Here is a 57671-nt window from a genome sequence, read left to right as displayed (position 1 = left end):
TTGCGGGCAATATTATTTCGCGTGTTAGCTATCAATACGATGCGGTGGGTAATCGCAGAAGTATGTCGGTAGAAAATGGCGTTGCAGGTGAAATTGCACCAAGAACCAATGAGTTGAAGATAGAGCCGAATCTTGGCTTTGTACGTAACTCTTCGATACTTGGTAAAGGCCAGCTTAACTTAACAAATGACTATGGTATTGAGGCTGAAAAAGTCACACTGGCATTTATTCATAATGAACAGGTTATACAACGTCCAGACTGGTTGAAGGAAATTGACCGGGAAAATGATTTCATTCAAGTAGATAAGCGCGCCGTCTCAATCAACCTTACGCAACTAAAACGTATACCGAGCTCACAGCAAGACTTGTCTGTTCGCGTTACCATGGTTGATAAGTCGGGTAAGAAGCTTGTCAAAGTGGTGCCATTTAAGCTTATCGATAACGTTAAGTTAAATGGCTCAATCTCTGCGGATCCTTTTACTGAAGGCACAGATTGGTCGCTAAATATACCAAAAGATCTATTTATGGATGTGGCCAAAGAAGGACTTAAATTTGAATTAACCTCCTCGCTTGGGGGCAATAAGTTAGCTCAACCACCGTTTGTTTTAAGTAGTGACGGCTCACGTATTCATATTTTGAAAGACGAATATGGCACGCCAAAGAAAATTACAGCAGGACAATATCAATTGTCACTTAAAGCAACGTCTAAGGCTGCAAGCGGTGGAGATGTTGAAGCTAAGTTTTCTATTGAGGTGAAAGATAATAAATCGCCAATCAACAACTTACCTCTGAAGATAAATGTCAAAGAAGGTGAAGAAACACTCGATATTAAAGACTTTTTCACTGATTCAGAAGGGGATAAAATTAGCATTGATGTGATGTCGATTAATGGCACGAATACTAACCATGGCATCACATTTATAGGAAGTAAAATAGGCACGAGTAGAATTGATGATGGCACGAACGTTATCGATATTTCAAAAACTGGATTTGGCTACTTTAGTTCAGGTGAATACACAGTTAAAGGGATATATAAAGATCAATACAATGAAGAGCAATCTTTTGACTTTACTTTAGAAGTTGAACCTGTTGATACAAAGGTAAAGCTCAAAATGCCTATCATGGATCAATGGAAGCTAGAGCGTGGACAGCAGTTGGTAAAGGGCGATGCGTTCAATGTTGATGTCATAAAAAATAACATTGTAAACCTTGAAAATAACGCGCTTAAATTCAGCTTAGTGTTTAAGTCGGATGTGAATAAGCTAGACATCTATCAAAACAACGCAGATAGATACGACACATACCAACAACTGCAAAGTAAAATTGCTGCGGGCACCATTAGAAGTGTAGCCAATGAACTTGGTATCGTTATGGACGCAGACAATGGCAGATTGTCAGGCACTGTTAGTCCAAATGCATCAGATGCTTACCCTGAGTTGGTGCTGATTGTTCATGAAGACAGTCGCATCGATCCTTTAACCAGCGATATTTCTATTCACATAGCAGGTGATATTGGTTTAAGCGTTAACGAAGGAGTTAAGACCACCGTACCTCTAAGTCGCTTCAGCGACGTCAGTGTGCCCAGTGAAGTTAAGCTAATTGGCCAGCCTAGCTTTGTTAAGGTTGCTGATGGCTTACGTGATTTAGTATTTGAGCCTAGTCAAACGGCTGCAGGCGTGTATAAGTTTCAAGTGCAGGTGACTTATGACATAGGTGATAATCTACACAACACATCGAGCACAACAACTGAGCGAACGAATTCTCGTATTCGGCGAACAGTCACGAAAACGTTTGAACTATCAGTCAATGTCATTGCGGTAAATGTAGCGCCAAAGGCGAAAAATGCAAGCGCACATATTGCAGACATCAGAGATGATCAGGTTTGGTCATTCACTCACTCACAGCTTAGCGCATTGTTTAAAGATAATGATAGAGACCCGTTATCATTTAGTGTGGTATCTAAGCCAAGTTGGGTTCAATGGAACGCTAATTCAAGCACCTTAAGTATGACCAGTGCAGAAAAACCAATTGGGACGCATTCCATGGTTGTTAGAGCAACCGACCCCGCTGGGTTATCAGCACTTTGCACACTAATATTTACCGTGATTGATACCAATAGAGCCCCCATTGGTAGTATACCAACTAGGGAACTGAAGGAGGGTATATTTGATAGTATTAACTATGGTCAATATATTAGCGACCCAGATAATGACAACCTAATATACGGTTTCAATATGCTGCGTATCGGTGATGCCTCCGATAACTATTTAGGCGTGCCCGCTGGGATGACCTTTAATAGTACAACAGGTACTCTTTCTGGCACGCCTGACTATAACACGCAAGGAGAGTACGAGGTTTTAATCACTGCAAGCGATGGTAAAAAGTCGCATGTCAGCAGCGCGCGTTTAACAATTGAACATGATGTTGAGCCTGGTCTGACTGACTTAGAAATGAACGAAGGGACTACGCAATCGTTCTCGGTGAGCCAATTATACCCGAATGCGTATCCAGTAGAGATCACGCTTGAGGGGCAACCGAGCTTTGTGAGCATAGGGAGCAACTCTCGCACGTTAGAGCTTCGTCCTGATCAAACGGCAGCAGGTAATTATAGCTTTAAGGTTACGGTAAGATATGAACAGAGTGATCAGCTTTATGGTGCATCTACAGCCTCAACGGGTACTACAACGCAGCTTCATCCCTCACTCATAAAAACATATAGCTTTTCAGTTAATGTTAATACAGTGAATGTTGCGCCCAAACCAGTTAGGGGTCATGTTGTTCTATCGGATGTTAAGAACACCAATCCTTGGTCGTTAGATTTAAGTCGCGTGTCTAATTACTTTACCGATGCAGATAAAGACAACCTGACACTAAGTATTGCTTCAAAGCCAAGTTGGATGAACTGGAATAGCAACACCAAAACGCTAAGTGCATCTAGCAATGCAAAACCAGTGGGTAACCATTCTATTGTGGTAAGCGCCACAGATCCGAGTGGTCAATCAGCGCAAATGTCATTCCAATTGCGTGTTGTTGACTCAAATAGAGCGCCAACAGGTACGCTTGGTAGTCACATTTTGACAGAAGGTCGCTACGCGAGTATCAACTATGCAAGCTACTTCTCTGATCCAGATGGTGATCGTTTAACCTACAGATTTGCAATGCTGCGAGCTGGTGACACAAGTGACAACTACTTGGGTGTTCCGGCAGGCATGAGCTTTAGCTCAAATGGTGTGTTAGCAGGTACACCGACTTACAGTACAGAAGGTAACTATAAAGTACAAATAACAGTCAGTGACGGTAAAAAATCTCACGTTAGTGAGGCCTCATTAACCATCCGCCACGGCATTGTACCTGTACCAGTTCCTAGACCTGTTCCAGTACCAGTTCCTAGACCTGTTCCAGTACCGGTTCCCAGACCTGTTCCAGTACCAGTTCCAGTACCAGTTCCTAGACCTGTTCCAGTACCAGTTCCTAGACCTGTTCCAGTACCAGTTCCCAGACCTGTTCCAGTACCAGTTCCCAGACCGGTTCCAGTACCGGTTCCAGTACCGGTTCCCAGACCTGTTCCAGTACCGGTTCCCAGACCTGTTCCAGTACCGGTTCCTAGACCTGTTCCAGTACCAGTACCTGTGCCCAGGCCTACACCAACGCCAATTTGGGGTATTCCTAAACCTGGTGGGCCAGAAATCATGAGTTTTAGCGCTTTATCAGCAGGCGTGTCGTTTAGGCATGCAAACGCGAGTCGCTTACCAAAAGCGATTATGCTTCAAGCACAAAGTGCGCCTATGGCAAGTGCCAGTGTTCAGCCAACAGCAACACCCACTGCGAAAACAAATGAAACTGAGTCGCATAAAGACACCTACTGGTTTACTTACGACAATAACAACCGCGTGGTAATTGACGGCGGTAGTTTAGAAGAGAACGTGATTAGCATTGCTAACCAAGGGCAATATATAGGCTACAACGACGCAGGCCAGCAGAAACTAGTGATGAGCAAGCAAGGAAAGCGGGCCAACTTGTACCTTTATAACAGCTGGGGGCAAGTAGCAGATGTGAATAAGCGCAATTCTACGCAGAGCTTATACTCGCAAAGAGAAGAACTAATTAATTCAGAAGCTAAGTCATACTGGAGCAAGCTCAGTCATTTTGAATATGACCAAATGGGTCGAGTTACTCAAACTGACTCATATATAAGTAGTAAGTATATAGCATCGGTAACAGATGGCGATATGACAAGCTCTTTTACCCTGTATTATGATGATGCCATTAGTAAAACGACTTCTACAAAATACAACTTAGCGGGTGAAGTAACGCGGCTCGAAGAAAAACAAATCGACTCAGATAACATATCACGCATTTTGAACCAAAAAGCGAATAAAGCTTATAGAAATGGGCAGCTTACGGCTAACATTTCAGCCCCTTGGGATAGCTCAAGCTTATCTACGATGTCGATTTCGCAAGATTACGATTATAGCAAAGTAGCAGGTCGGTTAGAATCGTATGCGTATTATCAAAAGCGCGATTTGCCAAGTGGTGTCAACCAGTTAATTCACAACTTCAGCAAAACCTATACGGGAAGAGACCACTACCTAGAAAGCAAAACCCAAGGTAAAGGCAGTTCGTCGCATAAAGAAAGCCAGCGTTTGCAAGATGCAGAAACCATCTCAAGCTATGACGTGAATGGTAATCGTACACGGGTTGAAGAGCATATAACCGACGACCGTTACAAACCAAGTGATAAAAAGCCAGTTCATGCACGTTATATGCGTTATGACGCAGAAGGCAAATTGCTATCAAAAGTGACGGGGAAGCAAAATCATATCATGACCAGTAGTGATTTGGTTACAGGCACATACATCATAAATCCAAGGAATGGTGAGCCTATTGACTATACCACTACCGTAGCTAAAAATGTTGGCTTTAGTGAAGACCAAGTAGGTGATGGTAAGTTGGCGGGGAGTTATTACTTATACAGTGGCAGCAACTACTTAGGAGAAATTAATAAATCAGGCACCAATACCATCAAAGAAAACCACTTTAGAGCACCGGATTCGAATGATGCCAGTGTGCAGGCGCACCATCAGGTACGAGCAGGCGATACACTCAAAAGCATCGCGATGCAGTACTATGGCAGTGAAGATTTATGGTATGTGCTAGCAGATGCTAATGGCGTGGGGTTAGGTTCAGAGCTGACAGAAGGCACCATGTTGGATATTCCAGCTAGAGCCAACTTATTTAACAGTCATGACAACTTCAAACCAATGAATTTAGGTGAAGTAATAGGCGATACCACACCCTCGATGCCATACGTGCCACCACCGCCTCAGGCAGGGTGTAATGCGGTGGCGTCTATTGTAATGATAGCGGTTGCAGTGGTGGCGACTATAGCAACGGCAGGAGCTGCGGCTGTTGCTATGGGTGCTGCATCCAGTTCTATGGGCATAATGGCAGCAGGAACTGCAGCCCTCGGTGGCAGTTTAGGCGCCGCCGGAGTTGCCGCGGCTGCCATTGGCGGTTTTGCAGGCAGTGTTGCAAGTCAACTTACTGGAAAAGCCATGGGCGCAGTGGATAGCTTCTCACTGAAAAATGCATTTGCGTCAGGCTTAACCGCGGGCGCTACGGCAGGCATGGGCAGTGCTTTGGGAGCAGTTAAAGATGGCGCAAGCGGGTGGCATTTAGCAGGAAGAGCGGCAGTACAAGGCACAACAACAGCAATTAGTTCCGTTGCAGCCAATAAATTAGTGGGCAACCGAGCAAGCTTTAGATGGGGCAATGTAGCCGCATCAGCACTGAGTTCAGCCATAACGGGAGATTCAGGGGTAATAGGCCAAAGCCCTATGAACCCAATAACCGGTATAGTAAACTCAGGTGTGCGTTACGGCGCAGACAAGCTCTTTGGTAATCAGGCAAGTTGGAACTTTGGTAATGTTGCAACGGATGCGTTTGGCAATGCGATTGGTAACTCGATTGTTAATCATCATGTTGAATCAGCTGCACGTCAGAAATATATCAGTGAGACAGGCCAAAAGCTCAGTGCCAATGCACAAGCCAAAGTGAACCAGCAAGCGGCTAAAAACCTAAATCAAACGTTGGCTGACGCGCGAACGAGTGTCAATGCAGCAACACAAAGCACGTTAGGTATGTTGCAGACCTCTCAACAAGCCAATGCAGATGCAGAGTTTGCGGCAGATGAGGCAAGACGGATTTCTAGGCATCAAGGCGTGGTTGATAACGCGAATGGGTTGAGTGCTTCATTCTCACCACAAGCAAGCGCATTAGAAAACAGGCATTTAAATCAGATGACTGGTATTCGAGCAAGTGCGGATGCTGCTTTTGCTAAGGGTGTAGCACGTGGTGACGCGATGTATGCTGCGGGTGTTAGGAATAGAGCACCAATAGGAGCTGATTTACTCAAAGGCGTTGATGTTGAGGGAAATATAGCTTGGGGTCAGCAGCAACGAAGTAAATTTAATCAGTTCTATAAAGAACTGAATCCGGTTCAGAAATACGCATTTGATAAAGCTGTAGCTGTTGGAAAAACAGCCAGTGATATAGTCTTTGGCCCAACAAGTGCACCTAATGCAATTGAAACGGAGCTAAACCTTTTTGCGAATCTACCTATGGTTGAAGGTGCAGGTGGGATTAGTGCAACTGTTGATAGCTATGGACGATTTACTTTTGCAGCAGGTGTTAGTGGTACGCTTACAAGCGACGTGTCAGCCAATTTTGGCGCCTCCCTTGGCCAAGTTAAAGGGTATGGAGCAAATAGTAGCTCCCTTGGTGCAGGTGAAGCAGTTTCAACAACAGCTGATCTGACTATAGAAGATGCATTTAATGAAGATTCCAATATACGAAAGCTTTTAAAGTTGAGACCTATAGACATTTTTGCTGGGCGTGAAGATGGATATACGCAAAAAGGAACATACTGGGACTTTGGTAATAAGGCGGTTAGTGCTCCTGAAAATCAATACCACTTTAAGGGCGGGTATGTCGGTGCTTCAGCAGGTTGGAAAGGCCTATACAAGTTTGAATCATCAGACTTGTATAAAAATTTAGGGTTAGAAAAATTTGTTGTAGGAAGAACATATGAAGCAGCTGTTGATATTCATACGACACAGCCAAGTTTGATAGGCCGTGTAACGTATAACCTATTTGATGTTTTTCACGACTAATAACAGCTAAGGCCTTTTTATAGGCCTAATTATGTATTTACTCTGACCTATTCTGACTCTTACTTATTTTAAGGTGGTAGTGCCAGATTAGGTTGGGCTAATGCACATTTAAATTATAAGTATTTTATGATATACGAAATTGATATTATTGATTTTTTTTGGCCTGTTCCGGTTCTTTTTCTATCTATCTTGTTTGTTAGTGGTAGATTAATTTGGACTAGTGAAGCAGTGAGCAAAAAGTTTAAGTTTAAGGCTTTGGGAGCTTTGTTTTTCTTACTTGGATTGCCATCTTTGTGGCTTTTATCTTCACATGTTTATGCGAATATAAAATATTTGCTCAATGATTATGATATTGCCTCAGGTGCTTTCATTGCCTCACGGGAAGATGAAAGATATGAGAAAATACTATTGAAAGGTTCAAGTATTAGGTATGGAAAAAGAAAAGGACGTTGCTTTACAGGACAATTAAATTTAGTAAAGGGAACTCACTTAGAAATAAAATACATAGGAAGCTCTAATGATGCTTGCATTCTAAGCATTCAGGAAATCAAAGAACTTGATTCGAGTGACGAAGATGTGTAGTCGAGAATGGATAAAGTTGATTTAATCTTTATGCGGATTGGTATAATTCCTGTTGTTTAATTCTTTGAGAAGAAAAAAGAAGCAGCTTAACAACTCAGGCGACAACTACCTTGAAAAACACCGTTGTGCATATATTGATATGCCAAATTCCTAATACAAAATATATTTCTCGTGGATTGATTATTTTGGTTTCTTATTAGGAACATCACTTAAACAATAGTGTGAGACGTTTTAGCTGTAGCATACTATTGCAACTTGATTTAAGCATGCTCATACTTTTTTAAGTCATGTTAAGCTATAAGGAAAATAAAAAATGAAAACGAGACTATCTTTGGCTGTATTGCTCTTAGGGGGAGCCCTGTCAGTCCATGCAGAAGTTGACAAATCTAAAGGATATGCAGATCAGGATAACTTCAACCTATATGGTTCGTGTAGTTATATAAATGCAGGTGTTAATTATACAGATGATTCTAACTACAATTACTTAAGGCACTTTAAAGATAAAACATCTCAATTCGATCACTTAAATTACAAACCTGAGTTCAATAATCGTGCGCTTCGAGGTAATTGGTACAGTTTAGATAACCAACTTTTTAGAGTTGGAAATCAAAATGTTCCCAAATATTCAGGTGAAACTGCAACAGGTTCAGCTAAAGCTGCACCTATGGCTGTTCAGCAGGGAGACTGGACATACGTTGTGCTAAACGGTGCTCATTCAAGTTGTGCGGTGCAAGGTACTCCCCCGAATAAAGGTTATGAAAGGTTGGTGATTGCTGTTTCTGCCTACAACCATAAAACGGGGGAAGTGAAAGAACCAGCAGTAATACATGTTAAAAATACCAGTGATTTTCATGATACAGCCGTGATTAACATGGATAAAAATGGTCATTTATATGTGTTTATTTCTGGTAGAAACTCATCTCGTGGTGGTTTAATTTATCGCTCTAAATCTTCACACTTAAATGGTGCAGGTGATCTACGAGGGTTTAAATTGGTCAATGCAGAAAATGAACTAAGTAGTGACCTAGACTCAAACAGTAATTGTAGTGACACCGAGGCATGTAATTTTCTAGGCTTCTCATATCCACAAGCTTGGTGGACAGGCAACAAATTTGTTTTACTTAATACACGTTATATCAAAGCACCAAGTGAAATGAGTAGTAAATATAAACAAACCGCTCGTCGTCAAATTTACATGACGGAGATCACACCTAGTGGCAGTTCAGTATCAGTTGCAAAAAGTAAAAAGCTAGTTGCTCTAAATGATGCGACTAGTTTTGGGCATTATGCAGTAAGTGCAGAGCGAAACGGTGTAATTGCAATGGCATTTAACGTCCATGTTCCAGATAAATGCACGTTAAAATCGGGATATTCTTCAAGCTGCAAAATAGCTGCGGGGTCAAGCGCCGCTTTATTAAATCGCCATTTTCCAAATGATAATCGCACCAACATTTATTTTATTTACTCTAAAGATGGCGGTAGAACTTGGTCAACCAGTTCTAATCAAAAACTAATCGATACAGCTTACGGGCAATATATTTCTGACTTCAACACACTGAACAAAGCATTGCTTTATAAATCAGACTCAGCGGTAGAGATTGTCAATGGGTATACACCAAAGCAGAACTTGATTCAAAAACGTGCTTATATAAAAGATATCGATTTTTCGATGGGTCCTGATGGAAAATTGGCTGCCTTGAAAGTGCTATTTGTTGAAAGTGATGGTAAACATGGATTTGCTCCAAAATCAGCGAGTGACTCTAAATCGTTGATCCGTGCAAAAGTAGTTGATGAGCAAGGTGGAGTAACTTATGTAGGCTGTTACAATGGCAGTAACTGTGCTACTGACCATGCATATTCAGCAGGGGCTGTAAGAACGATTAACCGTTATGGCTATAGTGAGATAGCATTCCCTATGCAGACTCAAGCCGACAGCCTAGCAGGTGGTAAAGTACATTTATATACAAGCAACTTAAAGTATAAAACAGATGTTTATGTATGGAGCTACAATGGTGCTCAGCATTACACAGATCCTAAAAATGTTAACTTTATTCGCAAAGTTCATAATGCAGCTTGGGGTTGGGGGGGCGAGCCCGTCTACTTCTGGTCACAAAGTGGTAATGATAATAAAGTTGATTTTGTGTTATCGGGTAAAAATGGTCGCCAAGTAACACTAAACGGCAATTTTGGGGATCACAAAACGATGAGCTGTCCGACCCAATACGTATTTAATAAGTGTCAATAAGCTTTAACTAGGGCGTATTTATCTTTGCTATATGTTTTTTCAGCAATCATTGGGGGATTTTTCCAAGATAGAGCCTGTGTTGCATAGATATTCTACGTAAGTCAGATTATAGTGTAAAAAATGCCCCAATGACACTGCTCAAAGGGCTCAATCAAAGGCTTACACTGCACTGTCATGGGCTATTAATGCAACATAGCCCATTTCTAGCATTGAAAGCCTTTAATTTGAACAAAGCTCAAAGATCAATGGGCCCTAGATAAAAGGTGATTTTGATGTCTGTGTGGTTACTCCAGCAACAAATTTTACCAATGGGCTTGCCTGTATTCACTTTAATTGAGCGTGATTTAAATGCCGCCGCTATGTGGGTACAAGCCCTAAATATTATTAATGTGCAACCCACATACGCTTAAGCAGTTAAAAGATAGATCAAACCTAATGAGAGCGAGGTAAGTAAATAACAAACAGCGCACCGCCCCATTGAGAAGTTTGAATCTCGCATTGACCGCCATGCCAAGCAACAATCTTAGCGACAATTGCTAACCCTAAGCCAAACCCGCCAGAACTTTTATTACGACTTTTTTCAAGTCTAGAAAAAGGTTCAAAGACTTTAGCGTGTTCTTTTTCATCAATACCTTTGCCGTCATCACCAACCAAAAGCATAATATGACTTTGGGTTGCTTTTACACCTATATAAATGTTTTCTTGCCCATATTTATGGGCATTAACCATCAAGTTTTGTAAGGCTCTTGCAATATAGTGACGTTCAGCAACTAAAGAGAGCTGTGAAAAAGGGCAGTCTAATTCAATCTGTTTTTTTGTGATCCGCTGCAATTTTTTCATTTGCTCATTCAATAAGGCAACTATATCAAATGGCTTAAACTGTAGCGTACTTTGTGCCATTTCTAAGCGCGCATAGCTAAGCATTTCATCAATCAACACTTCCATCTCAAGTACATCTTGCGACATTTGATACACCGGCTCAGGCGCTTGTTTTTCGAGCATTGCCAAAGCAAATTTTAAGCGGGCTAGGGGCGTGCGAAGTTCATGAGATACTGCGTTGACTAAATGTTTTTGATTACTCATTAAATTAGCGACTTTTGTCGCCATAGTATGAAATTGACTGGTTAAGGTAGCGATTGCAGAAAATCGTGAACGAGCAATAGAAATATCGAGTTGTCCTTTGGATAATTGTTCAGTCACATACTTAAGCTGCATTAAGTCTCGCCAAAGTGGGCGCAACCAAAACATAAGCAATACAGCCAAAAGTAAAAATGAGCATAACTTCAACAAGTACTTTGGCAGCAATACTTGTTCCGCGGGCTGAAATGGCCCCAGCTGAACCAAAGTAGCGTTATCTTTTAGTAAAAAAGACAGTAACGCATCGTTGCGCTCAGTATAAGTGGTGATCACATCACCTTGTAATAGCTGCTCGCGCTGTTCTGCCAGCCAGGCAATTTCATCGATACTGTAACGTTGTATCGATGACGCAAGATGCGCAGGTTCAGACACACTGGCTTGCAAACTCTTGGCAACCTGCTTGGCATGGCGTAGGTCATCTGGTGCCTGATAAACCCAGTGTTGCCAAATGAATTCACTGCCTTGATTAATAGCAATAATACTTACAAAGACCACAAAATATAAACTGACCAACAAACGGATCATTGAGCACTTATCCCCAAGCTGACTTTGAACATAAGTAGCCTTTTCCCCAGACGGTAATCAATCGCTCTGGCTGCTCTAAATTATCATTAAGTTTTTTACGTAACCGGGAAACCCGTACATCTACGCTACGGTCTAAACCATCATATTCACGGCCAACCACATGTTTGTAAATGTGTTCTCTACTTTGAGTTTCGCCAGCATGGCTAGCCAATGCCCATAGCAAATCAAACTCATAGCTGGTTAACTCTATTTCTTGTTGCTGCAACATTACTTTGCGATTTGCTTTATCAATACTCAATTGACCTAAAGTCAATCGCTCACTATTACGTGACACTGCGCTATTGCGTCTCAATAGCGCATTTAAACGAGCCAGTAAAACATGCGGTTCAACTGGCTTTATCACATAATCATCAGCGCCAATTTCAAGCCCGCGCACTTGATCAAAGTCGCTATCTTTAGCAGTTAAAAATAAAATAGGCCCTTGATAGTCAGGCCGCACATGACGACAGACACTAAAACCATCTTGATTAGGAAGCATAATATCCAATATCACCACATCAGGCTGAGCATTCACAATCTGCTTGCAAGCTTTTTCACCATCGTGCACTTGGCTTACTTTAAAGCCATGGCTTTGCAAAAACTGGGCTGTCAACTCGGCCAAGCGTATATCATCTTCCACAAGCATCACATGGGCCATTAAAAAATACTCCAATCTGTTTTTAGTCTGCGCCGGTACTGGCGACTCATAGTCGCATTTACACTAATTTTCTGCTGTGCCAGCAACTCTTTTTTACTATCGAACAAACGAAAAACCATATTTTTTTGTAAAGAAATTTCAAGCTTTTCGGTTATCTTTTGCTGTGCGTGCCAACACTTTAATTTGATTTTCCCTTGATACAAACAAGCATCAGTAGGCACATCATTTTGCCAATACAGTTGTACTGTCATCTGACATAGTTCACCTAACTGCCTGACAATACATGTTACTGGCTTTATAGTTAATTGAGTGTGGCCAGAGTTCTTCCCTGCGGCCAATGGCTTTGTGCAACTTAACACCAAAATCAGCGCAACAGCAAAATACGCTTTAAAATTCATAAAGCCCTCCTACAAACATACTGCTCGCACTGTGACTTTTGAGTAATGGGCTATTGCTGATACCTGAACCGAAGAACTTATGCTTGGCGCTTACTTTTAATTGCCATTGTTTGTTCAAACGATAATTAAATGCTACGGATAAGAAAGGAGAAATGGTACTTTCTCCTCGATAATAAAAATGCGGGTCTAATTTGTCTTTAGTTCGTAAACCATAATAATAATCAACAAGTTGCTTACTTTGCCAGTGCGCCCCAAACTTGAATTGTAATTTTGCAGGTATATGCTTGGCCAGGTTAATTTGGTGGCTGTAACTAATCGTTGCATGTTGACCTTGGTAAACGCCGCCTAGGTCTTTTAACCAATTGAATGTAAATTTACCTTGAGTGCCTGCATACCAATGCACTAATAAGCCACCATCCATGGTCCATTTACGTTTGGATACTTCATCTATACTGACTTTTGGTTTTACGGGCGACAAATCGTTTTCGCTGGCAGTACCATCAGGCAAAATACCAGAGTCTCCTTCGGAGCTACTCGTTTCAAGGTAACTTTCTGGCGCGATTAGATTACGAATATGAAAACGCTCAAAATAAGCTTGCTCTGTGTTTGGCTCGGCAATAATACTCACATCAAAATGTTTAGTATTCTTAAAGGTATAGCCAATCGTGGTATTATCTAAAAAAAACTTATCTCGGTAATAACTCACATACGGAAGCACCAACAAAGGTAAGTTTTCTCCACCAACCAGCGGGTTGGTCATCACCCCAGCGCCCACCGCAACAGAAAATTGCCATTGCCCAACCTCAACACACTCTTGTGATTTTGGCTCACACTGTTGTGCATTGACCTGTAACGCCAACATTAAACTCATCCACAATAGCAACTGCTTCAAACCAACCTCCTGCATGACTGCGACATCCACTCGTAAAAACCAACACCATCAAAGAGGTGATGAGCAATTATTTACTTTCACTTTCCAACAGAGCAGATGTAAATTTGCTTACCTTAGCTAATTTACCATCGTATTTGCAATTTACTATCTAGAGTAACACTTAATAACAATTCACACTTCAATGGTAACAGTTAATCTAGGCAAATTTTGTACAGTAATAATGACTCATTGATAAAAGGAGATATGTAATGCTCTACCCTCGTGTAATTACTATCGGTGTTACTTTATTACTCAGCGCTTGCTCTGATAGTAATAATGACAGTTCCGATAAAAAAACAACTACTTTACCGCAGCTTAGCGGTTTAAAAGTATCAACAGCTGCGCTAAGTAAAGCCAGTACACAACAGTTTACTACACACCTTAAAAATGGTCTGTTTATGCGTCATTATGAGTATGCAACACCCACTAATAGCGGTGAAGTCAGTGCTGATGCAGCAGTAAGTAATAGCCAGTTTTCTAGTACGAATGTACAAGAGCAAGGTGTTGATGAAGCCGATAGAATTAAGTACGACGGCCAGTACATGTATGTTAGTGCAAATACTGCTCAGAGCTTAACAAGCTCTGAGCAGTATCGTCAGTTTATTCGCATTATAAAGCGAGATGAGGCGGGTGGTTTAACACAAGTAAGTGATGTAACCAGTTCTAATACGCAATACCAAAAACAACAACTGTTCCTTAATAACAACACTCTCGCTGTGCTCAATCATGATATCGGCTGGTTTAGCGTTAGCTCACCGATGGTACAAACTCAAGAGGTAGCAAACACCTCAATAATGGCACCCACAGCGCAGCAGTTTGAGCTAAGTTTAATGGATGTAAGCATACCTGAACAGGCTTCAGTAAAGGCCCATTACACCATTGATGGCCAGCTTATTGATACCCGCGTTATAAACAATCAGCTATATATTGTCAGTAACTATTACCCTCAATTTGACGGCTTTGTTGGCACTGATAACAGTGAGCAGAGCAAACTAGCTGACTACCAAGCTTTACAAAACGAACAAATCAATAAACTACTCCCTGCAATTAAAAACAACCTTAATTCACAATCTAATCCATTATTCAGCTCTGATAATTGCTATATCAACGAAGGTGCAACAACAAATGATGGCTATGATGCCATTATGACTTTAACAAAAATATCGTTGACTGACCCAACACAGCAAAGCTCTATTTGTGTTAACACATATGTCGATGGTTTATATGCATCACAACAATCTCTTTATGCATACAGTACTGACTATACAGATGATGAAATAAACTCTGTCATTCATAAATTCAGCCTCACTGGAAACGCATTAGATTATAGTGCGACTGGCAAAGTAACTGGGCATTTTGGCTGGCGTAATCAGAATCTGCGTTTTAGTGAAGTACAGCAATATTTACGTGTTGTGACAAGCAGTGGTAACACCACGGATGGCTTAAATCACACACTCTTTACACTTGAACAACAAGGCAATGAGTTAGCCGTACTCAGCCAACTACCAAATGACCAACAACCAACACCTATCGGTAAAGTCAATTCAAAAGGCATTGTTGATGAGGATATTTATGCGGTTCGCTTTACCGACAGCCGTGCTTATGTAGTGACATTTAAGCAAACAGACCCTCTTTATGTGATTGACTTATCTAACGTTCAAATGCCAAATATTGCAGGTGCACTAGAAATACCGGGCTATTCTTCATATTTACACCCAATAAGCGACAGCTTGTTATTGGGGGTTGGTCAACATGTCGATGATCTGAGCGATGACACACCGGTGATCACACAGGGGGCTAAAGTAAGCTTGTTTGATATTAGTAATATCAATAACCCACAGCAGGTTAGCGAACATATTTTTGACAATGCCTATTCAGCAGTAGAAAGCAATTATCATGCATTTAGCTTTTTACCATTAGAAAATGGCCTGTACCGCTTCACGCTACCCATTGAAACTTGGCACACTGATAGCTCAGATCCTGTAACCAGTATATGGGCAAAAGACAATGCACTTGCTGCATTTGAACTTAATACCAATACGATACAAATGAACTATATGGGCAGCAGTATGATTTCTTATCCTGATAATGAAAATATCCCCTACATTTGGTCAGGCGATGATCGTGCCATTATCCATCAAGACGATTTATATTATTTCCATGGCAACTATATTTGGCAAAGTGACTGGCTAACGCCTGCCAAAAACACAGGTCCACACTAGTCTATTACAAAGATACCAGCACCTCGCTGGTATCTTCTTTTTATAACACTGTCATTTTGACATAGTGTTTAGCGTCAAACTGGCTACCCCTCTAAAAGTTCAGTAATTTTTTTGCGAACCACAGGGTTGTGTGTTTGACTTTGCAACTGTTGAAGCCTAGCGATATTAGGCGCACTTAACACCTGCTTGGTTTCTAATATTGTCCGAGTAAAGGCCGCTACAAGCCTAGGCTCAGGAGATGATAAAAGTGCAGATACAACGGTATCTTGGTAGTGCATATGCTTACTCAACACTTTGATGCTATTGAGTTTTACCGCACCATCAGCGCTGTGTAATAACGGAGGTAATTGCGCAAGCAGGTTCGAGTCTTTACTATTTGCAACCGCTAATACGGTAGTAGATAGACTCGTTTGATCAGATAAATTTTGTTGCAAATAGTTTTTTACACTGATAGCTTGTTCGGGTGAAAAATAAGCCATTGTACCCAAGCTTAAAAGAGCTGTATTAGCCGCTTGGTGGGAAGGCTGCTCAGCAATTAATTGCAACGCCTTTAGTGACAATGCGCTGGATGCACCAAAGCGACCCAATGCCATAGCCAATTTATGCTTATCTAAGTCTGCAGTTTGCTCAAATTGCAGTAAATCAACCAACATCGCTTCTGCTTGAGGGGTTTGCAGCTTTTGCAGCGCATATATAATGGCGGAGCTAGAATCTGGCATAGCATCAAGCAGTGCTTGTATTTCATAGGCATTGTAATTGTCCACTAAGTATTGTCCAACCGCTCGTGCCAGCTCTGCTGACAAAGAAACCTTTAGCTCAACGAGCGCATCTTCAAATGTTTGCTTATTAGTAACTTGTATTCTCTTAGACTGAAGTTGGTCAGCCTCTATGCCTGCATTTACATTATCAGCCTGCTTAGCTAGCATAAGTGATCGACTAGGTGCTTTAGTCACAGTCACACTCTGCTCAACAATATAATTTTGCTGTGGTTGTAACCAATACCGTGTATTCACATAGTTAAGCTGCGCTATCTCACCTGAGTTATTTAATGATAACCGCCAATCTTGCTGTTCTTTTTGGGGTTTATGGTTCGCATTCAGGTAAGTCTGTTTTTCAACTGTGCGCACAATTGTGTTATTTACTTTTTGATAACGGTAAGTTACTTGTGCTTGCGACTGAGTTAGGGTTAAAGGGTGATTGATATCATAACTCAACAAATCAAATAACTGTCTTGTTACCTGTAAGGTATGCTCAGCGGGGAGGCCAAGTAAGTCGAGCTCTTCAAAGCGATTTTGTGTATGTGCTATTTTAAACGGCAATGTGTTTACCAGTGACACGGATTTACTGTCTTGCGAGTAACTAATATTGCTCAACTGCCCCAGAAGTAGTTCGCTATTGGGTTGTGCTTGTAGTTGCATGTGCCAACTAAGCTGCGAATGTGACAATACTACCTGCTTATCACTACGAATGGATGAATCAACTGATACAAAAAAACTCAAAGGTTGAGTCTGTTCATGATTTACTTCATCACTAAGAGATACTTTTTGATATTGTGTCTTCTCTGAGTATGGTTCATAAGATAAATAACCCCCTATAGATACAACTGCAATCACTAAAAGAATCGCTGAATACACTTTAATTTTCATAAAAACTCCAAAAAATGGCGGCAGCTGCCGCCAAGTAAAAATTAAAGCTGTTCCCAGCTAGGGCTAGCATATTCGTACAATGTTCTTTCACGCTCATAAAGTGGATCCCACTTCATGATATCAACATGAAACTGCAACAATCCCCAAAGTTTTTTACAGTAGCCTTGTATTTTACCGTCACCACCTGACAGCTTACCGGATACTTTAAGCTCCAAAAAACCTTCCTCAAGTACTTGTTCATTTACAATCACACGACGGATACCAGCTTCAACGTAGCCTTTACCTTTTACTTTTAGTAAGCTTAGTTTTCCTTTTACGCCAGCTTCAGAGATACCATGGCCAAAAGAGCCATATGCAGAGCTTGATACCACGCCCCCAACATAAGGTTCTACTGATGCATAGATGTAATCTGGACGACGAACGCCGTCGACTTCAAAAGGCTCTTCATTACCATGACCACCAACGACACCGCCAACCGTGAAATCAGCACCAGCTTCAATACCAGCACCAAATTTAACCCCAAGCTTTAACAAGCCAAGTGGGTCCAGTGGTAGTTCAAGTTTTGGTTTAATAGGCTCTGGGATCAGGTCAAAGTAATACTCTACAGGATAAGTTACTGATGCATTCAGTAAGTCATCACAGTTTGGCTCAAATGCTGCGACTGAATCGTCACCTACTGTTAGGTTAAAACTCATACCCTGAGTGCATTCTAACTTTGATGGGTTAAAAGAGAACTCAACAAAACCAACCGCCATTTTAAAATTACGGTTATGCAGTTTCAGCCAATTACCAGCCTGATAGAAACCGCTAGTTGCGCCATTAGCCACACTGTCAACAAACATCCAACCTTGCTGATCTCGATATTGATGAGTGCGCCCTACAGCATTATTCTTGTTCACCACTCGCGCTGACTGCTCTACAAAACCAGGGTCTTTATATAAAGAGGCCTGAGCTGGTGCAATAACTAACCCGCCTAATAGCGCAGAAAAGCACATAGAAGTAATTGTTTTCATTATTTTTCCTGTATTTATATTTAAGATGTGTATGTAGGCTGCGCAGCCAAGCGCTAATATAGATGTTGATATTTACATTTAAGTTACAATTATACCTAATTATGAACCATTTCATAAATAACAGACTTTTGCATGAGGTTTAGAGTATTACTTCAAAGCAACATAACTAGTATAAAAAACAAGCACACTTACCAAAGAACACAACAAAAAACATTACTAATGATTAGTAATCGTAGGAGGGGTTACCCCTTGAACGCGAAGTAGGTTATCAAGGTAAGCTTTTGTTTTAAGCTGGGCAGTTTCTGGCAACCACCGTAAATGGGCATGATAAAAATCAGTATGTTGATACGTCTGTGTAATAGCCTTATCTAATTTTTGCAAAAACAATCGGCTTTGTTCAGTATCATTACACATCCAATGACCAATCACATATTTAGGAGAACCTGCAATATCATATGCACGTAAGTCGGTCGGATTGTTTTGTAAATGCCGGAAAATAGCAGCTGGAAAGCCTAAATAAAAATCAGCTCGATGGCGCTTAAACATATGAAAAGTCATGTCATAATGGTTTGTACCATCACGAAGCACTTTGTTATTACCAGGTATATTACGTACTTGCTTATCAAGAAAGTCACCATAGGACATTGATGGCGTCAATACTATCAAAGCGCTTTTGTACTTATAAAACACGTTAGCTAATGACTCAACTTCTCCATCAGCATTAAGTAAAGATGAGCCAAGCGGAACAGCTTGTTTATGTTGGTACAAACGATGACTCAAGTAGATATTAATGGGCAAACTAAACAAAAACTTACTGAGCCTACTAGGCGTTTTTATACGATTTTGTACACATATAGCATCTTCACTTTCATGCATTGCTCTTAGTGCTCTTTTATAACTGGCAGGAACTAGCGTTATCAGTTCCTTTTTCAAAGCATTTATTACGAGTAAGTTGGTATTATTAGCAATTCCAGTTGGCGGCTTTTCCTGACGTAGCACACTCAAATCCACCTCATCATCAACGTATAATTGCGCAGCCTGAGCAAAGCTAAAGCATATACAGTAAAATAAAAATGCAATACAACTATACACAATCAACTACAACGCTCTTTTTAAAAAACTTTTAAAAGCATAGGCCAATATCGATGTAATATGCCACTCCTATTAACACAAAATGATTATCTTAGTTATCACTATCAAAGCTTTTTGTGGTTGTATATTAATAAGCGCGTTTAATTTTCAGCAGGTGTGAGTAGACGTATCAGCTCATCTAAATAGGCATTGGTTTGCTTTTGCGAGGTTTTAGGAAGCCACTGGAGGTGTGCGTCATAAAATGATGCTTGCTTATAAATCTGCACCATGAGTGAATTAAATAAAGCTAAAAACGCTTTGCTGCTTTCATTATTATTACACATCCAATAACCAATAATATATCTAGGGGCGTTAGCCACATGATACTCTCGATATGCAACTTGTTCTTCTTGCAAACGCCGATAAACTTCTGCGGGATAACCAAGTAAGAAATCTGCACGCTTGGATCTAAACAAGTTATACATATCATCATATGGGTTACTGCCAACACGGTATACTTTATTTTCACGTGCTATATTGGCAAATTGCTTATCAAAAAACGGCCCATACGACATGGTTGGAGTAAACACAATCAAAGCATCTGTATGTAAGTCAAATAATTCTGGTAATGACTTTATTTCACCCTCTTCGGTAAATACAAATTCAGATAAAGGCTGCTCAGTGGCGTGTTGATAAAGCCTTCGACTCAAATAGATACTAACAGGTAGACTAAACAAAAATTCATTTAAACGTGATTTATTCTTTACTTTGTTTGCGATACAAACCGCTTCTTCACTGGTACGCATAGCTTTCAAAGCACGTGGATAACTGGCTGGCACAAATGTTATTTTATTTGACGGCAGAGCATTAATAATTAAAGAATTAGTGCTATTTGCAATGTTCGTAGTAGGGTTAAGCCCTTGATAAATAATAAAGTCATTTTCATCGCCAACATAGAGTTGTACAGCAAACGCATAACACCCCCCTAATAAACATGGCAAAAACCACACAACTTTAATTAAATAATTACCCACAACAAATGCCAAGAACAAACAACTGGTTTATTAATGATAGAACAACAAGTGAAGAAAATGCCAGCTATGCGCTGGCATTTAGAGTTAAATGACGCCCTAACAGTTATGGCTATTTACTGTGTTTATCAAACCACCATTGAATATAAGCCACCTTATTCATTAAATTAGATGGCCTAGCCGTAATACCATGCGATGCATCAGGAATTCGAACCATTGCCGTTTCCACACCTTGCAGCTTGAGCGCTTGATAATACTGCTCAGTTTCTGAAATTGGCGTACGGTAGTCAGCATCCCCTGTAAGCAACATTGTTGGCGTTTTAACATTGCCGACATAGCTAATAGGTGAGCGCTTCATATAATGCTCAGTATGTTCCCAAGGTTTACCTGGGAACCAATAATCAGCAAAATAGGGATAAAAGTCGGCAGTCAGTACAAAGCTAAACCAATTTATCACGGGCTTTGCAACAACCGCTGCAGCAAATCTGTCAGTATGCCCAACCGTCCATGCAGTCAATACGCCACCACCAGAGCCTCCGGTTACAAATAAACGCTCTTCATCGATAAAACCCTTTTCAATTAGAGCATCAACCCCAGTCATCAAATCATCAAAATCATTACTCGGATAATTGTGATGAATGGTTTGTGCAAACGCCTTACCATATGAATCACTACCTCGTGGGTTCATATACAGTACCACATTGCCTTTGGCTGCAAATAGCTGTGCTTCAGCGCTAAAGTGAGGACCATAATTAGCAACCGGCCCACCGTGTATCTCTAAGACAAGAGGGTACTTTTTTGTGCTATCAAAGTTTGGTGGATAAACAACCCAGCCTTGTATATCTAATTGGTCATACTTAGATTTAACCCATAACTCTTCTACTTTGCCCAGCGCCTTATTACCTAACGCATCTTCGTTTAAGTGTGTTAGGCGCTGTGTTTTTCCACGCTTTACCAAAGCGACGTCTGCAGGCCTTTGTGTATCAGCCATGGTAAATGCAATATCACCTTTGACGCTTACATCAAAATCACCACCAGAATAAGGTCGACCAAACGACACGCTACCCACTTTTTCCGTGATCACTTTCGACTTACCTTTGAGAGGCTGGTGTGCCACCACCGTTTGCCCTTGCGAGTCGTAGCTATAAAAAAGACCTCTGCTTTTACTGTCCCATTGAATACTCTCAATGTTGCGGTCAAGTTTTTCACTCAACACACGGCTTTCACCTTTATCTAAATCAAGCACATAGATATTTGTGTTTTCATAGTTTGTACGTTTATCGTCATAACCAAGATACGCAAGTAATCGGCCATTAGGCGACACAGCAGGAGAGCTATCTGGACCAGTGCGATCAGTCACCGCTTTGATCTCTAGCGATTTAATATCTAACGCATACACTTCTGAATTGGTGATCTTTAATTCATGTTCACGATGGCGATTTGCAGAGAAATATATCGTCTCACCATCAGGGCTAAAACTCACATTGCCGCCATGATTAAATTGACCTGATGTTAATTGCTGCGCATTCCCTCCATCTGCATCAATTTTAAATAGGTGTGTAAACCCAGGTTTGTTATAACCTGCACCATCTGCACGATAAAAAACATCATCAATAAAAATAGGAGGTTTTGCCCAGTTAGCACCTTTCGGTTTACCCTTTAAACTTACTGGCGTTTTGGCAGGCTCAGGCACAAATTGGCTAAATACAATACTCTTACCATCTGGCGCCCAATGCAGTGCTCTTGGTGACTGTGTTAAATTACTAATTTTAGCAACAGCACCCGATGTAAGCCATTTAACATATATTTGGCTACTACCATCGCGGGTTGAGATAAAAGCTAGACGATCACCTTGAGGTGAAAGTTCAGGTGCATAATCAATATGTACACCACTAGTAACAGGCAACATTTGCTTGCTCTTTACATTCACAGACCAGATGTTACTGACTTTTTTATCAGTTTTAATATCCATTCGATTACGAACAAAATAAACCAGCTCAGCATCATGGCTAAACTCAATTTGATTAGCATACTCTACGTCGAATACATCTTCCAACTGCAGTGATTTTTCGCTGGCAAAAGCGCTACTAATAAAAAGGCTAGCACCCACTGCTATTAAACTACGTTTCATCTGAGCTCCATTTCTTTTGAGAATTAAGTTTAAATAAAATCCTAATAACATTGCTGGGTCAATTATTTGCGATCAAAGTTCACTATTTAACTTCTAACCACTGCTGAGCAATATTTAATTCATATCTTACCGCCATTGTGCATGCTGTAAGGGTAAACGCATTACTTGTGGCGTAACATATAAATAAAAAATAATTGGACTGCGATAATCACAATTCCTTAAGCAATGTTAATATCGTACTTTAAAACACATACTGTAAAGGGGGTTAACACTTCGCTTATTCGTCAATACTCGAAATAAATTTAGGTGACCTTCTAACCTTTGTCGCTTGCTCAAAAGCATACCCAATTTCAATTAAAGTTCCTTCTTGATGAGCCGTGCTAAAAAATGAGATACCCAGAGGTAGCGAACGATAAAATGCCATTGGCACCGTAATACTAGGATAACCAGCTATTGCAGCAGGGCTTGAACTAGCCCCGGTGTATTGATCGCCATTAACAGTGTCAATCACCCAAGCGGGTCCATTGGTCGGTGCTACAATGGCATCTAGCTTATGCTCCTCCATTAACGCATCAATGCCTTGAGTACGGGCTTTATCAGCAACCAATTTTTTAGCTGTTATATAAGCTTCGCTCTCTAACCCACCTTTTTGCTGAGCCATTTCAAATAGGCCTTGATTAAAATAACTGTCGGCCAATAAGGTATTAAATGCGATAAGTTGCTCAAGCGATTTTACTTTTACTTGTTCAGGTGTATTAGCCAAATATTCGTTTACATCGTGTTTAAAGTCATATAGTAAAATATCAAACTCCGCTTGAGAGAGTTCATTTTGATGTTCCAAAGTGAGGTTATCAACCACAATAGCCCCCTCAATTTTTAGTACAGTAATAGCTTGCTCAAATGCTTGGCTTGCCACAGGATTAAAATCGCTAACGTTGCGCGCTATACCAATACGCTTACCTTTCAAGCCATCTTTATTCAGGTGCTTTTGATAATGGTTTGGCGCGGTGTCAGCCATAACCTCAAGTAATACCGCCGCATCTTGCACTGAACGAGTCATGGGGCCCGCAGCATCTTGAGAATGAGACAGAGGTACAATACCTTTGCCAGATACCAAGCCTACGGTTGGCTTCAAGCCCACTAATGAATTGTGTGCTGCTGGACAAGTTATAGAACCATCAGTTTCAGTTCCAACAGCAACAACGGCTAAATTTGCCGCAACCGCTACAGCAGATCCTGAACTTGAACCACATGGCGTTCGATTCAAAACATAAGGGTTTTTTGTTTGTCCACCAACATCACTCCAACCGCTTGAACTATGAGTTGACTTAAAGTTAGCCCATTCACTTAAATTTGCTTTGCCTAAAATGATAGCACCTGCTTTTTTAAGCTTTGTAACCAATTCAGCATCTTGCTGAGCATAATTGTGTTCAAGAGCAACAGCCCCTGCCGTGGTGGGCGTATTGCCTGCTGTTTCAATATTATCTTTTAATACAATTGGCATTCCATAAAGTAAACTATGTTCAGTGTTTTGATCATGCTCAGCATCTTTTTGTTTGGCATGCATCAAAGCTTGCTGATTGACATTAATGATAGCGTTGAGCTTAGGCCCATTAACGTCTAACTCATCAATACGTGAAAGATAGAACTGTGTTATCTGTTGATAACTTAGCTGGTTTTGATCAACCAACTGCTGAAGCTCAGACAAACTATATTCTTCTAGTTTTAATGTATTGTTTTGCGCCAAACAATTTGTGCTTAACAACGCACAGACTGCTGTTGAAAAAAACAACATTGAATATTTTTTGAAAAGCATATCTCTTATTCCATTGACTGAATTAGGCTTTTCATAGTTCTCTAATATTAGCTGTTTAGCAAGTGTTTTAGACCCTTAAAAAGAAACAGCCAAACATCTGTTCGGCTGCTACTTACCTTAGTGTACTAATTAGCCTGTGCTTTGTATTTTAAACGATAAGCATGCAGCAGTGGCTCTGTATAACCATTTGGTTGCTTTTCACCTTCAAATACCAAAGCTTGGGCAGCTTGAAAAGCAAGGTTATCATCTAGCAAATGTTTGTCCGATACCATAGGCTGATAGTGCTCATCATGCTCATTTTGACTATCTACTATGTATGCCATTCGCTTAAATGTATCGCGAACTTGCTGATGCGTACAAATACCATGCTTTAGCCAGTTTGCAATATGTTGACTAGAAATTCGTAATGTTGCTCTATCTTCCATCAAGCCAACATGGTTCATATCTGGTACTTTGGAGCAACCAACACCTTGATCTATCCAGCGTACAACATACCCCAAAATCCCTTGAATATTATTTTCAAGTTCAATTTGAATATCTTCTTTACTCAGCGTGTGCTCTAACATTAATGGAGGCGTCAATAAATCATCTAAAGATGATTGTTGACGTGTCTTAAGCGCCTGCTGTGTCGCAAATACATCAACGTAATGATAATGCATTGCATGTAACGTTGCAGCAGTTGGAGAGGGAACCCAAGCAGTATTGGCACCTGATTCTAAATGAGCTTGCTTTTGTTGCATCATCAACGCCATCTTATCTGGCATAGGCCACATACCTTTACCTATTTGCGCCTTACCACTAAAACCACACGCAAGACCAATATCGACATTACGATTTTCATAAGCCTCGATCCAAGGTTGAGATTTAATTTGCGCTTTAGGTAACACTGCACCAGCTAACATTGAGGTATGGATCTCATCACCCGTTCTATCCAAAAAGCCAGTATTGATAAATACCACGCGAGATTTTGCCTGTGCAATACATGCTTTAAGATTCACAGAGGTTCGACGCTCCTCATCCATAATACCTAACTTAATCGTATTAGGTGAAAGCCTTAATAACGCTTCCACTTCACTAAACAACTGCTGTGTAAATGATACTTCTTCAGGACCATGCATTTTAGGTTTGACAATATTAATACTGTGCGCGCTAGTGTTATGCACGGCACTGTTGCCTTTTAAATCATGCACAGCACATAGTGATGTGATAACGGCATCCATGATCCCTTCAAATATTTGCTCGCCATGTTTATCAACTATGGCTGGACTGCGCATCAAATGGCCCACATTACGAACAAACATCATACTGCGCCCTTTAAGTGTTATACGCTCTGACTCTTTACTGGTATAGCTTCTATCAAGATTGAGCTTACGTGTTAACGACTTTCCTTGTTTAATAAAAGATTCAGACAACGTACCTTTCATTAACCCCAACCAATTTTGATAAACATGTACTTTATCTTGCGCATCAACTGCAGCAACAGAGTCTTCACAATCCATAATCGTAGTAAGAGCAGATTCCAACAGCACATCTTTAACACCTGCTTTGTCTGCTTGGCCTATAGCACTGTGAGGATCAATTTGGATCTCGATATGAAGATCATGATGTTTGAGTAAAATCGCACTAGGATTCTGGGCTTGACCCTGATAGCCGATAAATTGAGTTTCGCAAGCAAGTTTAACTTGAGTCGTATCATTTAATGTCACAAGCAACTGCCCATCTACCACGCTGTAGTTTGTGCTCTCTATGTGTGAACCATGATATAACGGCACCGCTTTATCTAAAAACTGACGCACATACGCCATCACTTTAAAACCACGCACAGGGTTATAACTTAATGTTTTTTCTGCACCTTCATCTTCACTGAGTACATCAGTGCCATACAGAGCGTCATACAGCGAACCCCAACGAGCATTCGCAGCATTGAGCGCAAACCTTGCATTACTGACAGGTACAACTAGTTGAGGTGCCGCAGTCAACGCAATTTCAGGCTCGACTAATTGCGTATCAATATGAACCTCATTTGGCTGCGGCTGTAAATAGCCAATATCTTCTAAAAATGTCCGATATTGAGAGCTATTCCATTGCGGATGCTGCTGATGATAAGCATCTATTTGTTGCTGAAGTAACTCCCTTTTACTTAATAGCGCCTTATTCAAGGGAGACAAAGTATCTATGATACAGGCAAAGCCTTGCCAAAAAGCATTTTGCTCTAATCCGGTATCAGGTAAAGCGTGTAGATTTATAAAGTCGTATAACCGCTTATCTATGGTTAATCCAGCTTGTTGTACGCTTGCTTGCATAGCTATGGTCCTAAATCGAGTTTGAACGGGTTTAAAATAACCATATCGCATTTAAGCTTAAAACGAACCCCAAAAGTCATTCATAAAAAATATACTCACAATAAAAACTATAAATTTAAAAAATCTTACTTTCGAGCCTAGTGTGTAATTAAGCGCCAACGGCCTTGGCTTGTGCGCAACTCTCACAACTAAAAATAGCTTAACTCGTTCGAAGGAATTTAATTATGACTCGTTATCAATCACAGCTCGATAAGTTCTCTACCTTGTGTCAAACAAATGGCAAAGCTTGGCAGTCAATTAGTCCTGACTTTGCAAGCCGTATGAATCTACAAAACCGCTTTAAAACTGGTCTCGACATTGCCAAATATACAGCTAAAGTGATGCGTGAAGATATGGATGCTTATGACCAAGACAGCAGTCAATACACCCAATCTCTAGGATGCTGGCATGGCTTTACTGCTCAACAAATGATGATGGCGATTAAAAGGCATCAAAAAACCACTAAGCGCTCATATGTTTATCTTAGTGGCTGGATGGTTGCTGCTCTGCGTTCTGAGTTTGGCCCATTACCAGATCAAAGTATGCACGAGAAAACATCAGTTCCCGCGTTGATTGAAGAGATTTATACCTTCTTAAAGCAAGCAGATGCAAGAGAGTTAGATCATTTGTATCGAGAGCTTGATGAAGCAAAGCAGGCGGGGACGGATAGCCAAGAAATTATTAGTAAAATAGACAACTATGAAACCCACATAGTGCCTATTATCGCAGATATCGATGCAGGCTTTGGTAATGAAGAGGCAACCTATTTATTAGCAAAAAAAATGATAGAAGCGGGTGCATGTGCTATCCAAATCGAAAACCAAGTATCTGATGCCAAACAATGTGGCCATCAGGCTGGCAAAGTGACTGTTCCTCATGAAGATTTTTTGGCAAAAATTAACGCAGTTCGCTACGCATTTTTAGAACTGGGCGTAGAAGATGGCATTATCGTTGCGCGTACAGACTCATTAGGTGCTAGCCTGACGCAAAAAATTCCAGTGTCAAAAGAACCTGGCGATTTAGCAAGTCAATACACCGCATTTTTAGATACCACGCCAGTTAATAGTCCTGATGACTTAAACGATGGTGAAATGGCCATGAAATTAGGCGGTAAACTCTGTAAGCCAGTACGCTTAGATAATGGGCTATATCAATTTAGAGCTGGTACTGAAAAAGACCGAGTTGTACTCGATTGCGTTACAAGCCTACAATCAGGTGCCGACTTGTTGTGGATTGAAACCGAAAAACCACATGTTCAGCAAATTGCTGAATTAGTAAACCGCATTAAAGAGCAAGTACCAAATGCCAAATTGGTATACAACAATTCACCTTCATTTAACTGGACACTCAAATTTAGAGAGCAAGTTTATGCGCAATGGCAACAAGAGGGTAGAGACTTAACCAACTATCCAGATCCTAAGCAAGATGCAAAAGCATTGATGGCCCCACAGTTAGATAGCTCTGAATTAGCAATTGCTGCAGATGAGTTAGTACAAAACTTCCAGCGCGATGGTGCACGTGAAGCAGGAATATTCCATCACTTAATTACACTACCTACATACCACACAGCCGCACTAAGCACAGATATTCTGGCGGAAGGTTACTTTGGTGACTTAGGAATGCTTGCTTATGTTCGCGATGTACAAAGACAAGAAATTCGTCGTGAGCAAGCGTCCGTTAAACACCAAGATTTGGCAGGTTCAAACATTGGCGATACACACAAAGAGTACTTTTCAGGTGAGAATGCCCTTAAAGCCGGCGGCGAAGCAAACACCATGAATCAATTTTAGTACACAAACATTCCAATCAATGATGCTTATTAGTAAAGGGGTCTTTGACCCCTTTTTTAGTTTTGCCTTTCATGAGTGATGAGATCAGGTTTTTACTAAATCAAACCTCACAGCTGCTTTTAAGTATATCACAGCGCCTTAGTTGCCAAAAATAGGTTACAACCTAGGTAATTATCTTTATTTCCTAAATATTTTAAGCTTTAGGCACAAGGACCAAAGCAAAATTTTACTAACTAACGGCTCTCTAGAACGATATTTTACTAACTAATTTAACGAATAAACCGAAATTTTACTAACTCAGGTTCAATAAATCAAAATTTTACCAACTGATTGACCTCATTCTGTCACACAAGTAAATTATTGAGTAAAATACAACTTGTAAAGCCCCTTTACAGATTCAGTTTACAACTAGATTTAGTTTCATTTTTATCAGCTCAAAAATCACAATGTATTGTTTATAACCCGTAAAAATATGGGCGAAAGACGTAAAAAACTCTTAAGTAAATATCATAAGACGAAGTATACGATAGCCTTTAATTTACAAATATACATATTGATATCAATAACTCGGTTAGAAAGGCAGAGTTTATTAAAGTTAGTATATCTGTGATCTTAATGACTTTATTAACTACTTCCTGTTTAAAATCAACGAGTTTAACATGCACTCATAAATGAGTTGTTCAACTTAGCGATAGCAAAAACCGATACTAAGCCAAAATACAACCACGTACTTTGTTTCGACTAAGCTCTGTGAAAGGGCAATATTAACAATTGCCTTTGTTTAATTACACTCTAGGCCATATCAAGGTATTGAGTACAAATGTACTTTGCTAACCATTAGAGTTTATTACCCACTTATTTTGCCTAAATAAAACAAATAATACTCTTAATCTAAGTGCTCCGATGAGTAATACCGACAATATTGACTCCATTTTTCTTACACAATTCTTAGCTTAAATAGAGCCCATACAAAAGAGGAAAGCGAAATGACACAACACACAATGAAACATGGAGACTGGGCGAGAATTGTCGAAACTCGACAAATAAAAAAACAAGTTCAACCAAAAAGGAGTACCAACAACAAATTTGTCATTATCAGCCTACTTATTGGTTTTTTTGTTATCGCAGCACTATGGGTTTATGCATTAGATAATACTCAAGAGCACCAAATTTCCGCGCTCAAAAAAGTACAAAAAGAACGTATTACTAGACACTTTTCAAAACAATTCATGATGGGAAGCTGGCAGCTTTATGATGCTAAATTTTCAAAGTTAGATATCAATGTGCTGATCAAAATGCCAACTAACTTAGCCATGAATGAGCAACAAATCACAACATACATTAAAGACTCAATATGCCCTTCATTAGGCAACCAAATTTGGCATGATGTAAATTATTATAATTTGTACATAAATCTATTTGTTGATTCGCCACGCAAAGGCATTTATACAAAATGCCAAAACCCCAACTTGTCCTTATGAAAAAAGCAGCACGGCCTCAACTTAGGAGGCCGTGCTACTCTAGCTCTAATCGCGATTTTTCGACTAACTCTGCAGGTAACGATTTACTTACCGAAACACCTAACTCCTTGAACTCTGATGCTTGCTTAATTAGGTTACCCTTCCCACTGTATAACTGCGAAAACGCTTTATCATAATTTTCTTTTGCCTTGTCAAGCTGTACTCCTACGCCATCCATACTGTGTAAAAACGCATTTAGTTTGTTGTAAAATTTTTCAGCTCGTAATGCAAGCTCTCGGCTATGTTTACTTTGCGCTTCAAACTTCCACAGTTGCTTAACAATATTGAGGCTCGTTAGTAATGTTGTCGGAGTTGCTACCAACACGTTCATATCAAGTGCTTGCTGATACAACTGAGGATTGTGCTTAATAGCTTCAACAAATGCAGACTCAACAGGAATGAACATAATAACAACCTCAGGGGAATTAAGACCTGGTAATCGCTCATATGACTTATCACCGAGCTCTTTAATTCTTGATTGCACTGCCTGACAGTGCTCAACCAACGCTTCTTGTGCAAGAGCTTGGGAATCTGCATTGACATAACGAGTGTAAGCATTAAGAGAGGTTTTTGCATCAATCACCAAATGTCGCTGTTGCGGTAAATATATAATGACATCTGGACGAAATTTACCATGTTCAGTAGCAAACGACACCTCTCTCTTGTAATCATAGCCCGCACGCAAACCAGCACTGTCGAGCACATTTTCCAGCATCAACTCTCCCCAATTCCCTTGAGTTTTCTTTTGCCCTTGCAACGCATTGGTCAATCTATCAGCTTGCTCAGTAATTGATTTATTATTAGCTTGTAAGTGCATCAGTTCAGTTTTAAGCGATGCGCGTTGTTTTAATTCTTCACTGTGAATAGCTTCCATTTTGTCACGAAAGCCTTTGAGTTCACCTTGCATTGGTTGCAATAATTGACTAATTCGTTCTTGGCTATGAGAATTAAAACGGGCGGTTTTTTCTTCAAATATTTGATTAGCAATGTTTTCAAATTCTTGCTTTAAAATAGCTTTCGATTTTTCTAACTGTGCGATTTGTGCATCAAATGCTTGCTGTTTTTGTTCCAACGTTGTTTTAATATCTGTCAGTTCAATTTCTAAACAATGAGATTGCTCTGTGCTTTGTGCTAGCGACTGCTCACTTTGCTGCCATAGCTGCTGGTATTGGTTAGCTTGCAGCTGCTTCTCATTTAAGCGTGCTTGATATTGCTGGCAATGACCATGAAGTTGTAGCTTTTCAGCTTGTAGTTGTTGAGTTTGGAGATTGAGCTCTGCTATTTTTTCACTTTCTGCTGCAAGACGCTGCTCATGCATGGCTATTTGAGATACCAGCTTTTGCCGCTGTAAAATATACCAAGGAACAACTACAAAAGCACCGCTTCCTACCAAGACAATATGCGACCAACTTATTTGCGACACAATAGCTTCAAACATACACTATCTCAAAGATATAATTCGTATATTTGATAATACCTTAATCAACCGTTACAAGCACTTAAATAACCGCAGCCTTGATTAAGAGGTTTACGTGCTCATCTACTTTATTGCTCTGTGGCAATCGGGTGAGTTGGGTTTTGTGAAGGCGGGATATACGGCAATAACTTAATTATTTTTAAAACGTTATTTGGGTCTGTTGCTCACTCCTCAAGCTGTTGTGCATCATAACGATAACCTGCACCATATACTGAGCCAATTAGCTTTGCAGAAAACCCCAACAGCTTTATTTTTTTACGTATATTTTTGATGTGACTATCAATAACACGATCAGAAATATCAAAGTTGTCTGGCTGAATATGATCTAAAATTTGCTGACGAGAAAAGACTCTACGCGGTGAGTTATATAACAAGAGAAAAACATCAAACTCCACTTTCGTCAATACTAAAGCATGCCCAGCAATGGTTATTGCAAGCTGGGGTTCATTGACAACCACTTTTTGTTGCACTTCATCATTGGGTACACAACGCCTAAGGATAGCTTTTATACGCATAACTAACTCAGCTGCGCTAAAAGGCTTACACACATAGTCATCAGCACCAAACTCTAACCCTTTTAGTCTATCCGCTTCTGCTACTTTTGCTGTCACCATCACAATTGGAACCATTGAAAATTGCCGAATTTGTTTCATACATGTAACGCCATCTTGATTGGGGAGCATAATATCCATAATAATGGCATCAGGCTGGTTTTCTTGTACCCATGTAACCACCTTTGCGCCATCAGCGATATGAGAAGTATTGAATCCAGATGCTTTAAAAAACAACATGAGTTGCTCGGCAATATCAAAGTCATCTTCAACAATTAGGATATGGTGCATAGACCCTCTTAAATAGCAGTAATATTTCGTGTTGTTTTTAACTGTTTATTCACCTTGCGACGTAATGAGTCAGACAAGGTATCATCTAATAATAGCATTACTAGAATACTATCGAGATCTTCACTCGTTGCCACTTCGTCCAGTAAATAATAATCACTTTGTGATAAGGGTTCTATAAAATTTAAACTAACATCTGACTTCTGCTGGCCCATCATGACATTTCCATATTATAAATAATTGAATCAAAGCTTTAGTATGGCTATTAAAGCAACACAATATGGAGCAAATATGGAAGGAATTGTGATAGTTAGAATGACACAAAACAAAAAGCCAGCTTTCGCTGGCTTATTACAAAATGGTAATCAAGGGGGAATCAACAAATGCTTATTACTACTAACAAGCATAATAATAGACCCAGATAATATCATTAAGTTCAAAACTATTTATTAATATTCAAAAAAAGTGAAATTATCGAAGCAGTGATAGCATTTGCTCTTCATCAAACTGACTTAAATTCATTGCTTTATCTTCAAATAGTGCATCTACAAGCGCTTGTTTTTGTTGTTGCATATTAAACACTTTCTGCTCAATCGAATTAGCCATAATAAGCTTATAAACAAACACTGGTTTATCCTGCCCTATACGATATGCTCGGTCAGTGGCTTGGTTTTCAACGGCAGGGTTCCACCAGGGATCAAAATGTATTACGGTGTCTGCTTGTGTCAGATTTAACCCTGTTCCTCCCGCTTTTAAACTGATCAAAAATACATTGTGTTTGCCTTGTGTAAATTCACTGATTACCTTATCCCTCTGCCGAGTTTGTCCAGTGAGCATACTAAAAGGAAGTTGTTGCTGATCACATTGCTGTGCAATCAAATCTAACACCGTTGTAAACTGACTAAATATGATTACTTTACGGCCTTGCTCTAACATTACAGGAAGGTGTTTTTCCAACCAATCAAGTTTGGCACTAGACGCCTGATTTTGACTATCAACCAATACCGGATGACAACAAATTTGTCTGAGCTTTAATAGCGCGTCTAAAAACATCAACTTACTGCGTTGTACACCTTGCTCTTTAAATAAGTTCAATAGGCTATTTTCAACCTGATCCTGAACATTTCTGTACAACTGAGCTTGGCCTGCTGAAAACTCAAGTTCTTTTATAAGCTCTGTTTTATCAGGGAGTTCTTTAACCACCTGCGCCTTAGTTCGGCGCAATATAAATGGCGCAATAACCGCGTGTAGTTCTCTAGCACGTTCTCGATTTTGTTCTTTCTCTATCGGGTATTGAAAATATTGCTTAAATTGTTGACGAGTCCCTAAAATATCAGGCATTACAAAATCCAATAATGACTTAAGTTCTAATAAGTTGTTCTCAACGGGCGTACCACTTAAACAAAGCTTAAACTGTGCTTTTAGTTGTTTTACACATTTAGATATTTGCGCAGACTCATTCTTAATATATTGTGCTTCATCTAACACAATAGAATCAAATTCAAGGCCCTTATAATGCGCTATATCTCGTTTTAAAAGCGGGTAGGTTGTTAAAATAAATTTGGCCGAGGGGAGCTCGCAAAGGTATGCTTCTCTATTGCTACCATGCACCGTTGTCAGGGTTAAATGTGGTGCAAAACGCGCGAACTCACTTTGCCAGTTTCCGACTAAACTTGTCGGACACACTATCAGGCTCGGTCTATTCACTAAAATGTTATGTTGAGTAATGAAGTAAGCAATAACCTGAAGTGTTTTTCCAAGCCCCATATCATCAGCTAAAATGCCGCCTAATTGGTGTCGATTCAAGAACTTTAGCCAATTGACTCCTTGCTCTTGATAATCTCTCAATGTAAACGCTTGGCTCGTACTAGCAGGGATAACACTAGGTGAAAGAGGTGGGTTTTTAAGTTCATCTAAATAATCAATCAGTCTTGAGTCATCGCAATTAATCGCGATATTATTTAACGCAAATAGCTCTTTGGCAAAGTACAGTGGAAATTTAAATTGGCTATTAGATAAATAATAGCTAAAGCGGAATTTTAGATTTAATAACTTTGAAAAAACTTCATAATCAATCGCATAAGATTGATCGGCTATTTTTATGTATTGATATTTATTTGCTAACTCATTGAGTGCAGCACGTGGTTTAGTGTCCCAATCAAGTAATACCGTTTTATCATCAAACTGAACTTTGCCTAAAATGTGATGCTGTTTATCCCTACGCAATAATAGCGATACAATAGGTTCAACAACCGGCACGTTTGTAACTAATTCATCTACACCCCAACCTTTGCTTAATAATTGTGGTCGTACTTCATTATTAAACCAATGATAAGCTTGTTCATTATCAACAGGTAAACTGAACAGCTTATCCTTACTCACTAGACCCATTCCTGAAAGTATTTGCTCACATCGCTTATGTTGTTTTGCTAAATCCTTTTTCGATAATTTAATCACGTCATCTAAATTAAGTTCAAAGCGTACGCCATCTACTGTATCAAAGGCTCTCAGGCGGCTGCTGAGGGTGTTTCTTGCTATATTGCTAGCAACACCTTTAGGAGGCTCTATAACATCGGCACAGAACAATTGAGCGAAACGTTGATAAACTTGCTCTAGTTGTTCTGCTGGTACTGTTGGCATAGTCAACAAATGAGCTATTTCATGACTATTGAGCTCTGAGTTAATCGGCCCTATCAGCATTTTTTCTGTATCTAAATAATAAGGCGGATCAGTTTTAATAAGCACCCATTGTTCTGTATTAGATAACTCAGCTTTGAGCTGCACGAGTTTACTATTTTGCTGCCAAACAAACTGTAAACTTTGTTGATGGGCTGCGGCTAAAGGGGTCCTGTTAGTTTGAAAGTACAACCGATTAGTTTGCAGTAATTGTTGCAATGCAGTGTGACCCCATGCGCCATTTAGTTCATAATGCCCTGGTGAGTTTTGAGAACGTACCCAAGTAAATAACCTAAAATCATCATCTAAAACGCCTGCGGGTGGCAGTTGGCTAGTAAGTTGATGTTCAGTAAGAGCGCGACCTAGTGGGTATACACCGTCAGGTTTTAAAGGACTTACCTTTGGAGCAAGTAATAGTTCTGATCCGTGCATTTCAAGGGAAAATAGTAATACATTGTTAGCTTCACTTAACTTTGGAGACTGCAATTGTTCAAGTTCATTAAACCAATCATTCACCAAATACGCTTCGCCAAAACCACCTGAGTGCTCAATTTTTAATTTCAATAATACAGCAGCTATATGACGACATTTGTTATTACTTGAACAAGTACATTGCGCGTTAACACGAATAGTATTGTTCTTATGAACCATACTAATGTGCTGAGAAAAAGTATTACCTTGATTACCTATAATTTGGGCATCAATTTTAGAAAAATCATTATTATGCTCTAAAAAGCTGATCTGAGAATCATTAAGATACTCTTTTGCTTTACTTAGCATTTGAGCGTTAAAGTACTGCTTTAAAAAGCGTTCAGAAAGTGGGAATTGGCTCGCTTGCTCCTGTTTAATTTCTTCAAACAAAGCAAATAACTGTTCTTTGGACAACTGCGTAGACATCAGCACAACATTAAAATTTACCTATCTGTCCAGTATATGGGATTGCGCTTGTAAGCAAAAGGGGTAGGTAGGTAATAAACGACGCTATTTCACTGGTTGGATCAGAGATAAATAAAATAGGTGAAGATCCAAGCAACATTTTGCTGTTGCTTGGTAAAAAATACTAATTATAATTTGAAAGAATTTTTTGTAGTTGTTCAAGGCGTTTATCTGTAAGAACACGATTATCTATTTTTATCGTGACATCCCCACTTTTCAAACTCCTTTGTACTTTTACGAAGTTACTTTCTAATAGTGACTCATTGCGATGGGATTTTTCTTCAAAAGTTGTTAAGTATTTTGTGATTAATAAAGCTCTTTTTTCGTCACTCATGGGCTCTTGCATGAATGCTTGATTTGCAAGTTCTTCTAACATCAATTGAAATAAGTGTGGCTCAATATTAATCGCTTCAATTATTTTCTTTGCAGCTTCTCGGCCAACATGGTTTGCTGTTGGATATACATTTAAAACACTTTTTGGTATTTGTTCATAGGCTTTTATCGCATCAGCTATTGCGGTATGAGATACACCTTCTATGGCTGCAATTTCTCTAAAGGAGCCTTTTTTCCCTTGCTCTTGTAGCTTTTGCTTTGTTCCAGCATATGCTTGACCAAGTTCCCATAAACTTGGGGCAATATATTGATCTGATGAAACTGCAAGTAGCTTAGCATCGTTTTCTGTAAAATCACTTGACGACAAGACTACATAATCAGCATTGCCAAATATACATGCTTTGCGGCGTCTTGAACCAGACAGTACCCATTGAATACTATTCTGTTCCCAGCATAACGCCGGATGCAAATTGCGTTTATCATTTTTAATTGCTGGCAGTATATCTGCAACTGAACGTTCGTTTAGTAGTGATTGTTCACGTCGGTTTTGCCCATAGACTTTAGTTTTAAGTTCAATTTCTTTATGTTTGATCACATGACACGTTAATGTGATCGTTCTATTAGGATCGCTTGGTGCTGGCATAGTGATCACGTCACCAACTTTTGCTTGATCTAACAGATCATCTAAACTGCTGCCTTCAACTGGGGAAGCAAACGGGTCTAGTCGTGTATCATTCTTACGTTTTTTAGCCATTAGTAAACCTTTGTTCTTACTACGTTAATGATGATTGAGTTGAAGGCCAATTCGAGCGAATTAGCATTTCTAATTCATCAACAACGTCCTTTATATTTTCTTGAGCTTTTAATAATGCTTCTCTGCTAGCTAAGCTATCTGATGTTTTCTGGTCAAAAATTGTATTAAAAGAAGATGAACTGGCAGTAATCGCTGAGCTATGATTGATTGGGTAACTCATTACTTGACGGCCAAATGCACTACGAACATCTTTAACAATATCTCTTTGAGAATGATTACCTTTAACGTAATTAGTGACTAAAAACTGCATAAAGTCCCAACCATCATGACCAAGTGCTGCTACTGTATGATAAATCTCACCCAAACGTTTTAAATATTTGTTGTTAGCATCAAAATCTACGGCTTCTGGATGAACAGGTATTAACATTGCTGTAGAGGCCATAAGTGCATTATAAAACATAAAATTAAGTGAAGGAGCAGTATCAATTAGTAAAATATCAAATTGATCTTCGACGGGTTCTATCACTTTTTCATATAATTTATGGTAATGGCGAGTTTGTTCATAACTTGAACTTTCTTTAAGTTCAGTGGCTGTTTCATGTTCAAAATAAAAATCATCCATTCCAGATGGAAGTACTCTTATATTTGGAATATGGGTTGTTTGAAAGGCATTAGCAACAACATCTCTCCATGTTTCGTCAGGTTCAAGCTCTATACAATCACGCATTAAATCACCAACCGTTATAGGCTCTGGATCATCTGGTGGGAAAAAGCTAGAAGATGATCCCTGTGGATCTAAATCAATAATGCCAATGCGGTACCGCTTAATGTTTGTTGTTGCAAGTGCAGCAGCAATATTAACTAGAGATGTGGTTTTTCCACATCCACCTTTTAATGAATTAATAACGATAACTTGAAGTTTATCACTTTCTTTTCTTTGATCTGAGGTCACTCCCATAATTTCTGCCATTGCAAAAATATTAGACAGTGTATAGGCATAATGTCCATTGGCTCCTTTTTGGATATTCAAATGGTCAAAGTCACCTTGATCATGTCTCCTTTTTAATGTTCTATTATTGCAACCGAGCAAGTCAGCGGCAGCTTTTTGTGTATAGGTTCTAAGCTCTTTCTCGTCTGTTTTTAAATGTGCTCTATAATGCTGTATTCGACCTTCTAAGGACTGCTCAGCTACTTCGGCAGTCGCTTTTAATAGGCTATAAGTTGACAGTGCTTTATTATTAATTGACATACACAATATCCTTTACTTGATAGCTAACATTATAATGTCCATCAAATGAGTAGTAAACAATAAAATAGACAGACATTGTACTTTTTATTGACTTAAGAATAAATAAATAAGGTTAAGTATGGTTAAGAATAAAGGTAATAAAGGTTAAGGAGAACTTTATTATATATAACATACTGATAAATATAATAAAGTTAACATTTTCCAGATCATGTTTTAACGCAGTAAAGATCGGATCTTTACTTAGTCACAGATCAGCTTTTTACTAAGAATAAGTTAATCTTTTACTTTGGTAACAGCTTATCAACAGCTTTACTCACAAATTCAATGTGCTAGATCAGGTTTATACTAAGATAAATCAATAGGTTACTAACATTATTTAGCCTTCGTTATTGTTTTAGTAGATATAGATCTGATCTTTTCTAAGTATAGATCTGATCTATACTTAGAAGAACAAAAGTTATACACAGTGATATTGAAAATCAGAGGTTTACTGTTGTTATTTGAAAAAAAAACAAGAAAGAAAGGCGCTGGAGTGGCTTTTGTTAGTATAAAATCGATCTGTAGTTTGAAAGAGTTAGTAAAAATTAGATCTGTAATAAATAATTTAGATGAGATCAGATTTTTACTAACAATAGCCATTAACTTTTGTCTATGAATATGTTGTTATAAGCTGTCATAATATTTTGGAAGTAGAATAATGAGCCGAAAGGTGAACATCTCAGTAGACAACCTACCAGATTCGTTGCGAGGCCAGATCCATGGTGTGGAAAGTGCCATTGATAACGAGAGTTTAGCGTTATTTACTGATAACAAAGATGTTCGTATATCTATTGAAAACGCAGCTCATGGCTTGAGGGCGTACTCAAACACCTTTAATCACTATGATCTTTGGGGCCGCTTTGTTCGCTCTGGACATAAAAAATTACCTTTAGAGGAAGCCCCTAAAAAAACGATTATTACTCGTCGTATCTCTGAAAAAGTCGATGGTATTTTATATGAAGGTGAGATAAAAATTACACCCGCAGTTGTCAGTACTAAAAAAGATGGTGACGATATAGAATATTTAGTATGGCCATCAGATAGAGAAGAAAAAGTTGAGCGAGCACTTATTCGCTTGGCATCAAAGGGCAAGATTGTAAAAATAAATTTTAAATCTGGTATTCAATACGCTGTAATTTTTTCAATGAATGAGCTAGCTCAGGAGCTTAAAGCTGTCGGTCAGTCAATGCCTTATCCCCAAATTAAAGAATCATTAGAGGCATTGCAGGGCTCAAAACTGTCATTTAAGTATTCAGCAACGGATACGAAAAATTCAGATATTGACGACTCTTTTTATGAATCAAATATGAACTTTTTATCATCATTGCATTTTAGTGGTAAAAAAGGACAGGGCGGTAATATAAAGTGTGTGGCATGTTTAAATGCATTTGTTCACAACATGATAGATAACTTAGAGTATAAGGGTTACTACTTTAATAGTGCACAGGAATTAAAACGAGGTTTATCGCGTTGGATGATGCTTAGGCTTTATCATTTATGGCGTTATGCTGCCCCAGGTAAGACATATCATTTTAGATTATTGTCGATTATGGAAAAATATGGTTCAATTTACTCAACTGATGATATTTCCGAGAATAAACTCAAAGCACTTCGTCGTGATATGACGACAACGATGAAAGATTTGATTGAAAAAGGTGCTATATCTGAATATAACATCACAAATGTTAAAGATGATAAAAGTGCAAAGATAATTGATTATGTTTATGAAATGCACCCTTCTGCTCAATTTTGCGAAGAAATTCTCGCGCTAAATAAACATAACAAGCGCATTGAAATTCAAGGTGGCAAACGAATTGTTGAAAATGTGGAAGTGATTGATGAAGATACACTGGAAGAAATAGTCAAGAAATAGTTAAAAGGCGCTAATATAGCGCCTTTTTTAATCTACTTTTTCGAGGTAGATACGATCAACAAGAAAATTGTATGCTTTTTTTCTGGGATGATTGTCATTTTTTTCATAATTAGGTAAATCACCCAGTTTTGTTTCTGGATGTGGATTGAATAAAATAAAAGGTAATGCCGCACTAACATGGTATCGTTTTTGGGCTGTGAAACGAACATTGACTTCTGGAGATACCCTGGTAGGCCTGCGAATTCGTAGTTTACTTTTCTCATTTAAACTAGATACTCGAATTTTTTCTTTTTCAACAAGTGCTTGCCAGGATTGCTGGTCAATCATACGTGGATTGGAATAGTTCGATGACCGAGACAGCATTTCTAGTGCTGCATCTTTGGATAAAGTCCTAGTGGCATGTTTTGTCATCCAAGTAAATCTGACGGAATATGGTACTGTACTTTCGCTGTGAATTTTTCTGTAGCTAGCAAGAGTTATCAAAGAAGGAATTGCACTATGAACAGCTTCAAAGCGTGCATCATTGTTTGGAATCTCTAAGATTAGTTGTTTAAACTTTTGTTTTTCCTCATTAACACATTTTAATCTGTTTATTAATTGGTTATTAAAATCATTTATAGTTAATAAGCCTGGATGGCGCATCATTACTTTACTACTAGCTTTATCTTCAATAAACAAATCTTTGTAAGCACTTACTATCTTATTTAAAGCTTCATCACCTTTGTATTTTTTTACATTAATATTTGTAGGTGCTTTATCTTCTTGATCTTTATTAATTGGTGGTAATTGAAAATATACAGCTGATTGAATTTGTGCATTTTCAAGTTCATCGCAGAACAAACAAAGCTGCTCAAAAAGTAAATCAAACTGTGATTTAATATTAAACTTGTTAATCATGTTAGAACACATCATCCTTTTTGTTTTATGCTCGGGTTTCGCCTTTTGAACACTTTGTATGATGTGTTCTTTTCAATAGAATATCAAATAAATCGTAGCTTTAAAAGATTTATAAACTTGAGAGCGATTTAGTGATAACTAATGCATTTAGGTTAAGGTGTAGCTTGTTGAACTTTTAAGCCGTAAAATTCAGTTACGGCATGTTGCATAAAACAGTTCATACTCCAATATTTATTGAAGTATATCTTCTGGAGTTGGACTTTAATCGTCTTTGAAATCATAATTACATCGTTTTTATCTTCATATTTTTGTGAAACGTCGTAATGAGCCTTACATTTTTATTAATCATTTTTCTAGTAATTATCACCACCACGATGATAGGCAATTAAGTTCCATTTTGCAGCTTACGTTGAGAACATAAAAATCCAATATGTGCAGTATGTTTATTTTAACTTTTAAAACACAAAGTATGATGTGTTCTACACTTCTTATCATACTTTAAAATTTAGCTCTAGATATTTTAAGTATAATCTTAGCTGTGGTATGCAAGCTGCTCAATAGTAGAAAATTCATTGTTACAAGGCTGATTTAAAGAGTATTTATAGCTTAACTTGAAAGGAAAACAGATTGTGTTAAAACCGAAAGTGTTATTATTTTTCAATACATTTTACCGCTAGTAGCACAAGTACACGGTGTTTGCAGTATGATTCTGCAATATGTGGGTATGTTGTAATAAAGTTCTTAAGGTGTTTTAATGACTTTAGCAATGTAATAAGCGAGTCGAGTACATATCAAGTCGCTAATCAAAGTTACTGTGCACCTTGCAAATTAGTAACAAGCAAAGTGGAACGCTTTTTATTAGGTAGATAAGACTATACTCGGATTCATTTTTCTTCCAGAGTACAGTTAAGTCAACTGACTTATTATCATACATATTTGTAAGGTTTTAGTATTTCCAGCTATACGATAAGATGATGTAACGATTCGGTCAAACGGAGTTGCCACTTTGAGATATTAGCTTAAAGTAATCTAAGCCAATATACACTGCATCATCAAGCAATAATATATCTATTAGTATGTGACTGACGAGTAAAAGGCTCAATCATTTTCAACATAAGGTGGAATACTTCTTTCACGAGCTTGTTAATTAAGTAACCAGATCGTCGGATAAGAATTTACTTAATTAAAGGAACGAGCATAAGTAAATTAGTTGAAATCTACTGTGATTTCGATGATTCCTATCAATTGTTTATTGAGTATTGGCAACGCATGTTATCAGAAACCGGAGAAATTAAGCGTCTTAGAGCTTGCCGTTTATCAACTGCAGAAGTGATGGCTATCATTATTCACTTACATCAGTGGTATTCAGGATTTCAAAAACTACAACCTTTACTATGTTGGCAGCCAGCTAAAATCTTAGCAAACATTCTTTGGAAAGCTTTACGGTAACAAAGTCGTTGCATTGATCAAAGACGGTTCAAAATAACATGATGAACAAGTTTATCTTCTCGTGGGACAGAGTTATGCTGAATTTATTAGGGGACTTTAAACAGATCTGAGGTTAAATAGGTCATAAGTAATATTCAACTCAATTGAAGCAGGACCTATAGCAGTAAAAATGACAAGAAATAAACAAAGTTAATTAATTAAAGCTCGCAGTATTTCTGGTTGGGGGAAAATTTTTGTGTATCGTGTTTAAAGTCAATTTTGACAACACATGAATAACGAACCCTATCAATGAAATTTTCTAAATTTGATTATGAAAGGGTATATAACCTATTTTACAACCCGATAAGTTCACAGATTTTGATGGATATCTGAAAATTAGCATCTTGCAGGGAAGATAAGCTTTTAAACACCGCTTTTATGTGAGTAAGAGTAATGTTCGATAATAACTGGAGACTTGAAATCCAGAGGATTTAGCAACAGCAGATAGGTGTTTTTCACAGGTAAGAACTTTTTTGTTAATTAGAAACATGGTTAATCTGCATGTACCTTCTGTTTTTGACCAATATTTTATTGGCGTAACTATGTAATCTTGAAAAATAGCAATGCCCATTGGTTGAAAATTTAATGGGCATCAGACTTTTAATATTCATGTTTACTTTACTTACGTTATGTTAAATTGATAGTTATTTAAATAAAACAAGCCATAGTATCTCAAATAGGTTGATACATAAACCCCCTTATTTTTGTTTGCTTTATCTAAATTTCACTTCATTACTGATTTAACTTAAGTAGGAATTATGTATGATGTGTTCTTGTTTTTGCTTGTTGCCCTTTGTCTTATTACCTCTGTTAACCCAGTTAATGCAAATTTCTCTTGAAGGAAAGACGTCTATACGTTACTTTCATCTTGAAGTTACACTACTTGGAATGAGGAAACAAAATGAAATTATGGAACCCTGACAGTTGGAGAAGCCTTCCAATTGTACAGCAACCAGAGTACCCGGATCAGCAAGCGCTGAAACAGGTTGAAAAACAATTAAATGATGCACCACCACTTGTATTCGCTGAAGAAACTCGTAGCTTATATAAACAATTAGCTGATGTATGCGAAGGAAAGTCATTTTTACTTCAAGGTGGAGACTGTGCAGAGTCTTTTACCGATTTTAATGCAGCAAATATCCGTGATACTTTCAAAACACTATTGCAAATGGCTGTAGTATTAACTTACGGCGGTAAATGTCCTGTTGTTAAGATTGCCAGAATGGCAGGTCAATATGCAAAACCACGTTCATCCGATTTTGAAACAATTGAAGGAATATCATTACCTTCTTATCGTGGTGATATTATTAATAACTTCGAGTTTACAGAGCAATCGCGAGTACCGGACCCTGCAAGGCTTATGACAGCATACCATCATAGTGCAGCAACGCTTAATCTACTTCGTGCATTTGCACAGGGCGGTTTAGCAGATTTGCATCAAGTCAACCGCTGGAATATGAGCTTTGTAGCAGCCAACCCACTGAAAGAAAAATACCAGCAATTAGCCGATAGAATTCAAGATGCACTTGAATTTATGGAAGTTTGCGGCATTAATGCGGCAGTAGCCCCTAGTTTGCGAGAAACAGACCTATATACATCACATGAAGCGTTGCTCCTTGGTTATGAAGAAGCATTAACACGCAGAGACCATTTAAGTGGTGATTGGTATGATTGCTCAGCGCACTTTGTTTGGATTGGTGAACGTACAAGACAGTTGGATCATGCTCATATTGAGTTTTTTAGAGGCATAAAAAATCCAATCGGCGTAAAAGTTGGTCCAGGTATGAAACCTGACGAGTTGATTGAATTAATTGATGCACTTAATCCAGACAATATACCTGGAAGATTAACTCTAATAACAAGAATGGGGGCAGATATTTTACCTGAAAAATTACCTGCCTTAGTAAGAAAAGTACAAGAAGAAGGTCGTAAAGTAATTTGGTCATCCGATCCAATGCATGGCAATACCGAAAAAGCCAGTACAGGTTATAAGACCCGAAGTTTCAATAATATTCTTCGAGAAATAAGTCAGTTTTTCGCTGTTCATAAAGCTGAAGGCTCATACCCAGGTGGTGTACATTTAGAAATGACAGGTCAACACGTTACTGAATGTACCGGTGGCGCATATGGCTTATCAGATGAAGACCTAGCTCAACGTTACCGTACGCAATGCGACCCTCGCTTGAATGCAGATCAAGTGCTAGAGTTAGGCTTTTTAGTTGCCGACTTGCTCAAAGACGCACGTAAAAAAGTATAATATCAAATGTTAAGGCCGTATTTACGGCCTTTTTCATTTAATACTTTCGCCTTGTTAAGCCCGTTTCAGAAATTATCTTTGCTGAAATTTCTTCAATAGAGTGGCAGGTTGAGTTCAAGTAAGGCGTTTTATGACGTTTAAATAACATTTCTACTTCTCTAACCTCTATGCGGCATTGGCGTAATGATGCGTATTTTGAATTTGCCATTCTCCCTTCACGAATTGCAGCTAAACGTTCAGGGTTGATAGTTAGACCAAATAATTTATGTTTAAAAGGCAACAAACAACGTGGGAAATTTCCTTTTTCAAGGTCATCTTCTGTCATTGGATAGTTGGCGGCTTTAATACCATACTGAAGTGCTAGATATAAACTTGTTGGTGTTTTTCCACATCGACTCACACCTACTAAAATAATGTCAGCTTGCTCATAATCTTTAATATTAGCGCCGTCATCATTGGCGAGTGCATAGTTAACTGCATCGATTCGAAAATCATAACTCGCTTCATGTATGGAGTGTGTACGATGTATTTTAGGCACCGGGTCAACATTAAGCTCTTTCTTTACGACTTTACTAGCTAATGCTAGAAAATCATAACAAACCCCCTGTGATGATAGTATAATTTCTGACAGCTCAGGATTCACAAAAGTAAAAAATACCAGTGGCCTATCACCACTGTTTTGTGACGTAAGGTCAATTAAAGATTTTATTTCTTGAGCTTTTTGAACTGTTTCAACAAATGGAATAGTTTGGTGATTAAATTCCACTGGAAACATAGAGAGCGTTGCGTGGCCAAATACTTCTGAAGTAATCGCGGTGCCGTCTGAGATATAAAATGCCGTTCTCATGATAACCTTATTATTTCAAATTAACTGAATTTTCCCTATCGCGGTTTACGTAGGTATGCTTACCAGTGTAGAATGCCTGCGACCCTTATTAAAGGTCAAATAATCTCTCACATTTATTACAATTTGTTTTTGGAGACAGTTCCGTGCAAGACTACGTTCTCTGGTATCAAGAGTTAGGTATGCAAGACGTGCCTCGGGTTGGTGGTAAAAATGCATCACTTGGGGAAATGATATCTAATTTATCAAACGCAGGTGTACAAGTTCCTGGTGGATTTGCAACTACCGCAGACGCCTTCAATGAATTCCTTGACCAATCTGGTTTAAACGAAAAAATCCACACCATTTTAGATACCCTTGATGTCGATGACGTCAACACCCTAGCCAAAGTTGGCGCACAAATCCGCCAATGGATTATTGATACACCTTTTCAACCAGCTCTAAACACCGCAATTCAAGACGCTTACAACTCTCTTCACGGGGATACTAATTCAGATGTTTCTTTTGCAGTGCGTTCATCTGCAACAGCAGAAGATATGCCAGATGCATCATTTGCAGGTCAGCAAGAAACATTTTTAAACGTTCGCGGAATTGATGCAGTAATGGTCGCGATAAAACATGTTTTTGCCTCATTGTTTAATGACCGCGCTATTTCTTACCGTGTTCACCAAGGTTATGACCACAGAGGTGTCGCGTTGTCTGCAGGTATTCAGCGTATGGTGCGTTCAGACAAAGCATCATCAGGTGTTATGTTTAGTATTGATACTGAATCAGGCTTTGAAGATGTTGTATTTGTAACCTCTAGTTACGGTCTTGGCGAGATGGTAGTTCAAGGCGCGGTCAATCCTGATGAATTTTATGTCCATAAACCAACTTTACAAAAAGGCTTACCTGCTGTCGTGCGTCGCAACATTGGATCTAAAGCGATTCAAATGATTTATTCAAGTGATGAATCACATGGTAAACAGGTTGAAATTGTTGATATGGACCCAAGCAAGTCTGCACAATTCTCAATAAATGATGATGAAGTACAAGAACTTGCTAAACAAGCCGTTATAATTGAAAAGCACTATGGTCGCCCCATGGACATCGAGTGGGCTAAAGACGGCAATGATGGAAAGTTATACATTGTCCAAGCGCGTCCTGAGACCGTGCGTTCAAATGAAGATGCCAATGTAATGGAGCGCTTTCAATTAAAAGCACATTCTAATGTTGTTGCTGAAGGTAGAGCGATTGGACACAAGATTGGGGCTGGTGTCGTACGCGTGCTTAACTCAATAGACGAGATGGACAAAGTTCAACAAGGTGATGTGCTCGTTACCGATATGACGGACCCTGACTGGGAACCTATCATGAAACGCGCAGCTGCGATTGTAACAAATCGTGGTGGACGTACTTGTCACGCAGCAATTATCGCTCGTGAATTAGGTATTCCTGCTGTTGTTGGTTGTGGTAATGCAACTGATCTAATTCGTAGCAATCAGCAAGTAACTGTTTCTTGTGCAGAAGGTGATACAGGTTATATTTATGAAGGCGAACTTGAATACGAAGTCATTTCGTCTCGCGTAGATTCAATGCCAGATTTACCAATGAAAATAATGATGAACGTTGGTAACCCTGACAGAGCATTTGATTTTGCAAAATTACCTCATGCAGGTATTGGTCTTGCCCGTCTTGAATTCATAATCAATCGAATGATTGGTGTGCACCCTAAAGCTCTTCTCAACTTTGATATTCAAACTCCTGAGTTACAAGCTGAGATTAAAGATATAATTGCAGGCTACGAGTCACCTGTTGAATTCTATATCGCAAAGTTAGTAGAAGGCATTTCTACATTAGGCTGTGCATTTGCTCCTGAACGCGTGATTGTTCGAATGTCTGATTTTAAGTCAAACGAATATGCAAACCTTGTTGGTGGTCAGCAATATGAACCGGAAGAAGAAAATCCTATGATTGGCTTCCGTGGTGCATCTCGTTATATTTCTGAAGATTTTCGTGAGTGTTTTGCGCTTGAGTGTGAAGCTATAAAGCGTGTGCGTAATGAAATGGGCTTAACTAATGTTGAGGTCATGATACCGTTTGTTCGTACGCTTGAAGAGGCAGCAAGAGTTATCGAACTGCTTGAGGAGCACGGACTTAAGCGTGGAGAAAACGGTCTTAAAGTAATAATGATGTGTGAACTTCCTTCAAATGCATTATTGGCAGAAGAGTTCTTAGAATACTTTGATGGATTCTCGATTGGTTCAAATGATTTAACTCAGCTAACACTCGGTTTAGACCGTGATTCTGGTCTGATTGCACATTTATTTGACGAACGTAACCCTGCAATCAAAAAGTTGCTATCAATGGCTATCCAAACTGCAAAAGCAAAAGGTAAATACGTTGGTATTTGCGGACAAGGACCTTCAGATCATGAAGATTTTGCTGCATGGTTGGTTGAGCAAGGTATTGACTCTGTATCGCTAAACCCTGATACAGTTTTAGAAACTTGGCTTTACCTAGCGGATAAGTTAAAGAACTAAGCTATAAAAAACAGCCAGTAGCTACTGGCTGTTTTATTTTATTTTGTCTAACTTGTAGCATGCTTTAGTAAATACCTTTTGTATTTTCTTGAGCCACTTTCTAGCTTTTGGGTAATATATTGAAAAGCACACAAGTGCTGATAACAAAAATATTATCGAAGGTCCTGGAATTATCGCAAATATTAAAGCCAGTAATATAAACAATACACCTAATAATAAAATCAAAATTTTCTTCATATCATTATCTCATTCAAGCATTACATCAACTATAAGATAATTTGTGTGTCAAAGTTTGCAAATTATGTAACAAAGATTAAATTTCCCAATTTTTTAAATCTTTCTACATGTTACAATAAGATAAAAGCAATAACTTATTACCGTCATGATTGCCAATATAAGTCAGCAAGATACAGCCAACGAATTACTTAATAATTACCTAAACACAATTAAGCAAGCGGGTTTCGTGGGTGAAACAGATTCAAGCTATGCAACTCGATTGATAAATGCGACTGATAACAGTATTTACCAAAATGTACCACAAGCCGTTATCTTTCCTACCTGCAATAAGGATATTCAAACAGCGTTGCAATGTGCATCGCAAGACCCATTTCTATCTTTGACTTTTGGCCCTCGCGGAGGCGGTACAGGCACAAATGGCCAATCTTTAACGCCTGGTATTGTCATTGATTTATCAAAACATATGCGAGAAATTATCGAGATCAATGTTGAAGAAAAATGGGTTCGAGTACAAGCCGGAGTGATAAAAGATCAGCTTAATGATTACCTAAAAGAATTTGGCTATTTCTTTGCTCCTGACTTATCAACAAGTAATCGAGCAACTATTGGTGGTATGATAAACACAGATGCATCAGGGCAGGGGTCTTTAGTTTATGGCAAAACAAGTGATCATGTTTTGGGGCTTACAACATATCTAGTTGATGGCACCGAGTTATGCACCAGCAAAATTGCGACTGATAAAGCACAAGTTATCGCTCAGCAAGACAACCGCACCGCGCAAATTTACCAGCAAGTATTGGCATCTTGTAAAAATAACCGGCATCAAATTTTAAGTACATTCCCAAGACTGAACCGTTTTTTAACTGGGTATGATCTAGAAAACGTTTTCAATGATGATTTAACCACCTTTGATTTATCGAGAATTATTACCGGCTCAGAAGGGTCTCTTGGGGTTGTAACTGAAGCAAAGCTAAACATAACCCCAATTGCTCCCTACAAAACCTTAATAAATATAAAATACGACAGCTTTGATTCTGCCCTGAGAAACTCACCATTTTTAGTAGAGGCGAGTGCAACATCAGTTGAAACCGTCGACAGTAAAGTATTGAATTTAGCTAAAGAAGATATTATCTGGCATTCAGTATCGGACTTAATAACCGATGTGCCTGGTATTGAAATGCAAGGCCTCAACATGGTCGAATTCAATGGTGAAACTGCTGATGAAATGGACAGCAAAATTTCAACCCTGTGCAGAAACCTTGATAATTTGATTGCAAATAAAGAAGCTGGCGTTATCGGTTATCAACTTACCAATGACAAAGCCGACATTCTTAAAATTTATGCTATGCGAAAAAAATCGGTTGGCTTATTAGGTAACACCAAAGGAAAGCAAAAGCCTCTGGCTTTCGCTGAAGATACTGCCGTTCCTCCGGAAAATTTGGCTGACTTTATTGCTGAATTTAGAAAGCTCCTTGATGCTCATAAACTTCACTATGGTATGTTTGGCCATGTCGATGCAGGGGTATTGCATGTTCGACCAGCTTTAGATCTGTGCGATCCTGAGCAAGAAAAGCTACTTCGTCTCATTTCAGATCAAGTCGTTGCTTTAACTGCCAAATATGGCGGCTTAATGTGGGGAGAGCATGGTAAAGGGTACCGCAGTGAATATGGACCGGAGTTTTTTGGTGAGCAGTTGTTTTGTGAATTACGAAAAATAAAAACTGTATTTGATAAAAGCAATAGACTAAACCCTGGTAAAATATGTACTCCAATTGAAAGTGAAGACTCACTTGTCAGTGTTGATGACCAAAAACGTTCTTGGTTTGATAAGAGTATAGACGTTCAAGTACGTGACAGTTTTGACAATGCCATGAACTGTAACGGTAATGGACTTTGCTTTAATTATGATGAAACTTCACCAATGTGTCCTTCATATAAAGTTACGAAAGATCGTCGACACTCACCAAAGGGTAGGGCAACTCTAATTCGGGAGTGGTTAAGACTGCAAAGCGCTGCAAATATCGACATACTAAATGTTGAGAAACAACTCATTTATAAAGAAAACGACATAACTTGGTGGGAACGTTTTAGAAATAATCAGGCCAAACAACAGGGTCAGTATGATTTTTCTCATGAAGTTAAAGAGTCAATGGATGCATGCTTAGCCTGCAAAGCATGCACCACGGCTTGCCCTATTAAGGTTGATGTACCTAGTTTTAGAGCTCGCTTTTTGAATTTATACTACAGTAAATACAATCGTCCTTTAAAAGACTTTTTAGTTTCTAATATTGAATTAATGGCTCCTTTACTTTCAAAAATTGCGCCAATTGTAAACCCTATAATATCAACTAAATTGGTTGCGGGTTTAATCAAACATGTGTTCGGCTATGTAGATACACCTATGTTGAGTACACCATCAGTGCAACATAGAGTCGACAAACAATTTCAATTTAGTGAAGCATTAATTGAATCTATGACTGAGGAACAAAAACAAAATTCAGTCTTTATTGTACAAGACCCATTTACCAGTTACTACGAAGCTGAATTAGTCTCATCTTGCATTGATGTTATACAAGCATTAGGAAAAACACCTATTCTGCTACCATTTATTCCGAATGGGAAAGCTCAACATGTAAAAGGATTTTTGAAAGAATTTAGTAAAACGGCTCAGCGTAGCAGTGAATTTTTACACAACATAGCACAATACAATATACCTATGATTGGGTTAGATGCATCTCTTGTTATGGTTTATCGTGATGAATATAAGCAATTTGCTTCTCAGGAGCACCTAAACTTTAAAGTAGAATTAGCATACGATTGGCTAAGAACTCAAGATTGGTCAAAGATAGTTGTAAATGTAGAGCCTGGAACTGAATTTACGTTGCTGTCTCACTGTACTGAAACAACTGCATTACCTGATAGCCCTAAAGTGTGGAGAGAAATTTTCTCTCAGTTAGGGTTAAATCTAAAGACACCTAATACCGGATGTTGTGGAATGGCAGGTACATATGGACATGAATTAGAAAACCAAGAAAATAGTTACTCTCTGTATCAAATGTCTTGGCAAGCAAACGTAAAAGCTACATTAAAAAATAATTTACTCGCAACTGGTTTTTCATGTAGGAGCCAAGTAAAACGCTTTGACAAACAAAAACCTCTTCACCCAATTGAATTTATTGCGCGCTCAATTAATTAATATAATTAGCAATTAGCCTCAAATTTAAATTTTGAGGCTAATTTAACATAATTACAATTTACGTTTTGAACCTGACTTAGCTCTGTCTTTTATGTTGGTTTGAATATAGATTTGGTCTGTTGTCGCTATTTTGGAGTGACCCAAATCTTCAGATAAGTGCTTAAGTGGTCGGTGTTGTGCATCGTGTGTTGCACCCGTATGCCTTAACCAATGCGCAGTTGCGGCTTTAAGTAGTTCAGCTTCATCTATAAAGCCGTCTTTGTTTAACGACTCTACTGCTAAATCAAAACTTTGCTGAACAATTCGGCGCAGTTGCCGCACATTCATTCCACCTTGACCCCGTAATTTATGGATTATTGGAAATGCTTCATCAACGCGTGGCAAGGAGGGTAAACCACGGTAAGTCCTATATCTTTTTAAGCATTCAACAATATCCTCACTTAAAGTTACATCTCTAAGCTTATTGCCTTTGCCCATAATTCGTAAATACCAAAATCCGTCTGGATCTTGCCAAAAGTGGCTCATAACAGGTGACCACTGGGGCCTTTCCGACAGCTCCGAGATCCTTAAATATAAGCCTTTTAAGCACACAAGCGTAAATAAATTACGTTCTAGCTCTGGTTGCTGTTCACTTCTGTCTTTAGTCACACCTAATACATACTCCCATTGCAAATTGCTCAGCGTATCAGGCAGCTTGATCTGCGATTGTACAACTAAAAAAGGACTATTTTTTTTTACTACAGGAACAAAATTGGTATTCGTCTTTTCTTCTAAAATTGCAAATTTGTAAAACACATTTAATGCAGTAAACATAGCAGCTAAAGTTTGTTGGCTTATGCTTTTTTCTTTCTCAACAAACGGGCGCCAATTTAAATTAACGACTCTTTTACCTTGACTATCTTTGTAACGCCATTGCACCGAATCAGCACACCAAGCTGCATTTGGCTCAACCACAAAATCAACATACTGTTCAATGTCATCTCGTCTTAAAGTAAATACAGATTGCTGTTTATGGTGCCAAGCCCAAAGGTAAAAACGTTCCAATTCATTACGGAAACGGCTAAAAGTGGCTTCAGATTTACGACCATAAACATACAGAAAGTGATATAAGAATTGTATATCATCATATGTTTGCGGTATTAACGCGGTTGTATTTTCCAAGTATAAATTTAGCTCAGGGTATTCTTGCTGTAATGTTTTGTCATCTATATGTGCTATTTGATAGCGAAGTTGTTTTAAAGTGTCGACTAAAGGCACTAACATCATCATTAAGTCCGATACTAAATTTTAATATCAAGTATAAAGGTATATTTCTTTTTAGCAAAGAGCTGTTTAATGACAAAGCCAAATGCTTTTATAAAAAACTCTTATAGGATTTAAGTTAATAACAATTTTCCATCGATAGGGATGAATGTATCACAACTATCCATAAGTAACTGAGCAGTAAGCTTTTGTGCTCCATATACACGACTTGAAACATCATAATTTTTGCGTATATGTGATAATAAAATAGCAAAGTCACCATCCCCTGATAGTAAAACTACTTCATCAACTTGTTTTGCGGCTTCTAATATGTCGATCGTGATTCCTACATCCCAATCTCCCTTCTTTGACCCGTCACTACGCTGGATAAAAGGCTTAAGTTTTACTTCAAAACCAATGGCCCGTAATATATTTTGAAATTGAGTTTGCTTGTCATCGCCACGATAAGTAGCGTAGGCATACGCGTATTCAATTGAACCAAGCTGTTGTGCATGCGACCAAAACGCGTTGTAGTCAAAATTATAACCAAGTGCATGTTTGCACGTATAATAAATATTCTGCACATCCACAAATATGGCTATTTTTTTCATTTCTACCTCACCTCCATAAAGCATTTAGGTTAACGGAATTAATACATTTGTACTAATTATATTTTTACTGTTATTTATAAAACATAACTTACTATCTTACTATGTGACTCATGGGCAATTACTATCCAGATACATTTTTGGCTTTAACCTTATAGTAATCAGCCAGTTAATTACTGTGTATGTATTTCCAATATACGACTATAAAGTTCAGTGCATCATGCTCCCTCTATATAAAGAACTCTAGTAAAGTACATCCAGAAAATAGAATAAGTTTTGATAGATTAAACTGGTAATATTGGTTGATTGCTGTTCATAAAGTATACCAGTAAGATGATTCTAGCGGTTCAATATTCGCGGAATATTTAATCTTTAAACGTTAGAAGTCAACACCATTTCAAAATTTACTTGGCACAATAATAAGGAATAAAACAATGGTAATATCGCTAAAATTAAAAGCAAAAAAAATAAAAGAATTATCCAATAAGGATGCTGAATCTATATATGGGGGAGCTTACATATCATTCAAGGCTTCAAGAAAGAATCGTGTGAATACGATAAGAACCAAGCCTTTATCATTAAAATGTTAACACTAGATAAGATGATAGAATTAAAACTAGATAATTATAAGTGACATGCCAATACTGAAAAACTATGAATGCTTAAAATGAATAAGATAGCACTAAATTAATCTAGTGATGAAAGATCAAAAGCACTTATTTATAAGAGCAAATAAAATAGTAAATTTATGCTCCGGCTAAACTAAGTATTGGCATTGAAATATTGGTGAGTGAAATCGACCTCAACAGTTTACACATAAGCTAATTACTTAAATGTATGATCTTGCAAATAAAGCTTGTCATCAGCCAGCCTAAATAAGCTTCAATATGAAGCAGAGCAGGATCATATTCTGTACAGAGCATCTCTATGACCTCATAGCATTCGTTTTTCTTCCTTACCTAAAGATAATCTTCTTATTTTTTCATCTCAATCTAGTTAAAGAAAACTACACAAAAATCACCCAATACCACAATTTGGTTGATGAGATATATTAATGGTGCTACCCAAAGGCTTCCACTACTTTGTTATTCGCAACTAACATAAACTATTATGCTGCATTGCTCATTTCGCGTAATGAAAGTTTTGATTTGAAAAAATTCATACCTCAAAGATCAAAAGCCCTTAATAAAAACTGCTTAGTTAAGATATTTATTCCTATTTGTACAGAGTAAACCAACAAAGAGATAATAGAGCATAGCAATCAATGCTTTTGACGCTAAACCTGTTTGTAATGCTAGCAAATGTACTACCGATAAACACCACTTGGTTTGAGCTCACAATTGTGGCTCATTTTGCTTCACAGTGATGCCTAAAAAATTAATTTAAAAAGCTTAACATTAACTGTGTAATGGTCAAAATCTTCCGATAAAAATTTGATATTTGTAAGATTGATATAGACATGTGAATAACTTCAGGTAAAGGCATTTAGCAAACTGTAGTGTTAAGTTCATAGTTCACGTTGAGTACACTCAAACTGCGGGGCTAAAAACTAGCATTTATAAAACATAGTATTACCTGAGTTTATTTACAAAAAACTGTCTAATATCAATAGTGATTCGACAACGTTGTTGATTTATAAGCAGTTACATCGGGTAAAAGCTCTATTTACATAACCTAACAACCTGTGTGCTAATCATTACTATTATCTGGAATTTTTAAACGAACGATAATCCTAATTAGCTATTAATTAGGATATAATCACGCAAATTTTATGTAATCGCACAATCATTCAACTTAATTGGCAGCTTATGTACGAAACTATCAAAACACGATTAAATAATTTAAAAAACAACAAAGCGTTTGAGCTTTCTGTTGTGGCTGTGATCATCATCTCTGCACTGGAAATTGGTGCAAAAACATTTCCACTCTCTAGTGGCGCGGTATCGGTTACACATGTGCTTGATATATTTATAACCTTATTCTTCCTTTTTGAATTATCGGTTCGATTTATCGCTGACGAAAATAAAAAACGTTTTTTTACAAAAGGCTGGAATATTTTTGACACTCTCGTTGTGGTGATCAGTCTCATTCCTATTAATGACAGTGAAATGGCGCTACTCGCTCGGCTAGTGAGGGTATTTAGGGTGCTTAGAATGGTGTCGGTTGTACCTGAACTTCGAGTATTAATCAATTCATTGATTAAGGCATTACCACAATTAGGCTATGTTATCTTACTTATGTTTATTATCTTCTACATTTACGCTGCTATCGGAAGTTTCATATTCAATGAAATTAATCCCAAGTTATGGGGTGATATAGCAATTTCAATGTTAACGCTGTTTAGGATTATGACGTTTGAAGATTGGACAGATATTCAATACGAGACGATGGAAGTCTATCCAATGTCTTGGGTATTCTATTTATCTTTTATATTTTTTACTGCATTTGCGTTTTTAAATATGGTGATAGGCATTGTGGTGAATGTGATGGAAGATGAGCGCTCTAAGTTACGAAAAGAAAAAGAAAGCGCTCAAAATATACCCACCATTGAAGACCTACACAGTGAAATCCAGCAACTAAAAGCATTAATTATAAGCCAGCAACAAAGCACTAATGATTTAACTAATAAAGAGCATTTATCGTAGCTATAGGCAAGCACATTAAGCCATACTTTCGTATATATTGAATTATTTAATGAACAAATCTAATGCACAGAGGCGGCAGGGAGTCGCCTTCAATATTTTAAGTTTATGATATGTGCAGTGTCATCCAGTGCAAAAAAAATTATAAAATATTACTATTAAAGTATTTAAAATTTGAAGCGCATAAAATCACAATTACCAGTTAAACATATGCGTACAAACTCTTCATATCAAATTTACCCTTACATTTATTCATTCTCGCGTGCTAAATATCTCAATCACTACGTTTAAAGTTGCTTATGTAGGATAACGATATACCTAAATACTTGTCTAACTTATATGAAGGTATTTACCTTATCGATAGAGGGAGCCTAGTCACCAAGTCATTTACCTATCACGATTCAGACATCTAATTTAAAGCAATTAGCATCATTTGAAAGGGATTGCCGTCAAAAAAGCAGAATTTCAACCAAATTACAGAATCTGAGCGTACACGTGTAAGCTGCTAATTTATCGATAAATATTCTCAAAAAAATAAAATGACGATAAAAAACTCGTTAAAAGTTATGTAGAGTGATTGATCTATTGTGATTTTTATGCCGTAATGTAAGACATATGTATCTGGTCGGATGAGTTGATTATGAGTTTAAGAACACAATTAAAGAAAGTATTACCAAGCATTTCAGTAACGGAACAAGAAGCACTGGATGCTGGTGATGTATGGCTTGAAGGTTCAATTTACCAAGGTAAGCCAGATTTCGATGCACTTAGAGCTGTGCCAGAGGCAAAGCTAAGCGCTGATGAACAAGCCTTTTTAGACGGGCCGGTTAAAGAATTAATGGCAATGATAGATGATTCTGTGATCCAAAACAGTAAGCATTTACCTGATCATATTTTAGAATTTTTGAAAAAAGAGCGTTTTTTCTCACTTATCATTCCAAAGTCTTTTGGTGGCCTGGAATTTAGCCCTTACGCTAATTCGACTATTGTGGGTACGATTGCAACTAAATCATCTGCTGTTGCCGTTACCGTGATGGTCCCTAACTCTTTAGGGCCTGGTGAGTTATTGCTGCACTATGGTACTGAAGATCAGCAAGCTCATTATTTACCACGTCTTGCTAATGGCCGTGAAATTCCATGTTTTGCGCTTACAAGCCCTGAAGCTGGCTCCGATGCAGGTGGCATACCGGATATTGGTGTTGTTAAAAAAGGCCAATATAATGGTGAAGAAGTACTTGGTTTAGAGATAACTTGGGACAAACGATATATTACGCTCGCGCCTATCGCAACCGT

The 57671-nt window shown here is 38.5% G+C and carries 35 protein-coding genes (2 of these 35 cut by a window edge); 14 read left to right on the top strand and 21 right to left on the bottom strand.

Translation table 11 applies throughout. The features are described 5' to 3' along the window. The 4 genes from OCI93_RS15245 to OCI93_RS15230 all read left to right on the top strand — a co-directional run. Positions 1 to 7172, top strand: partial view of a putative Ig domain-containing protein gene (locus OCI93_RS15245; RefSeq protein ID WP_261626774.1) — the 3' portion only. The gene continues 106 nt to the left of window position 1, outside the view; 7172 of the gene's 7278 nt are visible here — the last part of the coding sequence; the start codon falls outside the window, past its left edge; its stop codon occupies positions 7170 to 7172. Positions 7173 to 7298: 126 nt separating this feature from the next. Continuing rightward, a complete protein-coding gene (locus tag OCI93_RS15240; protein ID WP_261626773.1) occupies positions 7299 to 7754 on the top strand; it encodes a hypothetical protein in 456 nt (151 codons plus the stop codon). Between the two features lie 313 nt (positions 7755 to 8067). Next, positions 8068 to 9999, top strand: a complete 1932-nt coding sequence (locus OCI93_RS15235; RefSeq protein WP_261626772.1) for a BNR-4 repeat-containing protein — start codon at positions 8068 to 8070, stop codon at positions 9997 to 9999. Positions 10000 to 10271: 272 nt separating this feature from the next. Beyond that, positions 10272 to 10409, top strand: coding sequence for a hypothetical protein (locus tag OCI93_RS15230; RefSeq protein ID WP_261626771.1), 138 nt, complete (start codon positions 10272 to 10274; stop codon positions 10407 to 10409). Between the two features lie 22 nt (positions 10410 to 10431). Here the strand turns inward: OCI93_RS15230 and OCI93_RS15225 are convergent, their stop codons facing one another. Genes OCI93_RS15225 through OCI93_RS15210 form a run of 4 tightly spaced genes read right to left on the bottom strand, consistent with a single transcriptional unit; the run spans position 10432 to position 13648 of the window. Next, positions 10432 to 11661 carry an ATP-binding protein gene (locus OCI93_RS15225; RefSeq protein WP_261626770.1) on the bottom strand — a complete coding sequence of 410 codons (1230 nt, stop codon included), beginning with the start codon at positions 11659 to 11661 and terminating at the stop codon, positions 10432 to 10434. A gap of 7 nt (positions 11662 to 11668) precedes the next feature. Beyond that, complete coding sequence (locus OCI93_RS15220; RefSeq protein WP_261626769.1) at positions 11669 to 12358, bottom strand: response regulator; 690 nt, start codon at positions 12356 to 12358, stop codon at positions 11669 to 11671. Further along, positions 12358 to 12756, bottom strand: coding sequence for a DUF3019 domain-containing protein (locus OCI93_RS15215; RefSeq protein WP_261595344.1), 399 nt, complete (start codon positions 12754 to 12756; stop codon positions 12358 to 12360). Before OCI93_RS15215 ends, OCI93_RS15220 begins: the two co-directional genes overlap by 1 nt. After that, a complete protein-coding gene (locus OCI93_RS15210; RefSeq protein ID WP_261626768.1) occupies positions 12746 to 13648 on the bottom strand; it encodes a MipA/OmpV family protein in 903 nt (300 codons plus the stop codon). Before OCI93_RS15210 ends, OCI93_RS15215 begins: the two co-directional genes overlap by 11 nt. A gap of 248 nt (positions 13649 to 13896) precedes the next feature. Between OCI93_RS15210 and OCI93_RS15205 the strand changes: the two genes are divergently transcribed. Beyond that, on the top strand, positions 13897 to 15909 hold the full coding sequence (locus OCI93_RS15205; protein ID WP_261626767.1) for a beta-propeller domain-containing protein: 2013 nt from the start codon (positions 13897 to 13899) through the stop codon (positions 15907 to 15909). An 83-nt stretch (positions 15910 to 15992) separates the two neighbouring features. Here OCI93_RS15205 and OCI93_RS15200 read toward each other — a convergent pair whose 3' ends face one another. The 7 genes from OCI93_RS15200 to OCI93_RS15170 all read right to left on the bottom strand — a co-directional run bounded on the left by OCI93_RS15200 (position 15993) and on the right by OCI93_RS15170 (position 26920). Next, positions 15993 to 17555: a HEAT repeat domain-containing protein gene (locus OCI93_RS15200; protein WP_261595341.1), complete on the bottom strand. Its 1563-nt coding sequence runs from the start codon at positions 17553 to 17555 to the stop codon at positions 15993 to 15995. Positions 17556 to 17596: 41 nt separating this feature from the next. Then, a complete protein-coding gene (locus tag OCI93_RS15195) occupies positions 17597 to 18568 on the bottom strand; it encodes a hypothetical protein (RefSeq protein WP_261626766.1) in 972 nt (323 codons plus the stop codon). Between the two features lie 216 nt (positions 18569 to 18784). Next, positions 18785 to 19666: a hypothetical protein gene (locus OCI93_RS15190; protein WP_261595339.1), complete on the bottom strand. Its 882-nt coding sequence runs from the start codon at positions 19664 to 19666 to the stop codon at positions 18785 to 18787. Positions 19667 to 19800: 134 nt separating this feature from the next. Then, complete coding sequence (locus tag OCI93_RS15185; RefSeq protein WP_261626765.1) at positions 19801 to 20673, bottom strand: hypothetical protein; 873 nt, start codon at positions 20671 to 20673, stop codon at positions 19801 to 19803. Positions 20674 to 20782: 109 nt separating this feature from the next. Next, positions 20783 to 22801, bottom strand: coding sequence for a S9 family peptidase (locus OCI93_RS15180; protein WP_261626764.1), 2019 nt, complete (start codon positions 22799 to 22801; stop codon positions 20783 to 20785). A 277-nt stretch (positions 22802 to 23078) separates the two neighbouring features. Next, positions 23079 to 24617: an amidase gene (locus tag OCI93_RS15175; protein WP_261626763.1), complete on the bottom strand. Its 1539-nt coding sequence runs from the start codon at positions 24615 to 24617 to the stop codon at positions 23079 to 23081. A gap of 125 nt (positions 24618 to 24742) precedes the next feature. Next, on the bottom strand, positions 24743 to 26920 hold the full coding sequence (locus OCI93_RS15170; RefSeq protein WP_261626762.1) for a malate synthase G: 2178 nt from the start codon (positions 26918 to 26920) through the stop codon (positions 24743 to 24745). A 224-nt stretch (positions 26921 to 27144) separates the two neighbouring features. Here OCI93_RS15170 and OCI93_RS15165 point away from each other — a divergent pair, with 224 nt between their 5' ends. Both OCI93_RS15165 and OCI93_RS15160 read left to right on the top strand, forming a co-directional pair. Further along, entirely contained in the window at positions 27145 to 28749 is a 1605-nt protein-coding gene (locus OCI93_RS15165; RefSeq protein ID WP_261626761.1) for an isocitrate lyase, read from the top strand. Between the two features lie 986 nt (positions 28750 to 29735). Then, positions 29736 to 30230, top strand: a complete 495-nt coding sequence (locus OCI93_RS15160; RefSeq protein ID WP_261595333.1) for a hypothetical protein — start codon at positions 29736 to 29738, stop codon at positions 30228 to 30230. A gap of 34 nt (positions 30231 to 30264) precedes the next feature. Here OCI93_RS15160 and OCI93_RS15155 read toward each other — a convergent pair whose 3' ends face one another. The 3 genes from OCI93_RS15155 to OCI93_RS15145 all read right to left on the bottom strand — a co-directional run bounded on the left by OCI93_RS15155 (position 30265) and on the right by OCI93_RS15145 (position 32803). Further along, complete coding sequence (locus OCI93_RS15155; RefSeq protein WP_261626760.1) at positions 30265 to 31707, bottom strand: DNA recombination protein RmuC; 1443 nt, start codon at positions 31705 to 31707, stop codon at positions 30265 to 30267. Between the two features lie 203 nt (positions 31708 to 31910). After that, on the bottom strand, positions 31911 to 32588 hold the full coding sequence (locus OCI93_RS15150; RefSeq protein ID WP_261595331.1) for a response regulator: 678 nt from the start codon (positions 32586 to 32588) through the stop codon (positions 31911 to 31913). Between the two features lie 8 nt (positions 32589 to 32596). Next, the gene (locus OCI93_RS15145) at positions 32597 to 32803 is read right to left on the bottom strand and encodes a hypothetical protein (RefSeq protein WP_261595330.1); all 207 of its coding nucleotides are present in this window, start codon (positions 32801 to 32803) and stop codon (positions 32597 to 32599) included. 40 nt (positions 32804 to 32843) lie between these two features. On the opposite strand from OCI93_RS15145, the gene OCI93_RS15140 reads away from it, so the two are divergent. After that, complete coding sequence (locus OCI93_RS15140) at positions 32844 to 33038, top strand: hypothetical protein (protein ID WP_261595329.1); 195 nt, start codon at positions 32844 to 32846, stop codon at positions 33036 to 33038. An 18-nt stretch (positions 33039 to 33056) separates the two neighbouring features. On the opposite strand, the gene OCI93_RS15135 is transcribed toward OCI93_RS15140, so the two are convergent. The 3 genes from OCI93_RS15135 to OCI93_RS15125 all read right to left on the bottom strand — a co-directional run bounded on the left by OCI93_RS15135 (position 33057) and on the right by OCI93_RS15125 (position 38533). Continuing rightward, the gene (locus OCI93_RS15135) at positions 33057 to 36158 is read right to left on the bottom strand and encodes a DEAD/DEAH box helicase (RefSeq protein WP_261626759.1); all 3102 of its coding nucleotides are present in this window, start codon (positions 36156 to 36158) and stop codon (positions 33057 to 33059) included. A 163-nt stretch (positions 36159 to 36321) separates the two neighbouring features. Continuing rightward, entirely contained in the window at positions 36322 to 37284 is a 963-nt protein-coding gene (locus OCI93_RS15130) for a transcriptional regulator (protein WP_261595327.1), read from the bottom strand. A gap of 19 nt (positions 37285 to 37303) precedes the next feature. Further along, positions 37304 to 38533 (bottom strand): AAA family ATPase, encoded by a 1230-nt coding sequence (locus OCI93_RS15125; RefSeq protein WP_261595326.1) that lies wholly within the window; start codon positions 38531 to 38533, stop codon positions 37304 to 37306. Positions 38534 to 39230: 697 nt separating this feature from the next. Between OCI93_RS15125 and OCI93_RS15120 the strand changes: the two genes are divergently transcribed. Then, positions 39231 to 40445 (top strand): replication protein A, encoded by a 1215-nt coding sequence (locus tag OCI93_RS15120; RefSeq protein WP_261594930.1) that lies wholly within the window; start codon positions 39231 to 39233, stop codon positions 40443 to 40445. Positions 40446 to 40472: 27 nt separating this feature from the next. Here the strand turns inward: OCI93_RS15120 and OCI93_RS15115 are convergent, their stop codons facing one another. Then, a complete protein-coding gene (locus tag OCI93_RS15115) occupies positions 40473 to 41342 on the bottom strand; it encodes a DNA replication terminus site-binding protein (RefSeq protein ID WP_261626758.1) in 870 nt (289 codons plus the stop codon). A gap of 2389 nt (positions 41343 to 43731) precedes the next feature. Here OCI93_RS15115 and OCI93_RS15110 point away from each other — a divergent pair. Then, a complete protein-coding gene (locus tag OCI93_RS15110; RefSeq protein ID WP_261626757.1) occupies positions 43732 to 45087 on the top strand; it encodes a class II 3-deoxy-7-phosphoheptulonate synthase in 1356 nt (451 codons plus the stop codon). A gap of 37 nt (positions 45088 to 45124) precedes the next feature. Here the strand turns inward: OCI93_RS15110 and ppsR are convergent, their stop codons facing one another. Then, positions 45125 to 45934 carry a posphoenolpyruvate synthetase regulatory kinase/phosphorylase PpsR gene (ppsR, locus tag OCI93_RS15105; protein ID WP_261594935.1) on the bottom strand — a complete coding sequence of 270 codons (810 nt, stop codon included), beginning with the start codon at positions 45932 to 45934 and terminating at the stop codon, positions 45125 to 45127. A gap of 143 nt (positions 45935 to 46077) precedes the next feature. On the opposite strand from ppsR, the gene ppsA reads away from it, so the two are divergent. Together ppsA and ydiJ are read left to right on the top strand one after the other, a co-directional pair. Next, positions 46078 to 48453 (top strand): phosphoenolpyruvate synthase, encoded by a 2376-nt coding sequence (gene ppsA / locus OCI93_RS15100; RefSeq protein ID WP_261626756.1) that lies wholly within the window; start codon positions 46078 to 46080, stop codon positions 48451 to 48453. Between the two features lie 382 nt (positions 48454 to 48835). Continuing rightward, a complete protein-coding gene (gene ydiJ / locus OCI93_RS15090; protein WP_261626755.1) occupies positions 48836 to 51886 on the top strand; it encodes a D-2-hydroxyglutarate dehydrogenase YdiJ in 3051 nt (1016 codons plus the stop codon). 51 nt (positions 51887 to 51937) lie between these two features. Here the strand turns inward: ydiJ and OCI93_RS15085 are convergent, their stop codons facing one another. Both OCI93_RS15085 and OCI93_RS15080 read right to left on the bottom strand, forming a co-directional pair. Further along, positions 51938 to 53149 (bottom strand): tyrosine-type recombinase/integrase, encoded by a 1212-nt coding sequence (locus OCI93_RS15085; protein WP_261594997.1) that lies wholly within the window; start codon positions 53147 to 53149, stop codon positions 51938 to 51940. Positions 53150 to 53262: 113 nt separating this feature from the next. Next, positions 53263 to 53739, bottom strand: coding sequence for an NYN domain-containing protein (locus tag OCI93_RS15080; protein ID WP_261626754.1), 477 nt, complete (start codon positions 53737 to 53739; stop codon positions 53263 to 53265). Between the two features lie 1805 nt (positions 53740 to 55544). On the opposite strand from OCI93_RS15080, the gene OCI93_RS15075 reads away from it, so the two are divergent. Together OCI93_RS15075 and OCI93_RS15070 are read left to right on the top strand one after the other, a co-directional pair. Beyond that, positions 55545 to 56381, top strand: coding sequence for an ion transporter (locus tag OCI93_RS15075; RefSeq protein WP_261626753.1), 837 nt, complete (start codon positions 55545 to 55547; stop codon positions 56379 to 56381). A 637-nt stretch (positions 56382 to 57018) separates the two neighbouring features. Further along, positions 57019 to 57671: the 5' portion of an acyl-CoA dehydrogenase gene (locus OCI93_RS15070; RefSeq protein WP_261594942.1), read on the top strand. It continues 1597 nt past the right edge of the window; the window shows 653 of its 2250 coding nt (coding positions 1-653); its start codon is at positions 57019 to 57021; the stop codon falls past the right edge of the window.

This window comes from Pseudoalteromonas holothuriae, assembly GCF_945859825.1.
Classification (GTDB): Bacteria; Pseudomonadota; Gammaproteobacteria; order Enterobacterales; family Alteromonadaceae; genus Pseudoalteromonas; species Pseudoalteromonas holothuriae.
Note: the sequence above shows the minus strand (reverse complement) of the source record. Positions and strands in the feature narration are given on the sequence as shown.

Coding starts and splice junctions, on each gene's coding strand:
- OCI93_RS15215 (WP_261595344.1), bottom strand. CDS start 12,756: ATGAATTTTAAAGCGTATTTTGCTGTTGCGCTGATTTTGGTGTTAAGT.
- OCI93_RS15130 (WP_261595327.1), bottom strand. CDS start 37,284: ATGGCTAAAAAACGTAAGAATGATACACGACTAGACCCGTTTGCTTCC.
- OCI93_RS15135 (WP_261626759.1), bottom strand. CDS start 36,158: ATGTCTACGCAGTTGTCCAAAGAACAGTTATTTGCTTTGTTTGAAGAA.
- OCI93_RS15230 (WP_261626771.1), top strand. CDS start 10,272: ATGTCTGTGTGGTTACTCCAGCAACAAATTTTACCAATGGGCTTGCCT.
- OCI93_RS15205 (WP_261626767.1), top strand. CDS start 13,897: ATGCTCTACCCTCGTGTAATTACTATCGGTGTTACTTTATTACTCAGC.
- OCI93_RS15220 (WP_261626769.1), bottom strand. CDS start 12,358: ATGGCCCATGTGATGCTTGTGGAAGATGATATACGCTTGGCCGAGTTG.
- OCI93_RS15200 (WP_261595341.1), bottom strand. CDS start 17,555: ATGAAAATTAAAGTGTATTCAGCGATTCTTTTAGTGATTGCAGTTGTA.
- OCI93_RS15195 (WP_261626766.1), bottom strand. CDS start 18,568: ATGAAAACAATTACTTCTATGTGCTTTTCTGCGCTATTAGGCGGGTTA.
- OCI93_RS15165 (WP_261626761.1), top strand. CDS start 27,145: ATGACTCGTTATCAATCACAGCTCGATAAGTTCTCTACCTTGTGTCAA.
- OCI93_RS15235 (WP_261626772.1), top strand. CDS start 8,068: ATGAAAACGAGACTATCTTTGGCTGTATTGCTCTTAGGGGGAGCCCTG.
- OCI93_RS15125 (WP_261595326.1), bottom strand. CDS start 38,533: ATGTCAATTAATAATAAAGCACTGTCAACTTATAGCCTATTAAAAGCG.
- ppsR (WP_261594935.1), bottom strand. CDS start 45,934: ATGAGAACGGCATTTTATATCTCAGACGGCACCGCGATTACTTCAGAA.
- OCI93_RS15085 (WP_261594997.1), bottom strand. CDS start 53,149: ATGTTAGTGCCTTTAGTCGACACTTTAAAACAACTTCGCTATCAAATA.
- ydiJ (WP_261626755.1), top strand. CDS start 48,836: ATGATTGCCAATATAAGTCAGCAAGATACAGCCAACGAATTACTTAAT.
- OCI93_RS15150 (WP_261595331.1), bottom strand. CDS start 32,588: ATGCACCATATCCTAATTGTTGAAGATGACTTTGATATTGCCGAGCAA.
- OCI93_RS15155 (WP_261626760.1), bottom strand. CDS start 31,707: ATGTTTGAAGCTATTGTGTCGCAAATAAGTTGGTCGCATATTGTCTTG.
- OCI93_RS15120 (WP_261594930.1), top strand. CDS start 39,231: ATGAGCCGAAAGGTGAACATCTCAGTAGACAACCTACCAGATTCGTTG.
- OCI93_RS15080 (WP_261626754.1), bottom strand. CDS start 53,739: ATGAAAAAAATAGCCATATTTGTGGATGTGCAGAATATTTATTATACG.
- OCI93_RS15180 (WP_261626764.1), bottom strand. CDS start 22,801: ATGAAACGTAGTTTAATAGCAGTGGGTGCTAGCCTTTTTATTAGTAGC.
- OCI93_RS15240 (WP_261626773.1), top strand. CDS start 7,299: ATGATATACGAAATTGATATTATTGATTTTTTTTGGCCTGTTCCGGTT.
- OCI93_RS15115 (WP_261626758.1), bottom strand. CDS start 41,342: ATGATTAACAAGTTTAATATTAAATCACAGTTTGATTTACTTTTTGAG.
- OCI93_RS15140 (WP_261595329.1), top strand. CDS start 32,844: ATGGCTATTAAAGCAACACAATATGGAGCAAATATGGAAGGAATTGTG.
- OCI93_RS15175 (WP_261626763.1), bottom strand. CDS start 24,617: ATGCTTTTCAAAAAATATTCAATGTTGTTTTTTTCAACAGCAGTCTGT.
- OCI93_RS15075 (WP_261626753.1), top strand. CDS start 55,545: ATGTACGAAACTATCAAAACACGATTAAATAATTTAAAAAACAACAAA.
- OCI93_RS15225 (WP_261626770.1), bottom strand. CDS start 11,661: ATGATCCGTTTGTTGGTCAGTTTATATTTTGTGGTCTTTGTAAGTATT.
- OCI93_RS15145 (WP_261595330.1), bottom strand. CDS start 32,803: ATGATGGGCCAGCAGAAGTCAGATGTTAGTTTAAATTTTATAGAACCC.
- OCI93_RS15160 (WP_261595333.1), top strand. CDS start 29,736: ATGACACAACACACAATGAAACATGGAGACTGGGCGAGAATTGTCGAA.
- OCI93_RS15110 (WP_261626757.1), top strand. CDS start 43,732: ATGAAATTATGGAACCCTGACAGTTGGAGAAGCCTTCCAATTGTACAG.
- OCI93_RS15170 (WP_261626762.1), bottom strand. CDS start 26,920: ATGCAAGCAAGCGTACAACAAGCTGGATTAACCATAGATAAGCGGTTA.